The 55964-nt window shown below is 67.7% G+C and carries 52 protein-coding genes, 1 tRNA gene and 1 pseudogene (1 of these 54 running past the window's edge); 19 read left to right on the forward strand and 35 right to left on the reverse strand.

The window, feature by feature from the left end; genetic code table 11:
* Positions 1 to 152: 152 nt before the first annotated feature.
* From D0D37_RS05345 to D0D37_RS05375, 7 genes are all read right to left on the reverse strand, one after another.
* The gene (locus D0D37_RS05345) at positions 153 to 587 is read right to left on the reverse strand and encodes a heat shock protein transcriptional repressor HspR (protein ID WP_116199398.1); all 435 of its coding nucleotides are present in this window, start codon (positions 585 to 587) and stop codon (positions 153 to 155) included.
* A gap of 5 nt (positions 588 to 592) precedes the next feature.
* Entirely contained in the window at positions 593 to 1777 is a 1185-nt protein-coding gene (dnaJ, locus tag D0D37_RS05350) for a molecular chaperone DnaJ (RefSeq protein WP_116199399.1), read from the reverse strand.
* A 33-nt stretch (positions 1778 to 1810) separates the two neighbouring features.
* Entirely contained in the window at positions 1811 to 2518 is a 708-nt protein-coding gene (gene grpE, locus D0D37_RS05355) for a nucleotide exchange factor GrpE (protein ID WP_116199400.1), read from the reverse strand.
* Positions 2515 to 4380, reverse strand: a complete 1866-nt coding sequence (gene dnaK / locus D0D37_RS05360; RefSeq protein ID WP_116199401.1) for a molecular chaperone DnaK — start codon at positions 4378 to 4380, stop codon at positions 2515 to 2517. Before dnaK ends, grpE begins: the two co-directional genes overlap by 4 nt.
* 186 nt (positions 4381 to 4566) lie before the next feature.
* Complete coding sequence (locus D0D37_RS05365) at positions 4567 to 5973, reverse strand: alpha/beta hydrolase (RefSeq protein WP_116199402.1); 1407 nt, start codon at positions 5971 to 5973, stop codon at positions 4567 to 4569.
* Positions 5970 to 6188, reverse strand: a complete 219-nt coding sequence (locus tag D0D37_RS05370) for a hypothetical protein (protein ID WP_116199403.1) — start codon at positions 6186 to 6188, stop codon at positions 5970 to 5972. The genes D0D37_RS05365 and D0D37_RS05370 overlap by 4 nt, the downstream gene beginning before the upstream one ends.
* Positions 6189 to 6226: 38 nt before the next feature.
* On the reverse strand, positions 6227 to 7003 hold the full coding sequence (locus D0D37_RS05375; RefSeq protein WP_116199404.1) for a DUF4097 family beta strand repeat-containing protein: 777 nt from the start codon (positions 7001 to 7003) through the stop codon (positions 6227 to 6229).
* Between the two features lie 275 nt (positions 7004 to 7278).
* On the opposite strand from D0D37_RS05375, the gene D0D37_RS05380 reads away from it, so the two are divergent.
* A complete protein-coding gene (locus D0D37_RS05380; RefSeq protein ID WP_116199405.1) occupies positions 7279 to 7818 on the forward strand; it encodes a YbhB/YbcL family Raf kinase inhibitor-like protein in 540 nt (179 codons plus the stop codon).
* Between the two features lie 101 nt (positions 7819 to 7919).
* Here D0D37_RS05380 and D0D37_RS05385 read toward each other — a convergent pair whose 3' ends face one another.
* The 3 genes from D0D37_RS05385 to D0D37_RS05395 are packed head-to-tail and all read right to left on the reverse strand — an operon-like array spanning position 7920 to position 9287.
* Positions 7920 to 8360 carry a GNAT family N-acetyltransferase gene (locus D0D37_RS05385; RefSeq protein WP_116199406.1) on the reverse strand — a complete coding sequence of 147 codons (441 nt, stop codon included), beginning with the start codon at positions 8358 to 8360 and terminating at the stop codon, positions 7920 to 7922.
* A 43-nt stretch (positions 8361 to 8403) separates the two neighbouring features.
* The gene (locus D0D37_RS05390; protein ID WP_116199407.1) at positions 8404 to 8964 is read right to left on the reverse strand and encodes a TetR/AcrR family transcriptional regulator; all 561 of its coding nucleotides are present in this window, start codon (positions 8962 to 8964) and stop codon (positions 8404 to 8406) included.
* A complete protein-coding gene (locus tag D0D37_RS05395; protein ID WP_116199408.1) occupies positions 8961 to 9287 on the reverse strand; it encodes a DMT family transporter in 327 nt (108 codons plus the stop codon). The genes D0D37_RS05390 and D0D37_RS05395 overlap by 4 nt, the downstream gene beginning before the upstream one ends.
* A 169-nt stretch (positions 9288 to 9456) precedes the next feature.
* Here D0D37_RS05395 and D0D37_RS05400 point away from each other — a divergent pair, with 169 nt between their 5' ends.
* From D0D37_RS05400 to D0D37_RS05410, 3 genes are all read left to right on the forward strand, one after another.
* The gene (locus D0D37_RS05400) at positions 9457 to 11748 is read left to right on the forward strand and encodes a (Fe-S)-binding protein (protein ID WP_116199409.1); all 2292 of its coding nucleotides are present in this window, start codon (positions 9457 to 9459) and stop codon (positions 11746 to 11748) included.
* 131 nt (positions 11749 to 11879) lie between these two features.
* Positions 11880 to 12812, forward strand: a complete 933-nt coding sequence (locus D0D37_RS05405) for a hypothetical protein (protein ID WP_116199410.1) — start codon at positions 11880 to 11882, stop codon at positions 12810 to 12812.
* Positions 12813 to 12822: 10 nt separating this feature from the next.
* On the forward strand, positions 12823 to 13815 hold the full coding sequence (locus D0D37_RS05410; RefSeq protein WP_116199411.1) for a cation diffusion facilitator family transporter: 993 nt from the start codon (positions 12823 to 12825) through the stop codon (positions 13813 to 13815).
* Here D0D37_RS05410 and D0D37_RS05415 read toward each other — a convergent pair.
* From D0D37_RS05415 to D0D37_RS05430, 4 genes are all read right to left on the reverse strand, one after another.
* On the reverse strand, positions 13809 to 14498 hold the full coding sequence (locus D0D37_RS05415) for a CAP domain-containing protein (protein WP_425266900.1): 690 nt from the start codon (positions 14496 to 14498) through the stop codon (positions 13809 to 13811). The genes D0D37_RS05410 and D0D37_RS05415 overlap by 7 nt on opposite strands.
* Positions 14499 to 14595: 97 nt before the next feature.
* On the reverse strand, positions 14596 to 17187 hold the full coding sequence (gene rph / locus D0D37_RS05420) for a rifamycin-inactivating phosphotransferase (RefSeq protein ID WP_116199413.1): 2592 nt from the start codon (positions 17185 to 17187) through the stop codon (positions 14596 to 14598).
* Between the two features lie 206 nt (positions 17188 to 17393).
* A complete protein-coding gene (locus tag D0D37_RS05425; RefSeq protein WP_116199414.1) occupies positions 17394 to 21389 on the reverse strand; it encodes a DUF7507 domain-containing protein in 3996 nt (1331 codons plus the stop codon).
* 63 nt (positions 21390 to 21452) lie between these two features.
* Positions 21453 to 21923 (reverse strand): MarR family winged helix-turn-helix transcriptional regulator, encoded by a 471-nt coding sequence (locus D0D37_RS05430; protein WP_116199415.1) that lies wholly within the window; start codon positions 21921 to 21923, stop codon positions 21453 to 21455.
* A gap of 71 nt (positions 21924 to 21994) precedes the next feature.
* Here D0D37_RS05430 and D0D37_RS05435 point away from each other — a divergent pair, with 71 nt between their 5' ends.
* Positions 21995 to 23191, forward strand: a complete 1197-nt coding sequence (locus tag D0D37_RS05435) for an FAD-dependent oxidoreductase (RefSeq protein WP_116199416.1) — start codon at positions 21995 to 21997, stop codon at positions 23189 to 23191.
* Here the strand turns inward: D0D37_RS05435 and dcd are convergent.
* Together dcd and D0D37_RS05445 are read right to left on the reverse strand one after the other, a co-directional pair.
* Positions 23188 to 23769: a dCTP deaminase gene (gene dcd / locus D0D37_RS05440; RefSeq protein ID WP_116199417.1), complete on the reverse strand. Its 582-nt coding sequence runs from the start codon at positions 23767 to 23769 to the stop codon at positions 23188 to 23190. The genes D0D37_RS05435 and dcd overlap by 4 nt on opposite strands.
* Positions 23770 to 23778: 9 nt before the next feature.
* Entirely contained in the window at positions 23779 to 24951 is a 1173-nt protein-coding gene (locus D0D37_RS05445; RefSeq protein ID WP_244223394.1) for an oxygenase MpaB family protein, read from the reverse strand.
* A gap of 115 nt (positions 24952 to 25066) precedes the next feature.
* Here D0D37_RS05445 and D0D37_RS05450 point away from each other — a divergent pair.
* Positions 25067 to 25137, forward strand: a tRNA-Gly gene (locus tag D0D37_RS05450).
* Between the two features lie 293 nt (positions 25138 to 25430).
* Here the strand turns inward: D0D37_RS05450 and D0D37_RS05455 are convergent.
* From D0D37_RS05455 to D0D37_RS05465, 3 genes are all read right to left on the reverse strand, one after another.
* Positions 25431 to 26813 (reverse strand): amino acid permease, encoded by a 1383-nt coding sequence (locus D0D37_RS05455; RefSeq protein ID WP_116199418.1) that lies wholly within the window; start codon positions 26811 to 26813, stop codon positions 25431 to 25433.
* A 139-nt stretch (positions 26814 to 26952) separates the two neighbouring features.
* Complete coding sequence (locus D0D37_RS05460) at positions 26953 to 27603, reverse strand: hypothetical protein (protein ID WP_116199419.1); 651 nt, start codon at positions 27601 to 27603, stop codon at positions 26953 to 26955.
* 2 nt (positions 27604 to 27605) lie between these two features.
* Complete coding sequence (locus tag D0D37_RS05465; RefSeq protein WP_244223395.1) at positions 27606 to 28274, reverse strand: hypothetical protein; 669 nt, start codon at positions 28272 to 28274, stop codon at positions 27606 to 27608.
* A gap of 114 nt (positions 28275 to 28388) precedes the next feature.
* Here D0D37_RS05465 and D0D37_RS05470 point away from each other — a divergent pair, with 114 nt between their 5' ends.
* Both D0D37_RS05470 and D0D37_RS05475 read left to right on the forward strand, forming a co-directional pair.
* On the forward strand, positions 28389 to 28766 hold the full coding sequence (locus D0D37_RS05470; RefSeq protein WP_116199420.1) for a nitroreductase family deazaflavin-dependent oxidoreductase: 378 nt from the start codon (positions 28389 to 28391) through the stop codon (positions 28764 to 28766).
* 8 nt (positions 28767 to 28774) lie between these two features.
* Positions 28775 to 29305, forward strand: coding sequence for a GNAT family N-acetyltransferase (locus D0D37_RS05475; protein WP_116199421.1), 531 nt, complete (start codon positions 28775 to 28777; stop codon positions 29303 to 29305).
* 1 nt (position 29306) lies between these two features.
* Here the strand turns inward: D0D37_RS05475 and D0D37_RS05480 are convergent, their stop codons facing one another.
* The 4 genes from D0D37_RS05480 to mug form a co-directional block, all read right to left on the reverse strand.
* Positions 29307 to 29582, reverse strand: a complete 276-nt coding sequence (locus D0D37_RS05480) for a GlsB/YeaQ/YmgE family stress response membrane protein (protein WP_116199422.1) — start codon at positions 29580 to 29582, stop codon at positions 29307 to 29309.
* A gap of 159 nt (positions 29583 to 29741) precedes the next feature.
* Positions 29742 to 31586, reverse strand: coding sequence for an acyl-CoA dehydrogenase (locus D0D37_RS05485; RefSeq protein ID WP_116199423.1), 1845 nt, complete (start codon positions 31584 to 31586; stop codon positions 29742 to 29744).
* A gap of 157 nt (positions 31587 to 31743) precedes the next feature.
* Positions 31744 to 32532, reverse strand: coding sequence for a response regulator transcription factor (locus tag D0D37_RS05490; RefSeq protein WP_116199424.1), 789 nt, complete (start codon positions 32530 to 32532; stop codon positions 31744 to 31746).
* Between the two features lie 245 nt (positions 32533 to 32777).
* Positions 32778 to 33356: a G/U mismatch-specific DNA glycosylase gene (gene mug, locus D0D37_RS05495; protein WP_116199425.1), complete on the reverse strand. Its 579-nt coding sequence runs from the start codon at positions 33354 to 33356 to the stop codon at positions 32778 to 32780.
* A 161-nt stretch (positions 33357 to 33517) separates the two neighbouring features.
* Here mug and D0D37_RS05500 point away from each other — a divergent pair, with 161 nt between their 5' ends.
* Positions 33518 to 34024: a class I SAM-dependent methyltransferase gene (locus D0D37_RS05500; RefSeq protein ID WP_244223396.1), complete on the forward strand. Its 507-nt coding sequence runs from the start codon at positions 33518 to 33520 to the stop codon at positions 34022 to 34024.
* A 183-nt stretch (positions 34025 to 34207) separates the two neighbouring features.
* Here the strand turns inward: D0D37_RS05500 and D0D37_RS05505 are convergent, their stop codons facing one another.
* Complete coding sequence (locus tag D0D37_RS05505) at positions 34208 to 34849, reverse strand: VanZ family protein (RefSeq protein ID WP_116199426.1); 642 nt, start codon at positions 34847 to 34849, stop codon at positions 34208 to 34210.
* Between the two features lie 103 nt (positions 34850 to 34952).
* The gene (locus D0D37_RS48425; protein ID WP_279630257.1) at positions 34953 to 35078 is read right to left on the reverse strand and encodes a hypothetical protein; all 126 of its coding nucleotides are present in this window, start codon (positions 35076 to 35078) and stop codon (positions 34953 to 34955) included.
* A 169-nt stretch (positions 35079 to 35247) separates the two neighbouring features.
* Between D0D37_RS48425 and D0D37_RS05510 the strand changes: the two genes are divergently transcribed.
* On the forward strand, positions 35248 to 36936 hold the full coding sequence (locus D0D37_RS05510; protein ID WP_116199427.1) for a bifunctional metallophosphatase/5'-nucleotidase: 1689 nt from the start codon (positions 35248 to 35250) through the stop codon (positions 36934 to 36936).
* 106 nt (positions 36937 to 37042) lie between these two features.
* Positions 37043 to 37384 carry an MmcQ/YjbR family DNA-binding protein gene (locus D0D37_RS05515; RefSeq protein WP_116199428.1) on the forward strand — a complete coding sequence of 114 codons (342 nt, stop codon included), beginning with the start codon at positions 37043 to 37045 and terminating at the stop codon, positions 37382 to 37384.
* On the opposite strand, the gene D0D37_RS05520 is transcribed toward D0D37_RS05515, so the two are convergent.
* Genes D0D37_RS05520 through D0D37_RS05530 form a run of 3 tightly spaced genes read right to left on the reverse strand, consistent with a single transcriptional unit; the run spans position 37374 to position 41433 of the window.
* Entirely contained in the window at positions 37374 to 39212 is a 1839-nt protein-coding gene (locus tag D0D37_RS05520; protein WP_116199429.1) for a VanW family protein, read from the reverse strand. The two genes, D0D37_RS05515 and D0D37_RS05520, sit on opposite strands and share 11 nt — an antisense overlap.
* 24 nt (positions 39213 to 39236) lie before the next feature.
* Positions 39237 to 39569 (reverse strand): GroES family chaperonin, encoded by a 333-nt coding sequence (locus D0D37_RS05525; protein WP_116199430.1) that lies wholly within the window; start codon positions 39567 to 39569, stop codon positions 39237 to 39239.
* Between the two features lies 1 nt (position 39570).
* Positions 39571 to 41433, reverse strand: a complete 1863-nt coding sequence (locus D0D37_RS05530) for a thioredoxin-like domain-containing protein (RefSeq protein WP_116199431.1) — start codon at positions 41431 to 41433, stop codon at positions 39571 to 39573.
* A 136-nt stretch (positions 41434 to 41569) separates the two neighbouring features.
* On the opposite strand from D0D37_RS05530, the gene D0D37_RS05535 reads away from it, so the two are divergent.
* The gene (locus D0D37_RS05535) at positions 41570 to 42142 is read left to right on the forward strand and encodes a hypothetical protein (protein WP_116199432.1); all 573 of its coding nucleotides are present in this window, start codon (positions 41570 to 41572) and stop codon (positions 42140 to 42142) included.
* A 383-nt stretch (positions 42143 to 42525) separates the two neighbouring features.
* On the opposite strand, the gene D0D37_RS05540 is transcribed toward D0D37_RS05535, so the two are convergent.
* Positions 42526 to 44829: an oxidoreductase gene (locus tag D0D37_RS05540; protein ID WP_116199433.1), complete on the reverse strand. Its 2304-nt coding sequence runs from the start codon at positions 44827 to 44829 to the stop codon at positions 42526 to 42528.
* A 282-nt stretch (positions 44830 to 45111) separates the two neighbouring features.
* Here D0D37_RS05540 and D0D37_RS05545 point away from each other — a divergent pair, with 282 nt between their 5' ends.
* The 4 genes from D0D37_RS05545 to D0D37_RS05560 are packed head-to-tail and all read left to right on the forward strand — an operon-like array spanning position 45112 to position 48219.
* The gene (locus tag D0D37_RS05545; RefSeq protein ID WP_116199434.1) at positions 45112 to 45627 is read left to right on the forward strand and encodes a PE domain-containing protein; all 516 of its coding nucleotides are present in this window, start codon (positions 45112 to 45114) and stop codon (positions 45625 to 45627) included.
* Complete coding sequence (locus D0D37_RS05550; protein ID WP_116199435.1) at positions 45628 to 46233, forward strand: DUF3558 domain-containing protein; 606 nt, start codon at positions 45628 to 45630, stop codon at positions 46231 to 46233.
* A gap of 1 nt (position 46234) precedes the next feature.
* Positions 46235 to 47464 (forward strand): hypothetical protein, encoded by a 1230-nt coding sequence (locus D0D37_RS05555; protein WP_116199436.1) that lies wholly within the window; start codon positions 46235 to 46237, stop codon positions 47462 to 47464.
* Positions 47465 to 47478: 14 nt separating this feature from the next.
* Complete coding sequence (locus D0D37_RS05560) at positions 47479 to 48219, forward strand: ESX secretion-associated protein EspG (protein ID WP_116199437.1); 741 nt, start codon at positions 47479 to 47481, stop codon at positions 48217 to 48219.
* Positions 48220 to 48258: 39 nt separating this feature from the next.
* Here D0D37_RS05560 and D0D37_RS05565 read toward each other — a convergent pair whose 3' ends face one another.
* From D0D37_RS05565 to D0D37_RS05575, 3 genes are read right to left on the reverse strand one after another with little or no spacing between them, the layout of a single operon-like run.
* The gene (locus tag D0D37_RS05565; RefSeq protein WP_116199438.1) at positions 48259 to 49032 is read right to left on the reverse strand and encodes an amino acid ABC transporter ATP-binding protein; all 774 of its coding nucleotides are present in this window, start codon (positions 49030 to 49032) and stop codon (positions 48259 to 48261) included.
* The gene (locus tag D0D37_RS05570; RefSeq protein ID WP_116199439.1) at positions 49029 to 49973 is read right to left on the reverse strand and encodes an amino acid ABC transporter permease; all 945 of its coding nucleotides are present in this window, start codon (positions 49971 to 49973) and stop codon (positions 49029 to 49031) included. The genes D0D37_RS05565 and D0D37_RS05570 overlap by 4 nt, the downstream gene beginning before the upstream one ends.
* Before the next feature lie 23 nt (positions 49974 to 49996).
* On the reverse strand, positions 49997 to 50911 hold the full coding sequence (locus tag D0D37_RS05575; protein ID WP_116199440.1) for an ABC transporter substrate-binding protein: 915 nt from the start codon (positions 50909 to 50911) through the stop codon (positions 49997 to 49999).
* A 166-nt stretch (positions 50912 to 51077) separates the two neighbouring features.
* On the opposite strand from D0D37_RS05575, the pseudogene D0D37_RS05580 reads away from it, so the two are divergent.
* Together D0D37_RS05580 and D0D37_RS47780 are read left to right on the forward strand one after the other, a co-directional pair.
* Positions 51078 to 51437 (forward strand): annotated as a pseudogene (locus D0D37_RS05580) (circularly permuted type 2 ATP-grasp protein); the annotation flags it as partial.
* On the forward strand, positions 51436 to 51600 hold the full coding sequence (locus D0D37_RS47780) for a hypothetical protein (protein WP_244223402.1): 165 nt from the start codon (positions 51436 to 51438) through the stop codon (positions 51598 to 51600). The pseudogene D0D37_RS05580 and the gene D0D37_RS47780, both read left to right, overlap by 2 nt.
* 14 nt (positions 51601 to 51614) lie before the next feature.
* On the opposite strand, the gene D0D37_RS05590 is transcribed toward D0D37_RS47780, so the two are convergent.
* Both D0D37_RS05590 and D0D37_RS05595 read right to left on the reverse strand, forming a co-directional pair.
* Positions 51615 to 52595 carry a FecCD family ABC transporter permease gene (locus tag D0D37_RS05590; RefSeq protein ID WP_116199441.1) on the reverse strand — a complete coding sequence of 327 codons (981 nt, stop codon included), beginning with the start codon at positions 52593 to 52595 and terminating at the stop codon, positions 51615 to 51617.
* On the reverse strand, positions 52592 to 53608 hold the full coding sequence (locus D0D37_RS05595) for a FecCD family ABC transporter permease (protein ID WP_116199503.1): 1017 nt from the start codon (positions 53606 to 53608) through the stop codon (positions 52592 to 52594). The genes D0D37_RS05590 and D0D37_RS05595 overlap by 4 nt, the downstream gene beginning before the upstream one ends.
* A 62-nt stretch (positions 53609 to 53670) precedes the next feature.
* On the opposite strand from D0D37_RS05595, the gene D0D37_RS05600 reads away from it, so the two are divergent.
* Positions 53671 to 54684: an ABC transporter substrate-binding protein gene (locus tag D0D37_RS05600; protein ID WP_116199442.1), complete on the forward strand. Its 1014-nt coding sequence runs from the start codon at positions 53671 to 53673 to the stop codon at positions 54682 to 54684.
* Positions 54685 to 54739: 55 nt separating this feature from the next.
* On the opposite strand, the gene D0D37_RS05605 is transcribed toward D0D37_RS05600, so the two are convergent.
* Positions 54740 to 55964, reverse strand: the 3' portion of a protein-coding gene (locus D0D37_RS05605; RefSeq protein WP_116199443.1) for a M20/M25/M40 family metallo-hydrolase. Its footprint extends 197 nt past the window's final position; 1225 of the gene's 1422 nt are visible here — the last part of the coding sequence; the start codon falls outside the window, past its right edge; it ends in the stop codon at positions 54740 to 54742.

Genomic DNA, 55964 nt, shown 5'->3' on the forward strand with positions numbered 1-55964 from the left:
CCGCCGCCCGCGCGCAGTCCTCGCCGTGCGGAAGGCGCGCGGGCGGCGGGGGTCAGCCAGGGCAGCAAAAACCCCTCCGGCGGCGGCGGGAGGGGGGTGGGTCTTGTGAGTGGCGATCACGGTTAGAACCGTGATCGCCACTCACGACACGTTCAGCGGCGCTTGGGCTTCCACACCACCAGCGCGGTGTTCTGCTGCAACGGCACCAAATCCTTGCGATAAGAAGCGTGCACCGCCGCAGCGGCTCGTTCGGCAGCCACGTAGGCAGCGGCGAGTTCTTCGGTCAGCTCGTGGACCCGGGACTGCAGCGCGTCGACCTGGTTCTCCAGTTCGATGATGCGCTTGATCCCGGACAGGTTGACCCCGTCCTCCTGCGAGAGGCGCTGGACTTCGCGCAGCAGGGCGATGTCGCGCATCGAATAACGCCGCCCGCCGCCGGCGGTGCGGCCTGGCGAGACCAGGCCGTGCCGGTCGTAGGAGCGCAGCGTCTGCGCGTGCAGCCCGGAAAGCTGGGCCGCCACCGAAATCACGAATACCGGGGTGTCCTCGTCCGCGCCGTGCGGGAGTCCCGGATTGCCGCCGAACATCGACCTCACCTGCCTTCGAGCAACTCGGTGATCTCAGGGCGCGGGTCGTGGCCCTTCATCGCCTCGGCGTAGGTCTCGAGTGCCGACCGCGCCTTGTCGTCGAGTTTCGCCGGGACCGCCGCCTCCAGCGTGACCAGCAGGTCGCCTTGCGCGCCGTCCCGCTTCTGAATGCCCTTTCCGCGCACTCGCAACACTCGGCCGCTCGCGGTACCCGCGGGCACCTTCAGCGACACCTTGCCTTCGAGCGTCGGAACGGTGACGGTGGTGCCCAGCGCGAGTTCGGTGAAGTCCACCGGCACGGTGAGCGTGAGGTTGAGGTCCTTGCGCCCGAACAGCTTGTGCGGGGCCACGTGCACGCGCACGTACAGGTCGCCCGCCTGCGCGCCGCCGCGGCCGGGTTCGCCCTGGCCGGCCAGCCGGATCCGCTGGTCGTCCTTCACGCCCGGCGGGATGCGCACGGTGAGCGTGCGGGTGCGGGTGCTGATGCCCTCGCCGCCGCACTCCGGGCACGGGTCGTCGATGATCTTGCCCCGGCCGCGGCAGTCCTGGCACGGCTCGGAGAACGCGAACGCGCCCTGGCTCCGGCTGACCAGCCCGGATCCGCTGCAGGTCGGGCAGATCCGCGGCGCGGTGCCCGGCTTCGCGCCGTTGCCGCCGCAGGTGCTGCAAGTGGCCGGGCTCGACAGCCGCAACGGCAGCGTCGCGCCCTTGACCGACTCGAGGAAATCGATCCGCACGTCGGTCTCGACGTCCGCGCCGCGCTGCGGCCGGTTCGCCGTGGCACCAGCGGCACCGCCCCGGCCGCGGCCGAAAATGCCGCCCAGGATGTCGCCGAGTCCGCCGAAACCGCCCTGCTGACTCTGCGCGCCGGCCTGGTTGAACAGGTCGCTCATGTCGAACCCGCCGGCCCCGCCGCCGCCGGGGAAGCCGCCGAATCCGCCCGCGCCGCCGGAGCCGAAGAGCGTGCGCGCCTCGTCATACTCCTTGCGCTTGGCCGGATCGGACAGCACGCCGTACGCCTCGGACACGGCCTTGAACTTGTTCTCGGCCGCGGTGTTGCCCGCGTTGGCGTCCGGGTGGTTTTCCTTGGCCAGCTTGCGATAAGCCTTCTTGATCTCGTCCGCGGTCGCGTCGGAGGAGACACCCAGCTCTTTGTAGAAGTCCTTGCCGATCCACTCCCGAGCACTCATCGGGTGTCTCCTCCTTTCGCTGCAAACCGATTGTTACTGCTGGCCGGACTCATCGACCGAACCGTCGAGCGGCAGTTCGCCGCCGACCGGCGGATCGACCGGCTGCTGCGCCGGAGCCTCGCCCGGCTCGTGGTCGGTCACGCCGACCAGCGCCGCCCGCAGCACCCGCTCGCCGAAGCGGAACCCGCGGCGCATGACCAGGGTGACCGTCGGGCCCTTCACGTCCGGGGACGTGCTGTGCTGCACGGCCTCGTGGACGCTCGGGTCGAACTCCTCGCCCTCGGCGCCGAACGACTCCAGTCCGGCCCGCTGCAGGCTGCTGACCAACTTGTCGGCCATCGCCTTGAACGCTCCGGTGAGGTCGCCGTGCTGCTCCGCGCGCTGGAGGTCGTCCAGCAGCGGCAGCAGATCGCCGACCACGGACGCCTTCGCGCTTTGCGCGACGGCTTCGCGATCGCGGTCGACTCGCTTGCGGTAGTTCGCGTACTCCGCCTGCAAACGCTGCAGGTCGGCAGTGCGCTCGGACAGTTGCTTTTCGATGTCAGAGGCGGCCGGAACGGCTTCGTCCACGGAATCGCCCAGCGAGGGGCCCGCGTGCTGCACGGGCTCCTCACCGGCCGGAGTCTCCTCCGCGGCGGGCGGGCGGACCTCGCCGGTCTGCGGGTCCACCCGTCGCCGATCCCGCACGACTACCGGTTCCTCGGGGCCAGGACCCTCGGTCTCGGAGTGGCGGGGGGTCACTTCTTCTCGTCCTCTTCCACGATCTCGGCGTCGACCACGTCGTCCGCCTTCGACTTCGGCGCGTCGCCTGCCGCACCCGCGGCACCGGCCGCGCCCTCAGCGCCCGGGGCGCCTTCGGCGCCGGCGTTCGCGTACAGCGCGCTGCCCAGTTCCTGCGAAGCGGTGTTCAGCTTCTCGATGGACTCGCGGATCTTGGCCGAGTCGGTGCCCTTGAGCGCCTCGTTCGCCTCGTCGATCGCGGACTTCACCTTGCCCTTGAGGTCCTCGGGCAGCTTGTCCTCGTTGTCCTTGACGAACTTCTCGGTCTGGTAGACCAGCGTCTCGGCCTGGTTGCGGGTCTCGGCCTCGTCGCGGCGCTTCTTGTCCTCTTCGGCGTGCGCCTCGGCGTCCTTGACCATGCGCTCGATGTCGTCCTTCGGCAGCGCGGAGCCGCCGGTGATCGTCATCGACTGTTCCTTGTTCGTGCCGAGGTCCTTCGCGAGGACGTGCACGATGCCGTTGGCGTCGATGTCGAAGGTGACCTCGATCTGTGGCACGCCGCGCGGGGCGGGCGGAAGACCGGTCAGCTCGAACATGCCGAGCTTCTTGTTCGCCGCGGCGATCTCGCGCTCGCCCTGGAACACCTGGATCTGCACCGACGGCTGGTTGTCGTCGGCCGTCGAGAAGATCTCGGACCGCTTGGTCGGGATCGTGGTGTTGCGCTCGATCAGCTTGGTGAAGACGCCGCCCTTGGTCTCGATGCCCAGCGACAGCGGGGTCACGTCGAGCAGCAGGACGTCCTTGACCTCGCCCTTGAGCACGCCGGCCTGCAGCGCGGCGCCCACGGCGACGACCTCGTCCGGGTTCACGCCCTTGTTCGGCTCGCGGCCGCCGGTCAGCTCCTTGACCAGGTCGGACACCGCGGGCATCCGGGTGGAACCGCCGACGAGCACGACGTGGTCGATGTCTCCGACGGCGACACCGGCGTCCCGGATGACGTTGTTGAACGGCTTGCGGGTGCGCTCCAGCAGGTCCGAGGTGATCTTCTGGAACTCGGCGCGCGACAGCGTCTCGTCGAGGAACAGCGGGTTCTTGTCGCCGTCCACCGTGATGTAGGGCAGGTTGATGCTGGCGGAGTTGGAGCTGGACAGCTCGATCTTCGCCTTCTCGGCCGCCTCGCGGATGCGCTGCAGCGCCATCTTGTCCTTGGTCAGGTCAATGCCGTTGGCGGCCTTGAACTTGTCGACCAGCCAGGTGACGATGCGCTCGTCCCAGTCGTCGCCGCCGAGGTGGTTGTCACCGGAGGTGGCGCGCACCTCCACGACGCCCTCGCCGATCTCCAGCAGCGAGACGTCAAACGTGCCGCCGCCGAGGTCGAAGACCAGGATGGTCTGTTCCTTCTCGCCCTTGTCCAGGCCGTAGGCCAGCGCGGCCGCGGTCGGCTCGTTCACGATCCGGAGCACGTTCAGGCCGGCGATCTGGCCGGCCTCCTTGGTGGCCTGCCGCTGCGCGTCCTCGAAGTACGCCGGGACGGTGATCACCGCGTCGGTGATCTCCTCGCCCAGGTACGCCTCGGCGTCGCGCTTGAGCTTCATCAGCACGCGGGCGCTGATCTCCTGCGGCGTGTAGCCCTTGCCGTCGATCTCGGTCTTCCAGTCGGTGCCGATGTGCCGCTTCACGGACCGGATCGTGCGGTCGACGTTCGTGACGGCCTGGTTCTTCGCCGGCTGGCCCGTCAGCACTTCGCCGTTCTTGGCGAAGGCGACGATGGACGGGGTGGTACGGGAGCCTTCCGAGTTGGCGATGACCGTCGGCTCGCCGCCCTCAAGGACGGCGACGACCGAGTTGGTCGTGCCGAGGTCGATGCCGACCGCTCGCGCCATGGTGCTTCCTCTCGTGTTCTGTCCAGTACTGATGCTATGTTCGTGACCTGCGGTTTCGAGGCACTCTTGAGTACCTTCCTAGCAGGTTCTCCCGGTCTCGCGCTCGGCCTGGTCCGACAGACTTGAGCCGACTGCACTCAACCTTGATACCAGGATAACGGGCAACTGCCCTCGGTTGTTCCGGGTTCACCCGCAGAATTCGCCCCGCGGCGGTGTGACGCCACTCACCAGATACCTGGCCTCGGCGAGCTGCACGCACTTCGAGTTGAGCAGTCCGGTGTGGCCGTCGCCGAGGTAGGTGAGCAGCACCGATCGGTCGATGCTCGCGGCGAGCCCGTGGGCCCACGGCAACGGCGTCGCCGGGTCGTGCGCGCCGCCCACGACGAGGATCGGCGGGGCTCCGTGCACCGGATGCGGCTGCGGCGGGTTCAGCGCCGGAAGCGGCCATCCGGTGCAGCCCGCGGAGAGGTCCCAGTACTCGGTGTAGCGCCAGCTGTGCGGGGCGACCGCGCGGATCGTCCTGGCCGCCGCGCGCAGGTCCGCCGGGCCGGTGAACGGCGACGGGAGGTCCTGGCAGCCGATCGAGCGGTACGCGCCGTAGGTGTCGCTCGCGAACTGCGAACTCGTCGCGAGCGTGCTCGCGTCCGGGTCCGCCAGCGCACGGCTCAGGGTCGGCCATTCGGCCAGGAGATAGAGGTGGCCGTACGCGCCGGAGGCCAATTCCTCGCCGGTTGCCTTGCGGCCCAACGCTTTCGCGTACGCGCCATGGGTGACGAGGTCGTCGTAGCGGGCGAGCGCGTTCTTGCCGTGCAGCGCGCAGTCGGTCGAGCGGTCGCACCACGCGGCGAACCGCAGCAAGGCGTCCTCGGTCGCGGCGGCTTCCTCGATCATCGCCTGCCGCGTCGGACGGGCGTGGTCGACCGCGCCGTCGAGCACCATGGTGCGCACCCGGTCCGGATGCTTCGACGCGTACACCGCGCCCAGTTCGGTGCCGTACGAGACGCCGAGCCAGGAGATCTTCTGCTCGCCAAGCGCATTGCGGATCGCGTCGATGTCCTCGGCGGCGCTTTGCGTGTCGACGTGCCCGAGCATCGGGCCGGTCTTGGCGAGACAGTCTTCGCCCGCCGCGCGGTTGTGCGCGACGAAGGCGGCGTACTGCTGGTTCGTGGCCGGGAAGAGGCCGATCTTCGGGTCGTACAGTTTTGACTGGGCACAGCTGATCTTCGGATCGCTGAACCACACGCCGCGCGGGTCGAAGCCGATGATGTCGAAGCGGTCCCGCAACGGTTTCCGCGCCGAGCCGATGACTTTGGTGTCGAGTCCGCCGAAGCGCACGAAGCCGACTCCGGATCCGCCCGGCCCGCCCGGATTGACCAGCAGCGAACCGACCCGGTGCTTCGGGTCGGCGGCGGGCAGCCGGGTGAGCGGGAGGTGCGCGATGCCAGTCTCCGGATGGGCGCGGTCGATCGGCACCTCGATCTGGCTGCACTGCGCGGTCGGTTCCTGCTCGGTCCCGCACGGTGTCCAGGTCAACGCCGGAGTCGGTGCGCTGACCAGCGGAAGCATGGTCAGCACGGCTGCGGCCAGGTTCATGCCCGGCGCACCTGCGCAGCCCGGTCCTCGGCCACGGTGCGAAGCACGACCGCCTCCGCGTTCCGGACCACCCCCTGCTGCACCGGCACCTCCACCACCGCGACCGGCGTCGTGGCCTGCGGTTCAGGCGAGTGGCCGAGCGCCGCGGTGATCGCGAACGCCCCCACCGCGCCCGCCAGCACCGCGGCCAGCAGCCGCGTTTCGAGTTTGCGCATGATGTGTCTGTTCTCCCCTTCAGACGGCTCAGATCAGGTCAGACGGCCTTGACGGTGACGCTGCCGCTGTCCGTGTTCAGCTCGAGCGTCTTCGTGTCCGGGCCGGAATTCTGCTGGATGTCGATGCTGCGGTGACCGCTCTCGCTGTTGCCGGTGACCTGGTAGGACCCGCCCCGCGGCACGGTCAGCGCGATCCGGCCGGAGTCGGCCTGCGCCTTGACGGCGTTGGGCTGGGTGAGCGCGAGTTCGATCCGCCCGCTGCCCGCGGAAACGTCGACCGGCCCGCGCAGTCCGTCGCCCTCGATCCGGCCGGACTGGCTGTGCACCTGCACCTCGCCGACGTTGTGCAGTTCGGCCGCGCCGCTGTCCAGCTTGAGTTTGACCAGCCCGGGAACGTCCTGCATCTGCGCCCGCCCGGAATCGGCGGTGACGTCGACGCTGCCGACGCCCGCGAAGTCCAGCGTGCCGGAGTCGGAGGTGCCCGTGACCGGAATGCCCGCCGGGACGACCAGCTCCAGGTCGGCGGTGCAGTTGCGGCCGCAGTCGAGGATGACGAGCTGGTCGCCCTCGACGCGGTAAGCGTCGCCGGGCTGGCCGCTGAAGTGGTAGCGCAGGGTCTGGTGGACCCGGGCCGCGCCGGGCGCGGTGCGGATGCGCACGTCGCCGGAGCCGTTCTCCAGCTTCACCCCGCGGATCTCCTGCGTCAGCGTCGCGTCCCGCGAAACCGTGGACCCGACCCCCCACCCGCCGAATCCGATCGCCACCCCAACGCCGATCACCGCGATGCCGGCCAGTGCCAGAAGCGGGCGTGCCATGTCTGTTCCCCTCAGTACCACTCTCGGCTGTCTCGAGAGACGTTAGAAGGTGCGGACCCCCGGGGACATCCGGTAAACCCCCCGAAACATCCCTGAGGCGCCATGCGTGCCGTCAGGGCCGTGAGGGGAACCTTCAGGGACTCAGAGTCCCTGAAGGTTCCCCTCACGGACAGCAAACCCGCACCCTCGACCAGGGCAGGCACACCTGAGGCGGCGAGGGGAGGGCCAGGGTCCTAACCTGGCGGCCGGAGAGCCCCGTTGATCAGGAGGAACCCATGCCCCAGCCGCCCAATCCGTACGACTACCTGCCGTCGGTTCCCTCGTTCATCCTGCACAGCACGGACATCGCCAACGACGAAAGCCTGGCCCAGCCGCACCTGTCGGGCATCTTCGGCGCTGGTGGGGAGGACCGGTCGCCGCAGCTGTCGTGGGAAGGCTTCCCGGAAGGCACCCGCAGCTTCGCGGTGACGGTGTACGACCCGGACGCCCCGACTGCCAGCGGTTTCTGGCACTGGGCGGTGTTCAACATTCCGGCCTCGGTGACTTCGCTGCCAGCCGGCGCGGGGGACTCCGCGGGGTCGGGACTGCCCTCTTCGGCGGTCACGCTCAAGGGTGACGGCGGGGTTCGGCAGTACCTGGGGGCCGCGCCGCCTCCCGGACACGGGCCGCACCGGTACTTCTTCGTGGTGCACGCGCTGGACGTGGAGACGCTGGAGGTTCCGGAGGACGCTACGCCCGCGTTCCTGGGGTTCAACATGTTCGGACACACGTTGGGGCGGGCGATGTTGGTGCCGGTTTACGAGAACAAGGGCTGAGGGTTTGGCGGAGGCGCCGGGGGTCGCGGTTGCGGCGGGGTTCGCCTCCCGCAACCGCGCCTCGGACTTCGCACCCGTGCTCCTCACGGTCCACAATGGACCTACCGGAGAGACTCCCGGTTGACCCCCTCGCGTTCGAGGAACCGGCCCTTCGTGTGCTCCTCGAACCCGAACTGCCGGTACAACCCGTGCGCGTCCGCCGTGTGCAGCATCCACCTGAACTGCGCGCCCGGCCCGTGGTCGATCATCTCGCGTACGAGTTCCTTGCCCAGCCCGCTTCCGCGCGCGGACTCGACCACGAACACGTCGCCGAGATATGCCGAGGTCACGCCGTCGGAGAAGGCTCGCGCGAAGCCGACCTGCCGTCCGTCCGCGCGCGAGTAGGCCCCGACGACCCGCCACGATCCGGCGATCGCCGCTTCCACCTGTTCTCGCGTCCGCCATCGGCCCCAATAGGCCTCGGTGGAAAGGAATTCCCACAGCACGTCGAGGTCGAGCCGCTCCCGCCGGTCGTCGACCTCGTATTCACCCACGACCCTCATGCCCGGCAAGCTAGCCGACCGCGTCCCGGGAACTCCACCGAATTCAGGCGGGTTTGAGCAGGTAGTCCACCACCGGCCGAAGCTCCTCCGCGGACGGTGGCTCGTCGTCGATCAGCCCCTGGATCAGCAGCCCGTCGATACCCGCGAGGAACACCCGGAACGCGACCTCGTCGTCGTGCCGGACCATCGACGTCAGGACATCCAGCCAGCGTCGCGCGGCCGGGCGCAGCTCAGGTTTGCGTGCGGCCAGCAGGTACAGCTCGTACTCCGCCATCGTCCGACCACGGCGCGGCCCGAGCGCCTCCGCGAGCAGGCCAGCCACTTCCTCGGCACCACGGCTGCCACGGGAGCGGGCGCGGTCGATCATCCAGTACACCTCGGTCGCCATGTCGCGCGCGCACGAGATGAGCGTCGCCACGAGCAGGTCGTCCAGCGAGGAGAAGTGGTAGGTCGTGGACGTCGTCGGCACACCGGCTTCCAAGGCGACCGTGCGGTGCGTGACCCCGGCGACGCCGTCGCGTTCGATCACTCGCAGGGTCGCTTCGATGATCTCCGTCCGCCGCTTCTCGCCGCGGACCTTGCGGCCGTCGGTCTGGATTTTCACGACTGGCTCCCGACCTCGATGAGCACCACCCCGCCGATCACCAGGACCAGCCCAGAGATAATCGCCAGGTTGATCGGCTCCTTCAGGAACAGCACGCCGACCAACGCGACCAGCGCGACCCCGGCCGCGGCCCACACCGCGTAGACCACCCCGATCGGCAGCCCGAGCTTCAGCACCCGCGACAGCGCGAAGAACGCCAGCCCGTATCCGACGACCACGAAGATCGACGGCGTCAGCTTGGAAAAGCCCTCGGAGAGTTTGAGCGAAACCGTAGCGGTCACTTCTGCGGCGATGGCCAAAGCGAGGTACAAGTAAGCACCCATAGCAAAACAAGGTACCTGAACGATCGTCCCACTTGCTAGAGAGGCGTGCACCACATCGGTGGGACTTGGGACCGTCGGACCGGTTACCCATCAGTAAGAAGCGTTACCCTGCTCGGCACCGGCGCGCTCGCGCGGCGGCACCACCACACCGGACGAAAGGCACCCGACGATGGGCGCTGTACAGCTGACGCTCGGGGGGATCTCCGTCCTCCTGGGCATCATCGCCTGGGGAATGTTCATCGCGACCATTGCCCGCTTCGTGCGGGTGATCAAGCTCGGCCAGCCGGACGCGACGCGCAACGGCCCGTTCGTGGCGCGGATGATCACCCTGGTCAAGGAGTTCGCGGCGCACACCCGCATGGCGAAGTTCCGCCAGGTAGCCCCGTGGCACTGGCTGGTCATGTGGGGCTTCCTGATCGGGTCGCTCGCGCTGTTCGAGGCCTACGGCGAGGTGTTCGTCCCGACCTGGGGCTGGCCGATCCTCGAGGACTGGTCGCTGTGGAGCCTCCTGATGGAGCTGCTCGGCGTCGGCACGGTCGTCGGCGGCGTCGCGCTCGCGATCATCCGGCAGCTGAACCACCCGCGCCGGGCCGACCGGCTGTCGCGTTTCGCGGGCTCGAACTTCAAGTGGGCCTACTTCGTCGAGGCCGTGGTGATCGTCGAGGGCATCGGCATCATCGGCGTGCGCGCCGGCAAGGCCGCGATGCACGTCCACGAGACGCCGACCTGGGCCGCGTTCGTGTCGAACCCGCTCAGCGAGCTGCTGCCTTCGAGCGCGGCGCTGGTTTCGGTGTTCGCCTTCATCAAGCTGATGAGCGCTACGGTCTGGCTGATCGTCGTGGCCCGCACGATGACGATGGGCATCGCCTGGCACCGGTTCAGCGCGTTCTTCAACATCTACTTCAAGCGCGAGGCCGACGGCGGCGTCGCACTCGGCGCGGTCAAGCCGATGATGAGCAAGGGCAAGGTGCTCGACCTCGAAGAGGCCGATCCGGACGAGGACACCTTTGGCGTCGGCGCCATCGAGGACTTCAGCTGGAAGGGCTGGCTGGACTTCTCCACCTGCACCGAATGCGGCCGTTGCCAGTCGCAGTGCCCGGCGTGGAACACCGGCAAGCCGCTGTCGCCGAAGCTGCTCATCACGCAGCTTCGCGACCACGCCTACGCGAAGGCTCCGTACCTGCTCGCGGGCGGCAAGCGCGACATGGCAGGTGACGAGGTCGGCCTGTCCGGCGACAACATGTACGCGGGCATCGACGTCCTCGCGATCGCTGAGTCGCAGAAGGCGCTCGTCGGCGACGACGGCGGCGTCATCGACCCGGACGTCCTGTGGTCCTGCACCTCCTGTGGTGCGTGCGTCGAGCAGTGCCCGGTCGACATCGAGCACGTCGACCACATCGTCGACATGCGCCGCTACCAGGTGATGATCGAGTCGTCGTTCCCCACGGAGCTGAACGGCATGTTCAAGAACCTGGAGAACAAGGGCAACCCGTGGGGCCAGAACGCCAAGGACCGGCTGCAGTGGACGGAGGACCTCGACTTCGAGGTTCCGGTGTTCGACGGCGACCTGGGCGACGCGGAGTACCTGTTCTGGGTCGGCTGCGCCGGTGCGTTCGAGGACCGCGCGAAGAAGACCACCCGCGCCGTCGCCGAGTTGCTGCACATCGCGGGCGTCAAGTACACCGTGCTCGGCTCGGAGGAGTCCTGCACCGGTGACCCGGCTCGCCGCGCGGGCAACGAGTTCCTGTTCCAGATGCTCGCGCAGCAGAACGTCGAGGTGCTGAACTCGGTGTTCGAGGGCCGGGAACGCAAGGCGCGCAAGGTCGTCGTCACCTGTGCGCACTGCTTCAACACCCTCGCCAACGAGTACCCGGAGCTGGGCGGCCAGTTCGACGTCGTGCACCACACGCAGTTGCTGAACCGCCTGGTGCGGGAGAAGCACCTGACGCCGGTCGCGCCGGTCGCCGAGGACGTCACCTACCACGACCCCTGCTACCTGGGCCGGCACAACAAGGTCTACGACGCCCCGCGCGAGCTGGTCGGCGCGTCCGGCGCGAAGCTGCGCGAAATGCCGCGGCACGGCGACCGGTCGATGTGCTGCGGCGCGGGCGGCGCGCGGATGTGGATGGAAGAGAAGATCGGCAAGCGGATCAACGTCGACCGCGTGGACGAGGCGCTCGGCACCGCCCCGTCGAAGATCGCCACCGGCTGCCCGTTCTGCCGCGTGATGCTCACCGACGGCGTCACCTCGCGCCAGAGCGACGGGCTCGCGAGCGAGAAGGTCGAGGTCGTGGACGTGGCGCAGCTGCTGCTCACCTCGGTGAAGCGCAAGCCGGAACCGGCGCTGGTCGCCTCGGGCGCGCCGTCGCTCGACGAATCGGACGCGGAGCTGTCGGCCAAGCCGGACGTCCCGACCGACGAGAAGCCGACCGGAACGCCGTTGCCCGAGGGCGACGACTGAGGTTCTCTCGCTGACGACGGCCCCTGGTATCCGAGGATGCCAGGGGCCGTTCTGTCACCGGGACATTTGTCAGTGCCAGATCATGATGTTCGACCCGGGTCCGCAAACGCGCGCGCTGCGACTGTCCCGGCATGACCTTTCGAAAGACAGCGGTCGCCACCCTGGCCGGGCTTTCTCCGCTCTTCGCCGAGTTCCTGCTCGGCGACCAGTACTTGGCTGGCCCGCCGGAAGCCGGTCGGCAGCTGGCCATGTTCGCGATGTTCGTGACGCTGTACGACGCCGGAGCGGTGCTGATTCGCGAGGTCGCGCGGCGGATGAATCGCGGCTGGCCGACCATCCTCGCGCTGTCGGTCGCGTACGGCGTCGCAGAAGAAGGACTGCTGACCCAGACCCTCTTCAACCCGCACTATCTCGGCCTCGATCTGCTTAAGCCCGCATACATTCCATGGCTGGGCATCGGCGGACAGTGGACGGTGTATGTGGTGACGCTGCACGTCGTGTGGAGCATCGCGACGCCCATCGCGATCGCGGAAGCCTTCTTCGGCCGTACGCCATGGCTGCGTCGGCCTGGGCTCTGGGTGTGGGGCTGTGTCTTACTCGTCGGCTGTGCGGCAACGTTCTTCGTGAGTTACCAATTGGGGCATTTCCTCGCGGCTCCGGCACAGCTGATCGGCGTGTTCCTCGTGGCCGCCGGACTCGTGTTCGCCGCCCTGCGGTTGACGGCCACCCCGAAGCCGGTACGCGGCAACGGCTGGATCGGCTTCGCGGTCGGCTTGATCGCAAGCACTGTGTTCCAGCTCGTCATGAAGGCGAACCTGCCTCCGTGGCCGACTGTTGCCGTCATGCTGGCGTTGGAAGCGGCGGTGGTCGGGTACGCGATCCGCGTGCGTCCTCCAGCCATTTCGCTGGCCGCGGGCGCCACCGCGACGTACGGCTGGGTCGGACTATTGACCGCGGTGGACGCGGGCCTCGCCGCGACGGTCGAACAGTCGGTATTGGTCGCGGGCGCATTCGTGCTCGTCGTGGCCGCTTGCAGCAGGCGGCGTACCCCGCACTGCCGTTAGTCTTCCTGGAGTGAGCGACGAATCGGAAGGCGGCGGCGAAAGCACCCTCACCGTGGTACTGGCCGGCGGGGTGAACCTGGCGATCGCGGTGCTGAAGCTCGTCGCGGGCATCATCACCGGATCGGGCGCGATGCTGTCCGAGGCGGCGCATTCGGTCGCCGACACCATCACCGAGGTGCTGCTGCTCACCGCGCTCAAACGGTCGGAGCGGCCGGCGGATCGCCGCCATCCGTTCGGATACGGCAAGGAGCGGTACTTCTGGTCGCTGCTGGCCGCGGTGTCGATCTTCGCCTCCGGTGCGGTTTTCGCACTATACGAAGGATTTAGCACCGTTTTCGGGGAAGGCGCGGAGCAGACGAAACCGATCGTCGGCTACGTCGTGCTGGCGATCGCGTTCGCGCTCGAATCGGTGTCGTGGACGCAGGCGGTCCGTCAGGTTCGCCGCGACGCGAAGGCCGAGCAGCGGCCGTTCTTCGCCTACCTGCGGATGATCGACGACCCGGCTCCGAAGACGGTGCTCTTCGAGGATTCGGCGGCGCTGATCGGCTTGCTGCTCGCGTTCGCCGGGATCGGGCTGCACCAGCTGACCGGTTCGGACGTGTGGGACGGCATCGCGTCGATCCTCATCGGCTTGCTGCTGGCGTGCGTCGCATACCTGCTCGGCAGTACTAACCGGGGACTGCTGGTCGGCCGGCAGGCGGATCCGCGCCTGGTCCGCGGCATCCGGAACCACCTCGGTGCCGCACCGGAGATCGACGCGCTGGTGGATTTGCAGACCATGCTGATGGGCACCGACCACGTCCTGGTGTGCGCCCGCGTGGACTTCGACGACGCGCTCGGTGCCGCCGACTTGGAACACGCCTGCGTGCGACTGGCCGACGAACTGAGCGAGCGGTTCCCGGACGTCGCCGAAGTGTTCATCGAGCCGGTTCCGCGGACGGACGAGAAGCTGCGCGCGACGGTGCTGGCCCGGTACGGCCTTCCGCCGCGGCCGAGTCAGTAGCCGAAGTCCTGCGTCCAGTACCAGCCGTCCGTCGCGACGCCGACGCCGAGTTTCGTCAGCGAGCAGTTGAGGATGTTCTTGCGGTGCCCGCTGGAGTTCATCCACATCTGCATCACCTGGTCCGCGCTGGTCGCGCCCTTCGCGATGTTCTCCGCGCCCGGCTTGGAGTATCCCGCGGCGGTGATGCGGTCAGCGAAGCTGTCGCCTTCCGGGGTGTCGTGGGAAAAGTAGTCACGGCTGGACATGTCGTCACTGTGTCCCTGCGCCGCCTTGTCGAGATGCGATTCCTCGGTCACCGGGTCGCAACCCGCCTTGCCCCGCTCGTCGTTGACCAGCGCGAGGACCTGGCCCACCAGCGTCGTATCGCTGCGCGGCTTCGGCGACGGCTTCGCGCTGCTGCTCGTCGGAGTGTCCTCTTTGGACTCTTCGGTGGGCGGCGGGGGCGGCGCTGGCTTGGCTGACGTCGAGGGTGTCGTCGTAGTCGCGGGAGCGCTGGAACTCGGTGTCGCCGACGTGGAAGACGCCGGCGACACCGCGAAGGGCCGCAACGCACCCGCCGACAGCCCCTCGTTGCGCGTTTCCGGGACTGCGACGCTCAGTGTGCCGAGGTGCCCGGAGCGCAGCGCGAAGGTTCCGCCAGCTGCCCCAAGCCCCCCGAAGAGAACACTGAGAGTCACACTCACGACCCGGACGCGCACACTAATGGAGGACACAGCCGCGGAAACTATCACGAACTGATTACGATGGTTACCTCCAAATGGCGCAGCGGCCGGAGACCCACTACCCAGCGTCGAGAACCTCGATGTACCCGTCAGTGCCATTGACCCGGATCCGCTGCCCGTCCTTGAGCAGCCGCGTCGCGTTCTGCACCCCGACGACCGCGGGCAGGCCGTATTCCCGCGCGATCACCGCGCCGTGTGTCATCAGGCCGCCGACCTCGGTCACCAAACCGGTGATCGCGACGAACAGCGGTGACCAGCTCGGGTCCGTGTACGCCGTGACGAGGATGTCGCCCGGTTCGAGGTCGGCGTCAGCGAGATCCAGGATGACGCGGGCGCGTCCCTCGATGGTCCCGGCGGACACGGGCAGCCCGACCAGCGCGCCTTCGGGCAGGTCGTCGCGTCGGTAGCTTCCGGAGACCGCCTCGCCGTCCGACGTGAGCACGCGGGGCGGCGTCAGCGATTCGTAGTTCCGGAACGCTTCCTTGCGCTGCTGGATCAGCTCGCGGTCGACCTCGTTCGTCTTCACGACCTCCTGGAATTCCTGCAGCCGCAAGAAAAAGAGGTCCTCCGGCTCATCGAGCACCCCGGCCCGCACCAGCCGTTCCGCCTCGCCCAGCAAAGCTTGCTTGTACACGAAGTAGCGGCTGATCATGCCGTACTTCGGGTACTCGCGGTATCCGGTGAACGTCCGGACCCGCTCGATCATCCGCTCAGTTTCCTCGGCCTTCGCCTCGCCGTCCTCCAAGGCGCGCAAGCATTCCAGCACTTCTTGCGCCTTGTCCAACGCCTCCTGCCGCCCTTGCTCGAAGCGGCGCTGCCCGGCTCCCGGCTCGAAGTTTTTGATGTTAGACAACAACATCGGCACCAGCGCGACCGGCTGTTCGCTCCACCGCGGCCGGGTAATGTCGATCTCGCCGACGCAGCGCATGCCGTACCTGTCGAGGTACCCCTCAATGGCCGCGCGCGATTCCTCGCCGCCGGCCAGCTTGGGCAACTCGTCGAGGAAGCCGTTGTCCTCGACGTCCTGCAGGAAGGCGACCACCTCGGGATGCGTCCGGAGCACGTCGGCGACGTCGAGGAGGGCCAGGCCCATCTCCGCGGTGACGTTGTGCGGAACGGACTGGGTGAGCGTGTCCGCGACGTTCTTCTCGCCGAGCCAGTCCTCCAGGTGGCTATTCAGCCACCAGGACGCCTGCATCGCCGCGGTGAACACCTGGTGGCTGCGCGGATCGAAGAGGATCCGGCGCATTTCCTTGATGTCCTCGAAGAGGAAGTCGAGCAACTCGCTGCCGGACTTCGTCGCGATTTCGCGCTGCAGCGTGGCGATGGAGGCCTCGCTGTGCTGGATCAGTTCGGTGACGACGGCCGGATCGGTCTCGATGGTGGCCGGTGCGGCACCGGGGATCGGCTCGCCGGGGCCGTCGTCCTCGGTCAGCGGGAGGAAGCCGTCGCGGGAAAGGACGGTCTCCAGCGCGTCTCCCATCAACGGGTCGGATTTCCCCACCACCTCAAGGAAACTGGTGCGGCTCTTGGGCACGGACAGCAGCGCGGTGGCGTCCGCGAACAGCCGCCCGCCGGCCTCGGCCATCGGCCGCGGGGTCGTCAGCTGCCAGACCGACAGGCCGAGCGGCTTCATCGCGTCGGTCATCATCTGCTGGTGGCCGACGGAGAGGTAGACGTGGTTTCCCTTGTCGGCGGACTCCGGGATGGGGAACAGCGTCGTGATGGGGCGGCTCTGGACGATCTGGAACTCGTCGTCGGCGAGGCACCATTCGATGTCCTGCGGACGGCCGAAATGCGCCTCGATCGTGCGACCGAGTTCCACGAGGCGGAGAGCCTGCTCGTCGGTCAGCGCGGCTTGTTCCTGCTGGTCCGCGGCGATCAGTTGTTCTTCGGTGCCGCCGCCCTCGACGGCCAGGATGGCGCGCTGCTTGGCGGCGATCGCCTTGTCGATGATCGCGCCGTCGCGCACCTGGTAGCTGTCGGCGTTGACGAGGCCGGAAACCAGCGCCTCGCCCAGGCCGAAGCTGGCCTCCACGGTGGCGATCTTGCGGTTGGACGTCACCGGGTCGGCGGTGAAAAGCACCCCGGCCGCCTCCGGGAAGACCATCTGCTGCACGACCACGGCCATGTGGACTTGCCGGTGGTCAAAGCCGTTGCGCAGCCGGTAGGTCACCGCGCGTTCGGTGAACAGCGACGCCCAGCACCGGCTGACGTGCCGCAGGACCGCCTCCGCGCCGATGACGTTCAGGTAGGTGTCCTGCTGACCAGCGAAGGAAGCCCCCGGGAGGTCTTCCGCGGTCGCGCTGGACCGGACCGCGTAGGCGCGGCCTTCCACGAGCGCGCCGGTGATCTCCGCCGCCAGATCGTCCGGGATGACGATCGCTTCGAGCGCCTGCCGGACCTCCGCGCTGCCCTCGCTGATCGCGTCCCGGTCGTCCGCGTTCAGATTCGCCAACCGCTCCAGCGGCTTCGCCAGTTCCGGCGCGTTCTCCACGATCCGCTCGAACGCTTCCGTCGTCACGCAAAAGCCGGGCGGCACGCGGACCCCGTCGATCCGCGCGAGTTCGCCCAGATGCGCGCCCTTGCCTCCGACGATCGCGACCTGCTCCTGGTCGATCTCCTGGAGACCGAGCACGTAGCTGCCCATTCGTTCGTTTCCCCCGTCTGTGGTCGTTCTCGGCTTTCGTTCGCCAATGAGCGGCAGCCTGCCGGCCGGCACCGGTGTTTCCGCTGGTGCCGGCTTCGGCTGGAGATTGTGCGGCACCACCCGGGTCTTGCGGCAAGCCCCCCAGTGCGTTATAAGTTAAATACGGCAGGGAGATGAGTTCTCTTCTGCCTTTTCTTTTTCCCTCGTCACGGACTGACCTTCGTCGTCGTGGTGGCCTCCTTGGCGACCGGACGGCCGGTCTGGTCCGTTGCCGTCGCGGTGGTCGTCGTGGTCACGTCCGCGCGAGCCGAGAGCGTGCAGGCGCGGGTGACCTGCTCGCCAGGGCCCAGCTGGGTGACGGTGAACGAGCAGGCCGGGTCGGCGTCGCGAACGGTCACGTCGTGCAAGGGCGCGTCGCCGGTGTTGCGGAGGGTGCTCACGTACGTCACCGGGTCGCCCGGCCGGATCGGCTGCTGCAGGTAGTCGCGGCGCAGGTCCAGTGCCGGATGAATGACCGCGAAGTCCGCTTTCCCGGTCGCGGTGACCGGCGGGCCCCACGGTGCGGCCGCGGTCGCGGTTGCCGGGGCGGCGGTTGCCGGAGCCACGCACTGGTAGCGCTGGGTTCCGCCGACCGGCAACTCGGCGAAGGTGCGGCCGCAGGCGGGGTCAGTCGCCCGGACGTCGTGCAGCGGCTGGTCGCCGGTGTTGGTCAGCACGACCTCGAACGGCACCGAGTCGTCCGCTCGATACGCGCTGCTGGCGGCGTGCTTGGCGACGGTAAACGCGGGCTTCTTCACCTTGAACGACGCCTGGCCGGAGGCGCTCACTGTTCGCTGCGTCGGGTCGGTGCCGGTCACCTTCGCGGTGTTCGTGAACCCGGTCGCGCCCGCGGTGATCGTGCACTGGTACTCGATTTGGGCGTCCGGAGCCAGGCTCGGGATCTGGTGCGCACAAGCCGGGGTGCGATCATCCACAACGGACACCGCGGTCAGCGGGACGTCGCCGACGTTGCGGACCAGCAGCGAGAAGGTGACCTTGTCGCCCTGGCGCACCTCGTAGGGCTGGGCGTCCTTCATGATCGCGAGTTCCGGGTGGATTACGTCGATCTTCGCCGAGCCGGACGCGGTGACCGGGCGGTTCGTCGGGTCGGTTCCGGTCAGGGTCGCGAGGATGGTGAAGTCGTCCGGTTTGGCCTTCACCGTGCACTGGTAGCTCTGCGCGGCACCGGGTTCGAGGCGGTCGAACTTCGTCGGGCAGCCGGGATCGTTGCTGGTCACCGCGGTGAGCGGGACGTCGCCGGTGTTGGTGACGGCGACCGTCACGGTGAGGGCGTCGCCAGCCCGTGCGACGGTCGGGTTCGACGAGGTCATCACAGTGAGCGCGGGGTGGATGACGTCGATGTGCGCGTCGGCGGACGCGGTGAGCGGCGGGCCGACCGGCGGAGTGCCGGTCGCGTGCGCGGTGCTGACCGTGTCGTCGGCCGGGGCGGGGATGGTGCAGTCGTAGGTCTTGTTCGCCTTCGGCGCGAGGGTGTCGAGAGCCTTCGCGCACGGGCCTTGGTCGGTGACCTTGACGGCGGTCAGCGGGGCGTCGCCGGTATTGGTGACCGTGATGGTGAAGGTGACCGGATCGCCTGCGCGGAAGGGACCGCCGTGGACGGTCTTCGTCAGCGCCAAACCTGGGTGCACGACGGTGAACGCAGCGTCCGCCGTGGCGGTTACCGTGCCGCCGAGCGGGTCTGCGGCGGTCACCTTAGTGGTGTTCGAGTAGCCGTCCGGTCCGGCTTTGGCGGTGCAGGTGTAGTGCTGTTCTTCTCCTGCCGCCAGGGCGGGGAAGTCGCGGGCGCAGTCCGGCGTGTTTTGGTCCACAATGGACACCTTGGTCAGCGGGACGTCTCCGCTGTTGCGCACGGTGACGGTGAAGGTGACTTGGTCACCCTCGCGCACCTGCGTCGGCGCGACGGTCTGAGTGATCTGGACGGCAGGGTGGATGACGTCGACGTGCGCGCTCGCGTTTGCGTTGACCGGACGGCTGGACGGATCGGTGCCGGTGACGGTCGCGTCGCTGATGAGGTCGTCGGTTGTGGGATGAGTGCAGGTGTAGGTCTGTTTTGCCTGTGGGGCAAGGGTTCCCAGCCGCTTCGCACATTCTGGGACGGAGGCGTCGGCGACCTGGGTGTCGTGGAGTTCGGTGTCGCCAGCATTGGTCACGGTCAGAGCGAACGTCGCGGGCTCGCCTGGGTGCACGACGATCGGTGCCGCACTTTGCGCGAGCGTGATGAGCGGATGGATCACGTCGATTGCCGCTTCAGTCGCCGCTGTCACCGGTGCACCGACCGGCGGTTTCGCGGTGACCTGCAGTGCTTCGGTCACGTCGGCGCCCGGCGCGGTCGTGGCGCAGTCGAGCGTCCAGTTGGCTCCGGGGGCGAGTGTGTCGTGTTGCTGCGTACAGCCTTCGGCGCGGGCCATCGACGTGACGGCCAGTCCGGTGAGCGGCACGTCGCCGGTGTTCGCCACGATCACGTGCACTGCAACGGCGTCGTTCTCGCGGAACGGCCCGCCTTGGACTGTCGCGGTCATGGTCACCGCTGGGTGCTGAACGGTGAATGCCGCGCTCGCCTTCGCGGTTACTGGACGTCCGGTCGGGTCGGCACCGGTTACGGTCAGGTCGTTCGCGAAGCCCTGCGTTCCGGCGACCGTGGTGCAGGTGAAGGTCTGTTTACCTTGCGCAGCAATGGTTCCGATGGCCCGAGCGCATTCCGCGACACGGTCGTCTGCCACTGCGACGTCATGCAGCTCGGCGTCACCCGTGTTGCTTACCGTGACCGTGAACGTGACACGGTCCCCCTCGCGCACCTGCGAAGGCGCGGCGGCAGCGCTGGCTTCCAGCGCCGGGTGAACCACGTCGACCCGCGCCTCCGCGGTTGCGCGCTGTGTTGTTCCGAGCTGATCTTTGCCAGTCGCGACAACGGTATTGGTCACGTCGTCCGCCCGGGCTAACTGTTCGCACTTGTACGTCTCGACCGCGTTGGGGGCCAGGGTGCCGAATTCGCGGACACAACCGGGCACGCTGTCGTCAGCTACCGCGACGGCGTCGAGCGGCACGTCGCCAGGGTTGCGCACCGTGACCGTGAAGGCGACGCGGTCCCCTTCACGCACCTGCGCGGGGGAGGCCGCCGCGGTGACCGTCAGGGCCGGGTGGATCACTGTGACCGTCGCCGAGGACTTGGCCGTGACCGGTCGGCCGGTTCCGTCCGTACCCGTGGCGGTGATGCTGTTTGTCGTGGTCTGCGCGGGTTTCGCGGTGCAGGAGTAGGTCTGCTGAGTCCCAGGCGTGAGTACGCCGAAGGACCGCGAGCACGCCGGATTCGTGTCGTCAGTGACGTCGACCGGATTGAGGGGACTGTCGCCGGTATTGCGCACGGTGACATTCCAGGTGACCTGGTCCCCGCCGTGCACCACAGGCGGGACGGCCGCCTTCGAGACGGACAGTGCAGGCGTGATGAGGGGGACTTTCGCGTCCGCAGACGAGGTGACGACCTTGCCGAGCGGGTCGATCCCCTTCACGGTCGCGCTGGCTCCGTCCGGCAGCGGAACCGTCGCCGCGCAAGTGCCCACCACCGATTGCCCCGGCGCGAGAGACCCGACGGCGCGAGCGCACGAGGGGACCGCTGGGTCGCCGATGGTCACGTCACGCAGCGGAACGTCGCCGGTATTGATGGTCTTGAGCGTGAAGGTCGCCTGATCGCCAGCACGATAAGCCGGTTTGTCGACCTGCTGACTCAACGTCACGGCCGGACGGAGGACATCGACGTTGCTGCCCGCCGAAGCCGAGAACTGTTCCCCGCCGGAGCCAACGCCAGTCACCTTGACCGTCGAGACGAAGCCCTTTTCGGGCGCGGCGAACGTGCATTGATAGCGCGTGCTGGCCCCCGGAGCGAGGGTCCCGATCTTCTTGCCGCACTGCGGGTTCTGCTCGTCCACGGCGTCCACATCGGACACTGGGCCGGAAGCCGGGTTCGTCACGCTCACCGTGAACGTCACCTGGTCGCCAGCGTGTACCCGATGCGGTGCGGCGACCGCCGTGACCTGCAGATCCTGCGTCGGCCGGGCAGGTGCCGCCGTCGCGGCGTGCGCGGCCGGGGGCAGCAGGGTGGCCATCAGGCCAAGGACTAAGAGCAGACGTTTCCCGGCCGAAACCATGCGCGCAAGTTTTCCACCATCCGGTGACGCCGCGGCGATTCTTTACCCGGCAGTGGGATTACCTCACTCCGCTGAGCGATGAGTGAGACGCACGGTTGACTCGTGGGTGATAGCCGCTGCCTGTTCGAGGAAGCCGATCACCGTTTGGAGTTGCTCGTCGGAGTAGCCGGCCGCCATCGACTTCATCGCCGCGACCATGTGGTCCCACAGCGGCGCGATGCGCTCGACGTTCGCCGGGTCGACGCGGACGAGGACTTTCCGCCGGTCGTCCGGATGCGGCATCCGGTTGACGACGCCCTTGCGCTCGAGCCGGTCGACCAGCGCGGTGACGGACGCGGGCGCGAGCCCGGCGTACCCGGCCAGTTCCTTCGGCGTGAGCGGGCCGAGGCGGGCGAGGTATTCGGTGACCTTGCTTTCGACCGTCGAAAGCCCGTTCTGCTCGGCGAGCGCGGTGTGGAACATGACCGTCTCGGTCGACATCACCCGAGAACGATGCAGCAACTCAGCGACCAGATCCTCGCGCTCGCTTGACATGCCAGGGAGTCTAGCGGACTATTTAGTTCGATAGAACGAATTACTTTCTAAGATATTCGAGGGGACGAATCATGGCACGAGTTTTGATCGCGGGCGGGGGTATCGCGGGGGCGATCACCGCGATCGCGCTGCACGAGGTGGGCCACGAACCGGTGCTGTACGAGGCGTACGACCGAAGCTCGGAAGGGGTCGGCGCGTTCCTGACGCTCGCTGTGAACGGTATCGACGCGCTGACGCCGTTGGGCCTGAAACCGCTGGTCAAAGACCTGGGCTTCGACACGCCGCGGATGACGCTCAGGCTCGGCAACGGCCGTCGGCTCAGCGAGTTCCCGCTCGGCGGGCCGCTGCCGGACGGCACGGTGAGCCAGACCGTCTTGCGCTCCGACCTCTATGTGGCGCTGCGTGACGAGGCGGCCAGACGCGGCGTGCACACGGAGTTCGGCAAGCGCCTGACCGACGCCCAGCAGACGGCGGACGGCGTCACCGCGACCTTCGCCGACGGCACGAAAGCCCATGGTGACCTGCTGATCGGGGCGGACGGCCTCCGGTCGGCCGTCCGCGGAATCCTCGATCCCTCCGCGCCGTCGCCGCGGTATGTGCCGCTGCTCAACACCGGCGGCTTCGCGCGCGGCCTCGATCTCGACGACGAGCCGGGCGTCATGCACATGGTGTTCGGCCGCAAAGCATTCTTCGCGTACGTGCTCGCCCCGGACGGGGTGATCTGGTGGTTCGCGAACGTGCCGCACGCCAGCGAGCCGACGGAATCCGACCTCGCCGCGATGCGCGGTCCGGGCTGGCGGAAGCGGCTGCTCGACTTGGCCCGCCCCGACCGCACGCCGGCCACCGCGCTCATCGAGGCCAGCGAAAACATCTACGAACCGTGGGCGACGTACGACTTTCCGACGGTCCCAGTGTGGCACCGCGGCAGGATCGGCCTCATCGGCGACGCCGCGCACGCGACGTCACCCGCGGCCGGCCAGGGTGCGTCGATGGCGATCGAGGACGCGGTGACGCTCGCGAGGTGCCTGCGCGACGTGCCCGACCCGGCGGCCGCGTTGACGACCTTCGAGGCGTTGCGCCGGGAGCGGGTCGAAGCCGTTGTGGCGCAAGGAAAACGCAACGGCGACGCCAAAGCCCCCGGCCCGGTCGGCCGCGTGCTCCGCGACTTCTTCATCTCCCGCGCCGTGCGCAAACCGGCGACCGACGACCCGAACCGGTTCATGTGGGACTACCGGCTCGACTGGGAGGCCCCGGTGAAAGCGGCTTAGCGCCAGGTGTCGACGCGGTGGAAGTTCTTGTACGCCCGGCTCGGCGTCGGCCCGCGCTGCCCCTGGTAGCGGGAGCCGGCCTCGCTGGAGCCGTACGGGAATTCCGCCGAGCTGGACAGCCGGAAAATGCACAGCTGGCCGATTTTCATGCCTGGCCACAGCGTGATCGGCAGGTTCGCGACGTTCGACAGCTCGAGCGTGATGTGCCCGGAGAAGCCGGGGTCGATGAAGCCCGCGGTGGAGTGGGTGAGCAGCCCGAGGCGCCCGAGCGAGGACTTGCCCTCGAGCCGTCCGGCGAGGTCGTCGGCGAGGGAGACCTGCTCGAACGTGGACCCGAGCACGAACTCGCCGGGGTGCAGCACGAACGGCTCGTCGCCCTCTTTTTCGACCAGCGAGGTCAGCTCGTCCTGCTGCAGCTGCGGGTCGATGTGGGTGTACTTGCTGTTGTCGAAGACCCGGAAGTAACGGTCGAGCCGGACGTCGATGCTGGACGGCTGGACCATGTCAGGGTCGAAGGGGTCGATGCCGAGTCGGCCGGCGTCGAGCTCTTTGCGGAGGTCACGGTCACTGAGCAGCACGGATGCAGCCTATCGGGCGGGCAGGCGGTGCCGAGGCACCCCTCCGTTCAGCCGCTTGAGGTACCGCCGGCGCCCGAACGCACCGAGCGCCTCCTGCAGCGCAGTCGCCCCGGGGACGAGCTGCCGGACAGTCTCCGCCGCGTAATTCACCCCCGCGACGGCGAGCACCGCGGCCTGCGCGACCGGGTTGTCCGGCAGCCCGAGAAAGTCGGCGTTGTCGCGCCCGAGCACGAGCCGGCTGATCGCGGAATGCACGCCGACGTTCACCTGCGCGAGGACCTTCCCGGCCGCCCCGCGCCCCTCGCCGATCGCCGCGTGCGCATCGACGAGGGCGCGGGCGAGCCGCTTCGAGTCGTCGTCCGGAATGAACTCGGTGGCGGCGAGCATCCAGAGCAGCCGCCAAGCGTCGTCCTCGTCGGCGGGCAGCAGTTCGTCAGCGACGCCCATCAGCCAGCCGACATAACGCCAAAGATGCAGGATGTCGGCCTTCTCGCGGGCGGTGTAGCGGAGGCCGAGGAGTTGCGTGCCGAAGACGTAGACGAGCGAGAAGAGCAGGAGGGTGCCCGCGGTCTGGACCTGATTGACCGGACGATCCCACCGATCGTAATCCCAGTCAGGCCGGTTGTTCATCGCCCGACGGACGTGCGCGTGCACCAGCCGAATCCGGAGCGCTGCCTGGTAGCCCGTGCCATGTTTCTCGAGCGCCCCCGGGGTCGTGACGTCGATCCACCACGCCGCGGTCTCGACCAGCCGCCGCGGTGCCCGATGTTCGATTTCCCCGGTGCCGACCAGGGATTTCGTCGCGCGCGAGGCTAGGTAGCCGCCCATCAACGACATGTCACCGAGCGGGAAGAGCCCGAGCAGCCCCGCTCTGGTGATCGCCTTCGCGCCGCTGACGAGCCTTTGGTGATCAACCCAGTACGGGGTGGCTTCGACGTGGTCTATGAAGGTTGTGAGTTCCGATGGGACTTGTTCCCCGGCCAGCGCTTGGTCAACTCGGGTTTGATTGTGGGGTTCGCGGTGCAGCCACTCGACGACCGCGTCGGCCAGGGCGTCTTCCTGCTGCGCGAACGTCCGGAGCTTTTTGAGCTGGCCTTCGTCCGCAGTGGCACCTCTCGTTCGGGCTGCCAGCCGGAACCCGCCTTGGCGAAACATCTCCGGGGGCATCTCGGGGCCGTCCATCGCGCACCTCCGCACCGTGGGTCGACAACAAGTGTTGTCACTTCGCCGTGCGGGCGTCAAGGCATGCCCCCGCTGGACATGGGGGTGCTGAGGTTGTGTATGCTGGCCGAGTACTGCGGATGTAGTTCAATGGTAGAACATCAGCTTCCCAAGCTGAATACGCGGGTTCGATTCCCGTCATCCGCTCTCTTGGTTGTTTTTGCAGCTCATGAGGGCCACTTCCCGAAACGGGAGGCGGCCCTTGCGAGTTTCTTCTGGCCTTATTCGGCTGCACTGTTTCGAAGAAATCCATTATGGACATTCAGCGCAGCTGCGGCAGCGCACATCCCGCTGATTGAGCCAGCCCTTCTGGTAAGCCTCCGGATCCTCGACTGTCGCCAGTTGATCGACTGGTGTTTTGGGCTGCGATGCGCAAGCCTCGAGGCTCCACTTGGCAACGCATCCGGACGAGCGCTTCGATTCAGGCAGAGCGCTCCGGATTACCCGGCGTCAGTCATCGCGTCTTCCTGCAGAGCCGACGGCGTTGCCCTGCGGTGGAACCAAAACAACCCGCACAGCACCGCCAGCCAAACCACCCCGACGAGGAGCGCCAGGCGGGTGTCCTCGGCGAACGCCATCACCACGAAGATGAACACCATGAACACCATCGTCAAAACCTGACCCACCGGCCAGAACGGCACCGGGAACGCCAGATCCGCAGCAGGCGACCGGCGGCGGGCTCGGTAGTGCGTCAGCAGGATCATGAACCAAACCCACACAGTCGCGAACGTGCCCACCGACGCGATCAGCAGGAAAGCGCTGTCCGGCAACAGGTAGTTCAGAACCACAGCCAGGCTTAGGGCGGCAGCAACGACCAGAACGGTCATCCACGGGATGCCATTGCGCGTAACCCGAGCCATGACCGCGGGGGCTTGGCCTCGCTGGGCCAGGCCGTAGATCATTCGTCCGGCGCCGAAGATGTCGCTGTTGATGGCGGACAGCGCGGCCGTGACCACGACGATGTTCAGAACCGTTGCGGCGGAGTGCAATCCAAGGCCGGCGAAGATTTGGACGAAGGGGCTTCCGGAGGTGCTGATCGTGTTCCACGGGTTCAGCATCATGATGATCGCCAGGGTCGCCACGTAGAAAAGCAAGACCCGTACGGGAACGGTGTTGACGGCCTTTGGCATGGCGGTGCGCGGGTCTTCCGACTCGGCTGCGGTGAGGCCGAGAATCTCCGTGCCGCCGAAGGCGAACATCACCAAGGCGAACGAAGCGATGAAACCGCCGATGCCGTTGGGGAACCAGCCGCCGTGGGACCACAGGTTGGTGACGCTGCCGGAATTAGCACCGAAGCCGAAGATCAGGATTGCCGCGCCGCCAAGGATCATCGCGACGATGGCGACTACTTTGACCAGGGTGAACCAGAATTCCAGTTCACCGTAAACCCGTACGCTGACCAGGTTTGCGGCGGCGATCACCAGGATCGTCAGCACTACCCAGATCCACCGTGGCACGTCGGGGAACCAGAATCCCATATACACAGCCAAAGCTGTCACATCGGCGACGCAGACGATCACCATCTCGAACGCATAGGTCCAGCCGGTCAGGAAGCCTGCCAGCGGACCCAGGTGTTTCCGTGCGTATTCGCCGAACGAGCCGGGCGCGGGATCGTTGACGGCCATCTCGCCCAACGCCCTCAGGACGAAGAAAATCGCCGCTCCGCCAATGAGATACGCGAGCAGGACCGACGGCCCGGCCTTGGCGATCGTGTCCGAGGAGCCGTAGAACAATCCGGTGCCGATCGCCGAGCCCAAGGCGATGAACCGGATGTGCCTGCCGTTCAACCGGCGGCTCAAACCATCCCCGGACTTCGTCGTCATCGACGGAACCTCCCGAAATCGGCGGCCCGCGGCGCATCGGCGCGCGAGCGGGTCGGCACAGTAGAACTGATCCGGCCGGGGCCGCCCAACCAACGACGACGGGAAAGCGTCTGCGATTTCAGACGGTCCACAAAGGACGTCAGCCTTCCACCAATTCCCACGGCGCACCGGGTTCGGCGCGGTCGAACACCTGGCCCGGCGCGGCGAGCAAGGTCGACACGACGTCCGGGTACAGCTGCACGACGTGTTCCAGTTCCAGGCCTTCCACCTCGAAGTCTTCCGCCTCGGGAACCTCGAAGCCGACGAACAGCCACGTTCCGTCCTGCTCCCGGACGACCTGGCGGACCGCGCGCGCCGGAGCGGTGGCGGTCGTTCCGATTTCGGTCAAGCCGGTGCTCAGCTGGACTTCTTCCAGCGGCGAACCGGGATGCGTCCAGGCGGCGATCCGGGCGTCGCGGTGGGCCAGGTCCTCGTCGACGTCATCGGAATCCGACACCGAGCTGAGCAGCCAGGTGAGCCGCTCCGCGTCCCAGTCCGCGGCCATCCCCGCGGGCACGTCGGCCAGCGCGACCAGATGCGGCAGCAGGGCCACCGCCTCGCGCAGGACCATCGCGCCGAACAGCTGGCGGTTGACCTCCATGTCCTCTTCGAACTCGGCGCCGTCGCTGATGAACCAGTCCCCGTCGTCGTCGAGGACGACGAAGGCCAGTTTCTCCGGGTGCTCCACCAGCTCGTGCGCGATGATCACCGGGGATTCCGGGTCCTGTCGCAGCGGCCATTCCTCGGACATGTTCACTCCCCGTCGTCGATTACCTGCAACCACTCGGCATCCGGAGCCTCGCGGAAGAACACTTCGCCCGGCTCCGCGTCCAGCAGCTCGACCACCTCCGGATACAGCTGCGCCACGTGCCCGAGCTCCAGCGTGTCAACCTCGACCTCGGTCTGCTCGTCCGGGTCCGGCACCTCGAAGCCGACGAACATCCACCTGCCGTCGTCTTCCCGACTGACGTAACGCACGCTGCGCGCCGGAGCGTCCGCCGCGGTGCTGATCTCCATCAGCCCGAGGCTGAGGTTCGCCTCGTCCATCGGCGATCCGGGATGCGGCCAGTCGGCGACGCGGGCGGCCCGGCGCTCGGAAGCCTCTTCGTCATCGAGCGGATCGGTCGGCGAAAGCAGCTCCCAGGTCGCGGTTTCCGCGTCCCAGTTCGCGCCCATCCCGGCTGGCAGCCCCGCCAGCGCCGTCAACTGCGGCACCATCTCGACGGTGTCGTGCAGGCACACCGTGGCGTACAGCTCGTGGTTGCGTTCCGAGTCGCCGCCGAGCTTGGAGCCGTCGCTGACCAGCCAGTCGTCCTCTTCGTCCAGAAGCACGTATTCGAGCCGCTCTGGATGCTCGATCAAGCTCTGCGCGAAGATCACCGCTGAATGCGGATCCTGCCGCATGAGCCATTCCTCGGACATGCCCGCTCCCCACCTCGCGTCTGACTGCGGGCCCATCCCACCAGACCCGTCCGCTCAGGTGCACAGCGCGTCTCCGGCAGGAAATTCCACATCCGTTGGATTACGCTCGACGGCATGGTGCTGCCAGAACGTCTCGCCCGGTTCAACCGCGTGGTCACCAACCGGGTGACGAAACCCTTCGCCGACAAGCTGCCCGGATTCGGGGTGGTCGTGCACCGCGGACGGAAGTCCGGCCGCGAGTTCCGCACCCCGCTGAACATCTTCCGCACCGACGACGGATTCGTCGTCGCGCTCACCTACGGGCCGGACGCCGACTGGGTCCGCAACGTCCGCGCCGCGGGCGAGGCGGAGGTGCTCACACGCGGCCGTAAATACCGCGTGCGTGATCCGCAACTCGTGCATGATGAATCGCGCCTGCCGATGCCGCCCGGGGTGCGGCAGTTCCTTGGACTGGTCGGCGTCACGGATTTCCTTGTGCTTAAACGAGAATAAGGGGCCAGATGCTCACGGGGAAGCTAGTGCGGCTGCGGGCGATCGAGCCGTCGGACGCCGAATCGTTTTACCGGTGGATCCACGACCCGGAGGTGGGCCGGTACATGACCGGCGACCATCCGCGGTCGCTCGCGCAGTTGCGCAAGTGGGGCGACGAACGCCCGGTGAACAAGTACGAGAATGTCGCGCTCGGCATCGAATCCCTCGAAACGGGCAAGCTGATCGGTGCCGTCGACCTGCGGGACGCCCGCCCAGAGATCGGCCGCGCCGAGCTGGACATCTACATCGGCGAGACCGACCACTGGGACGGCGGATACGGCACCGAGGCGCTGAAACTCATGTGCCGCTACGGGTTCAACGTGATGCGGCTGCACCTGATCGCGCTCTGGGTGGTCGCCGAGAACGAGCGCGCGCGGCACGTCTACCGCAAGGTCGGGTTCGTGGAGGACGGCAGGCACCGCGAATGCCATCGCGGGCCCGACGGCCAGTACCACGACATGTACCTGATGAGCCTGCTCGAGCCGGAGCTGAACGACTGAGCTAGCCCCGGACCTTCCGCTTGCCGTACAGGCCGGCGGCGAGGCTTACGCCGATCGCGGCCAGCACGACCTGCGTGATGATCTCGAGCCAGTCGATGCCCTTGGTGTCGGCGTAGCCGAGCCCGCGGGCGATCGCGGTGCCGACGAACGCGGCGACGATGCCCACGATGATCGTCAGCCAGATCGGGATCGCTTGCTTTCCAGGTGCGACCAGCTTGCCGAGCAGGCCGAGGATCAGGCCGATCACGACCGCGCTGATGATGCCGGAAACCGCCATGGCGAAAACTCCTTCTGCGATAGGACCGGGCTCGGCCGGTATAGCCCGGAACCCGGGAGGCCAAACCCGGCTTACCGCCCGCATGGGGTCACCGCCACCGGAAGCACGAAAAATGCCCCGGTCCGGGTGCGGAGCGGGGCATTTTTCCAGCCAGTGCGATCAGAACGCGGCTTCGTCGATCTCCATGAGGGCGTTGTCCGCGGCCTCCACGATGGCGCGGCGCGAGGTCAGCTCCGGCAGCACGCTCTTCGCGAAGAACGACGCCACCGCCAGCTTGCCCTCGTAGAACGGCTTGTCCTTGGCCGACGCGCCGTTGTCGAGCTTGGCCAGCGCGACCTCGGCTCCCTGCAGCAGCTTCCAGCCGACCAGCAGGTCGCCGACCGACATCAGCAGCCGCACGGTGTGCTGGCCGACCTTGTTGATGTTCTGCGGGTCTTCCTGCGACGAGGTCAGGTAGCCGATCAGCGAGCCCAGCATGCCCTGGGTGTCCTCGAGCGCCTGCTTGAGCAGCGCACGCTCGTTCTTGAGCCGGCCGTTGCCCGCCTCCGACTCGATGAACTTGGTGATCTCGCCCGCCACGTACGCGAGCGCCTGGCCCTTGTCGCGGACGATCTTCCGGAAGAAGAAGTCCAGCGACTGGATGGCCGTGGTGCCCTCGTACAGCGAGTCGATCTTCGCGTCGCGGATATACTGCTCGATCGGGTAGTCCTGCAGGAAGCCGGAACCGCCGAGCGTCTGCAGCGACTGCACGAGCTGCTCGGTGGCGCGCTCGGAGCCGACGCCCTTGACGATCGGCAGCAGCAGGTCGTTGACGCTGTGCGCCAGCTTCAGGCCCGCTTCGTCGCCTTCGCCGGTCCACAGCTGGTCCTGGAACGAAGCGGTGTACAGGTAGATCGCGCGCAGGCCCTCGGCGTACGCCTTCTGCAGCATCAGCGAACGACGCACGTCGGGGTGGTGCGTGATCGTGACGCGCGGCGCGGCCTTGTTCAGCATGTTCGGCAGGTCAGCGCCCTGCACGCGCTCCTTGGCGTACTCCAGCGCGTTCAGGTAGCCCGTGGACAGCGTGGCGATCGCCTTGGTGCCGACCATCATCCGGGCGTACTCGATGACCTGGAACATCTGCGCGATGCCGTCGTGCACCTCGCCGAGCAGCCAGCCCTTGGCCGGGGTGCCGTGCTGGCCGAACGTCAGCTCGCACGTGGTGGACACCTTGATGCCCATCTTGTGCTCGATGTTGGTGACGTAGGCGCCGTTGCGCTCGCCCAGCTCGCCGGTCTTCGAGTCGAAGTGGAACTTCGGGACCAGGAACAGCGAGAGGCCCTTGGTGCCCGGCTTGGTCTCGATGCCGGGACCCTCGGGACGGGCCAGCACCAGGTGCATGATGTTCTCGACCATGTCGTTCTCGGCCGAGGTGATGAACCGCTTCACGCCGTCGATGTGCCAGGAGCCGTCCTCCTGCTTGACCGCCTTGGTGCGGCCCGCGCCCACGTCCGAACCGGCGTCCGGCTCGGTGAGCACCATGGTCGCTCCCCAGCCGCGGTCGATCATCAGCTGAGCCCAGTGCTTCTGCTCTTCGGTGCCGTTCTTGTCCACGATCATGGCGAAGTTCGGGCCCGCCAGGTACATGAACAGCGGGGCGTTCGCGCCGAGGATCAGCTCGGCCGCGGCCCACTGCACCGTCGGGGGGAGGCCGAAGCCGCCCAGGTCGTTGGTGAGACCGAGACGCCACCATTCGCCGTCCATGAGCGCCTTGTAGCTCTTCTTGAACGACTCGGGGATCGTCACGCTGAACGTCTTGGGGTCATACACCGGCGGGTTGCGGTCCGCGTCGGCGTAGGACTCGGCGAGCGGGCCGGTGGCGAGCTTGTTCAGCTCCGACAAGACGCCGCGGGCGGTCTCCTCGTCCGACTCGGCGAGCACGCCCTTGCCGAGCCGTTCCTGCACGCCGAGTACCTCGAAGAGGTTGAACTCCAGGTCTCGGACGTTGCTCTTGTAGTGGCCCATGTCGTCACTCCGTGTCGTGTTCGGCTTTCCGGCCGGGCACTGGCTCCCTTACTCGCCGGTAACATCAGGATATTACCTACCAGTAACCAGAGCAAGCGAATCCGCCCTTCCAGGGGCGGCAATTCGCTCGGAACAACGGATCGACCAGCGGCCGGCCTCACCGCGTGCTGCGCGCCACGGCCTGTTGCACCGCCGGGGGACCGGCGCTGTCGTCGAGCTGCGGGACCAGGATGCCGCTGCGGAACGCGATGGTCACCGCGTGTGTCCGGTCGCGCGCGGAGAGCTTGCGGAGAATGCTCTTCACGTGGGTCCGCACGGTTTCCACGGACAGGAAGAGCAGCTTCGCGATCCCGGAGTTCTCCAGCCCTTCGGCGACGAGCTGCAGGACCTGGTACTCGCGCCGGGAAAGCGGCATGGCGCCCTTGGGCTGCACGAGCTGACCGTCGACCGGAGCGGCTCTTGGCGACGGCTCGCGTTTGGGCCGTGCGGTGAGCGCGGACAGCGCCGGGTCGATGTAGCGCCGGTCGTGGTGCGCGCGCCGGACCGCCTCGGCGAGCCGCCGGGAATCGACCGCGCGCGGCACGATGGCGTGCGCGCCCGCGCCGATGGCCGCGGCGAGGTACTGCTGGGTGCGATTGGTGTCGCGCACGAGGGTGACCAGCACGAGTGCCGGGTCGCCCGCGTTAAGCAGCTTCGCGAGATGGCAGTTGGGGTCGAGCGCGGAGTCGAGGATCACGACGTCCGGGCGGACCTGCTCGCACAACTGCATCGCCGCGTGATGGCTCGCCGCCTGACCGGACCAGTGCAGGCCCAGCGTGCGGTGCACCATCGCCGCGATGCCCTCGCGGAAAATCGGGATGGGGTCGACGACCGCGACTCCCAGGCTTCGACCGCCGGCTGGCTGACCAGCCGACATGGGCGTTCGGTGGGGCTCGATGCCACGCATCTCGGGCCTCCGTCCTCGAGGTCGCTCCCGGTGACCGGCACGCCCCCTCGGCGTGCCCGCCGGTCCCCCCTGCCGGAACCGGCCGGGAACGACACCTTGTCCCTGGTTCGACTCCGCCGAGAGCAGCTTGTGACGCGGTTTCCCCCTCTTGGCCGTAACGGCCGGTCGCAGCAAACTCTCAGTAGAAAATCGGCCCTGGGGTGCGGGTGAACGGCGCAGCGAGGGTCCGCCCACCTGGGTTAGCTCTACTGAGGGTTTAACTGCTCGGGTGAATCTCCGATGACCGCCCGTGCCCGCAGCCGGCCGAACTCGCCAGCGAGGGTTTTCGGGGTCCAGTGCGCGTTCAAACCGCTTGGATTGGGCAGGAGCCAGACCTCCGTTGTCCCAATTGTCCGGTCCTGTGGCCCGACGGCGGCACGGCGATCGCCGAACGCGACGCGGTAGGCGGTGATTCCGACCACTGCCAGCCAGCGCGGACGGTACTTCTCGACCTTCTTGGTCAGGATCTCGCCGCCTTCGCGGAGTTCGTCGTCGGACAGCTCGTCGGCGCGGGCGGTGGTCCGGGCTACGACGTTGGTGATGCCCAGGCCCAGGTCGAGGAGCTGGTCTTGTTCGCTCGGGTCCAGCTGGCGCGGGGTGAACCCGCTGGCGTGGAGGGCGGGCCAGAAGCGGTTGCCGGGGCGGGCGAAGTGCAGGCCGAGCGCGCCGGAGTAGAGGCCGGGGTTGATGCCGCAGAACAGCACGTTCAGGTTGGGGGCCAGTACGTCCGGGATGGTGGCCCCGTGCGCGGCGGCTTGTTCGGCCTTGGTGGGTTTCGCGGGCATGGGTCCAGTTTCCGGCACGCTGGGAGGCATGAGCGTGACGCCCGACGGCTGCCCGGTCGACCTGTACCTGGAGCTGCCCGCCGCTGGCGAGCCGGAGGTGATTCACGGGGCCGATCCCGGCGGGCGCCGCGGTGCTCGAACTCGGCTGCGGGTCCGGGCGCGTGACGCATCCGCTGCTCGCGCTGGGACATCCGGTGGTGGCGGTCGATGAATCGGCGGAGATGCTCGCGCACGTCCGGGGCGCGGAGACCGTGTGCGCGCGGATCGACGAGCTGCGGCTGGACCGGCGGTTCCCGGTCGTCGTGCTGGGCAGCCAGTTGGTCAACGGGCCGGACCGGCAGTCGCTGCTGGCGGCGGCGCGGCGACACCTGGCTCCTGGCGGACAGCTGCTGGTCGAATGGCATCCGCCCGCCTGGTTCGACCAGGTCTCCGATGGTTCCGGCGGCCAGCTCGGCGACGTGCGCATCGCCCTTGAAGACGTTCGCCGCGACGGAGACCAGCTCTCCGCCACCGTTCGCTACTCCCTCGGCGACCGGACCTGGAAACAGCCCTTCACCTGCGAAAACTTCTCCCTCGAACCCGCGCTCGACCAGGCCGGGCTGAGGTTCGATCGCTGGGTTGCCGATGAGCGGGACTGGTTCTCCGCACGATCTCCCGACGCGGGGTAGCCAACGCGGCGCCCTGATCGGTAGCCTGTGTGATCTCTCGCACAACGGCGTCGATGAGGAGAGCACATGCAACTGTGGCTAGTGCTCGGCTTGGTAGCACTGATCATCGCCATAGCTTCGCTGATCGTGATCCTGGAAGACCGCCGCGCGGCACGCCAAGCCGCGATCGCGAGACGAGCCCGGTTAGCGCGTCTTGGCGAGGTCGATCCGCTCGCTCCGGGCAGGCTCCACGCGGAGGGTTGAAGAGATCGGACCGAGAGCGAGCAGCAGCGCTCCGGCCAGCCAGCCGAGCCCGGCCCCGAAGGTGTTGGTCATGAGGTCGTCGACGTCGAAGATCCGGTAGGCGAACGGCGCGGTCCCGAAGTTCGCGGTGAGCTGGGTGATCTCGACGGCCAGTGAGGCCGCGAAGCCGATCGCCACCGCGCCCACCAGGCCGCGGCGCCACAGCACCCGGGCGAAGAAACCGAGCGGTACGAACAAGAGCACGTTCATCGCGGCCTGCTGGAAGGTCTGCGTGGTGAACCAGTCCGCCGCCGAAAGGCCGTGTTTCACCAGCTCGGTGTGGATGTCCGCGATCCACTGGAACGGCTCCAGCTGCACGGTCTGCTCCAGCCGGCGGCTGTTCGGGCCGGGCAGCGGCAGGAAGACGACCGCCAGCGCCATGCACGCGTAGAACACGACCGCCGCCGTGGTCACCAGGCCGCGCAGCCGCAGGCGACCGTGGCGCGCGAACTGGAGTACGAGCTGCGGGATCAGGATCGTCGCCCATACGGCGAGGAACCCGATGAACCCGTACTGCAGGGCGGTGACCTGTGCGTTCGTCATACCGAGAACGGTATTGAGCTTGCGGGGCGGGCACTTCGGTCGAAGAGCCCGAGGCACTGGGCCGGGGATCGGCCAGATGGCCGAGTGCTCGCCGACCGATCGGTCAGCGCTCCCGCGAGGGCGGTTCGTCGTCTCGTTCCGCCCGCTCAGAGCGCCAGGCCGCGAAGACGGTGCCAGCGATCAGCAAGAGCACCACCGCGAGCGTGAGCACGACGAGCTTCAGTTCCATTTGTCCCCCTCGGCACCTAACGCGCAGATCGGTGCGGCGCGGCCGAACGTTACCGAAACTTTCACCCTCCACCGACCGTTCTGCCCTGTTCAGGACCGTCCGATTTGGGCAGACTGCTTCGCCGGGCGTCCGCATCAGGGGTCAAGCGGGCGCGAACACCGGAGGAAACATGAAGCTCTTCACCCGGCTCGCGGCCACCGCCGCGGCCGCACTGGCCGCCGTGGCCGTCACGAGCGCGCCCGCCGAGGCCGCACAGACCACCGATGTCCGGATCATCGCGCTCAACGACCTGCACGGGAACCTCGAGCCGCCGTCGGGGTCGAGCGGCCGGATCACGCTCCCGGACGGGTCCAAGGTGGACGCGGGCGGCGCGGCCTACCTCGCGACGCACGTGAAGCAGCTCGAGTCGCAGGTGCGCAACTCGATGGTGCTGTCCTCGGGCGACAACATCGGCGCGTCGCCGGTGATCTCGGCGCTGTTCCACGACGAACCGACCATGGACTTCCTCAACGAACTCGGCGTGAAGGCGTCCGTGGTGGGCAACCACGAGTTCGACGAGGGCTACCAGGAACTGCTGCGCATGCAGTTCGGCGGCTGCAACAAGACCGACGGCTGCCAGTTCCGCAAGAGCTACGACGGTGCGCGCTTCCCGCTGCTCGGGTCCAATGTGTACTTCGACAACGGACTGCCCGCGCTGCTGCCGTTCAGCATCCAGTACTCCGGCGGCGTCCCGGTCGGCATCATCGGCGCGACGCTCAAGGACCTCCCGTCGGTCGTGACGCCGGAAGCCATCAAGGGCCTCAAGTTCGGCGACGAGGTCGAGGCGATCAACCGCACGGCGAACATCCTCGACCGGCTCGGCGTCAAGGCCCAGGTCGTGCTGCTGCACCAGGGCGACGAGGCACTGCCCGGAGCCGGTCCGAACGACTGCAAGGTCCAGCCGAACGGCGACGCGGCGACCATCGCGAAGAACGTGACGCCGAAGGTCGACGCGATCTTCACCGCGCACAGCCACCAGCAGTACAACTGCGTGATCAACGACCCGGCGGGCCAGCCCCGGCCGGTGATCCAGGGCGCGTCGTTCGGACGGCTGCTGTCGGTCGTCGACCTGAAGATCGACCGCCGCACGCGCGACGTCGTCCGGTCGCAGACCAAGGCGCACAACGAGATCGTCACCCGCGACGTCACGCCGGACCCGGCCGTGACGAAGCTCGTCGACGAGGCCAGGACGAAGGCCGCGCCGATCGCGAACAAGCAGGTCGGCACCATCACCGCGGACCTGCCCGCAGCGGGCGGGCCGTCCGGCGAATCGCCGCTCGGCGACGTGATCGCCGACGCTCAGCTCGAAGGGACCAAGTCCAACAACGCGGTGATCGCGATGACGAACCCGGGCGGGATCCGCGCCGACCTGACGTACAAATCGTCCTCGGCCGGTGAAGGCGACGGCGTCGTCACCTACGGCGAGGCGTTCACCGTGCAGCCGTTCTCGAACATCATGCAGACGATCACGCTCACCGGCGCCAACCTGAAGAACGTGCTGGAACAGCAGTGGGGCCAGCCCGGCGGCACCAAGATCCTGCAGATCTCGAAGTCGCTGCACTACACGTACTCGGCGGCCGCCCCGGTCGGCTCGCGGGTCTCGAACATCACGGTCAACGGCACGGCGGTCGACCCGGCGGCCAAGTACCGGGTGTCGGTGAACAACTTCCTCGCTGCCGGCGGCGACGGGTTCGCCGAGTTCACCAAGGGCACCGACCTGGCAGGCGGGCCGGTGGACCTGGATGCGTTCATCGCCTACCTCGGCGCGCACCCGGGCATCGCTCCGCCGCCCGCGGACCGGATCACGGTGGCTCCGTAGGCAAGGTCCGTGAAGGACTCCTTGAGGGAATCAGATTCCCTCAAGGAGTCCTTCACGGCTTTTCGGCTCTCGTTTCTCCAAGACCGGGGTGAACCGGCGGGGGAGAATGGTCCGCATGACGATGACCTGGGACGACGTGACCGCGTGGGCGCGGGAGGAGCTGGCCGAGACCGAGGTGTCGACCTGGTACCGCACGCCCGCGTTGAAGGTGGCGGGCAAGGGTTACGCGCGGTTGCGTACCGAGGCCGAGGGCGGGCTGGTGCTGTTCGTCGGGCTCGACGAGAAGGCAGCGCTGCTCGCCTCAGACGATCCGGCCTTCTTCACCACGCCGCACTACGACGGCCACGGCTCGATCCTCGTACACCTCGACCGCGTCGATCCGCAGCAGCTGCGGGAACTGCTGACCGAGTCGTGGCGGTCGAAAGCCCCGGCGCGGCTCAGCAAATGACGATCGGCTGCGGGGAGTACGTCGTGCTGCGGCTTTCCTCGCGGACCTCACCGCCGCTGGCCAGGTCGTAGAACACGCGGGTGTCGCTGACGGTGAAGCCGGACGCGCCCGGAGAGGCGTGGCACTGGCCGTCCGGCCCTGGCCCGAGCTGGACCGTCGGCGGCACCTGGTTCGACGGCGCGCCGCTGCGGCCTTCGACGCGGAAGTGCTTGGTACCCCAGATCTTCACCGTCACGGAATCACCGCTGGCGCTCGCCTGGATCGCGAATCCGGTCGGATCGTTGTTGGCCAGCTTGAGGTCCACGGCGTTGCCGGAGCTGTCCACCGCCACCGCGTCGCGGCCCGCCGGGTAGCGGTTGATGAAGTGGTCGTGTGCGGCGTGGCCGCCGTCGCCGAGGCCGGCCAGGTAAGCCGCGTTGTACAAAGTGGACGAAAGCTGCGAGAGCCCGCCTCCGGACACTGCCGGGCCGGTGCCGTCCTCGTCGACCGGCGCGGACGCGTAACCGCCGCCGCGATAGTCGTTGAGGCTAAAGGATTCCCCTGGTTTCACCAGGACACCGTTGATGCGTCCGGCGAGCGTGGCGACGTTCGCCGCGGCCGGGCCGCTGAGCCCGCCGGTCGTGTACTCGCCGATGACCTCCTTGACGCCCAGCGCGTTCGCGCCGTCGGTGGTCAGCGTCGGGTGCTTCTGGTCGTAGGCGACCGGCAGGTCGCGGCCGGTCGGCTTGGCGAGCACCTCGGTGAGGGACTTGAAAGTGTTGGCCCAGTTGATCTTTCGCCCGTCCTCGGACGGCGTGACGGCCGGTGCGCCGGAGTCGAGGCTGATCTGCGCGTCCTTGCTGTTCGTCTCGGTGGACGCGAGGTCCGGCTGGACGGCCGCGCGCAGCTTCTCCTGATCGATCCGCAGTTCGAGACCGCCGCCGCCGTTCGGCTGGAACTGGAACGACGACGCGATCGCCGACGGCTGCAGCGTGCTGTCCTTGCCCTGTCCGTGCAGCACGACCGGCGAGGCGACCGCAGGCGCGACGACGGTGTCCAGCAGCCGGTGCACGTCGGCGGAAGTGGTTTTGGGCGGCGTCACGGCCATTTTCAGCGTGACCCCGCGCGGTGAAAGCCAGTCCGCCACCACGGTTTGCACCGCGGCCGGGACGTCGGTCAGCTCCTGGCCCTGCCGCGGCTCGACCGCATACGCGGTGACGCCGTCCGACTCCTTCGGCGTGAATCCGATGCTGCCCTCGACCAGCGGATGGTTGAGCTGTTTCCCGGCGAGCTGCTGCACCGCGTCAGTCACCTCGAGCTGATCGCTGCGCGTCACGACGCCCACCTCGCGGGTGGTGAAGAACGACAGCAGCCGGGTGAGCGGGCTCCACGGCTGGTGTCCGGCCTGGGCGAGCGTGCCGGGCCAGTCGAGGCCGAGCCCGGAATCCGCGGGAACGAGCGTGCCGGTGACGTCGCCGGCGTGGATCGCCACCGGACGGGTCAGCCGGGGCTGGAGTTCGCTGTGCAGCTTGGCTTCGGCCTCGGCGTAGGACAGGTCGCCGACGTCGATCCCGGCCACCTGCACGCCGCGCGGCACGTCGCCGGCGCTGGTCATCAGGTCGACCGTGTACAGCAGCACGAACAGTCCGAGCAGGCAGCCGACGATCATGAACGTGCGGCCGACGCGTTTGCGGAACCGGCGGAAGCGCGTGTTCGGCGGCGGGGGCGCGTCGGCCACCGCGAAGATCTCGGTGGCCAGGTCCGGTTCGCCGACCAGGGCGGGGTCGTTCAGCAGCTCGTCGCTCAGCAGGTCGTCGGCGAAAGCCGACGAACGGTCTTCTTCACGCAACGCCTGCCTCCCCTGGTACGGGAGCTACAGGTAGAGCCCCGTGCCGTGTTCGGTCCGCTCCGTGGCCACCGCGTGGATGTCGCGTTCGCGCATCACCAGGTGGCCTTCGCCCTGGATCTCGACCTCGAGCTGGTCTTCGGGATTGAAGAGCACCCGGTCGCCATGCTTGACGTTCCGCACGCTGTTGCCGACACCCAGTACATCACCCCACACCAGCCTGCGCGCGACTTGCGCGGTGGCGGGAATCACGATGCCGCCGCTGCTGCGACGCTCGCCTTCCTCCTGCGACAACCGCACGAGCACGCGGTCGTGCAGCATCTGGATCTCGAGCTTGGGCGTGTCCGGCACGCCAGCCATGCTACTGACCGGTTGCCGGAGCCTTGGGCTCGCCCGCCATCATCAGGCTCAGCCCCTTCCCTCCTCCGCTCTCGAAACGCACCGGGACGCCCCAGTCCTGCCGGGTGATCCGGCACGCCGGGTGCTCGCCGCCGTCATCGCAGCTCGCGGCCTGCGCCACTACCTGCAAGACACCTTCGGTCGCGCCTTCGGCGAACTTGATACGCCGCACGAGGTCAGTTCCGACCCCGGCTCCGTCGGCGAGCAGTTCCGGCGGCGACGCGGTGATCTCCAGCCGCGTCGAGGGCCCGTAGCGCTCGTCGAGCTTCTCGCCGGGCGGCGGGGTGAAGACAACGGAAAATTCGACTTCGCCGGGCGCGAGCACGGTCGGCGGACGCTGTACGGCCTGACGCTTGCCTGCGACGGCGGTCGCCTGGCCATTGCCCCCGAGCGGGGTAACCCGGTTGCCCGCCGATTCCACGACGTACAGCTCGCCGTCGTGGCGCACCAGGCCTTGGGGTTCGGCGAACCCAGTCGCAAGTGTCGTGACGTCGCGGGTGAACGGGTCGTAGCGGCGGATCGCGCCGTTGTAGGTGTCGGCGATCGCGACCCGGCCGTCGGACAGCACGGCGAGGCCGAGCGGATGCTGCAGCAGCGCCTGGTCGGACGGGCCGTCGGCGTGGCCGAAGGTGAACAGGTCCGTGCCGACCGCGGTGTGCACGGTGAACGACTCGTCCGCCGGTTCGATCCAGCGCAGGGCCGAGGTTTCCGCGTCGACGAACCAGAGTTTCTGCCCGTCCACGGCGAATCCGGACGGCTGGGCGAAGAACGCCTCGTGCACGTCGCCGTCGCGCAGGCCCTCGACGGTGGTGCCGGCGAACCGGCGGATGGTGCCCGAGGACGGGTCGAACACGCTCAGCGTGTGGTTTCCGGCCATCGCGACGACCACGCCGCCCGCGGGGGCCCACCACGCGACGTCCCACGGGCTGGTGAGGTCGGTGTCCAGCGCCTTGCCGGTGTCGGTGCCGTCGCGCCACTGTTTCCCGGTTCCGGCAACGGTTTTCACTTCGCCGGTGTTGAGGTCCAAGCCGCGCAGGCGATGCCCGGCGGTGTCGGCGACGATCGCGTGATACCCGGCGCGCTCGGCGACTTCGTTGGGCAGCAAGGCGATTCCGGACGGTTCGGCGAACTGGGCCAGGTCGAACGGCCCGTCCTGCGTTCCGCGAACCCCGCTGCCGAAGCGCCGGATGACGGTTTCGCCGTCGGAAGCGAACTCGACGATCGAGTGATGTCCGGTGTCCGCCACCAGAATCCGGCCACCCGCAGTGACGACCGCCTTACTGGGGAAACGCAGTTCGGTGCGCTGTTCCTCGACCGGCACGTACGGGCTGCCGCCGCGCCGGAGCGTGCCCTTGGCGTCATGCTTCGCGACGAGGTCGGCGATCACGCGGCGTAACGCCTCGCCGTGGCCCTCACCGGCCGCGACATGCACGACGTAACCCTCGGGGTCCACGACGACCAGCGTCGGCCAGGCCCGCACGGCGTACTGCGACCACAGCTCCATCTTCGGGTCGTTGACCACCGGATGGTGCACCTCGTACCGGCGCACCGCGGCCTCGATCGACGTGCGCTCGCCCTCGCGGCTGAACTTCGGCGAGTGCACCCCCACCGTGACCAGGACATCGGCGAATTCCTGTTCCAGCGGACGGAGTTCGTCGAGAACGTGCAGGCAGTTGACGCAGCCGCTGGTCCAGAAGTCCAGCAGCACCACGCGTCCGCGCAGTTGCGCCAGAGTGAGCCGGCGACCGCCGGTGTTGAGCCAGACGTCGCCGGTCAGCTCGGGCGCGCGTACGCGGGCTTGCCGGGCTTGCGGTGAGGAAGTCACGGGAGGAGTGAACTACATCCGGTCACGCGGTGTTCCGTCAACCACGGCCGGAGAGAAGAACCTCACCCCGGCGAGGGAGCCCATTCCGGCGAAAAAGGGCGCGCGGACGCGGCGGGGCGCTACGTACGCTTCGGGCATGGCACAAGTTCAGCCGGCCGAAGCCTTCACCGTGGAGGAGGCCCGCATCCTGCAGCAGAAACTCGGCGAGCCCTTGCGGCCTGGCCTCACCCCCGCCGAACTGAGCGACGTCGAGGACCAGTTCGGGTTCACGTTTTCCGACGACCACCGGATTTTCCTCACCGCCGGGGTCCCGGTCGGCGACCGCTGGCCGGATTGGCGCCACGGCGACCCGGACCAGCTGCGCAAACGCCTCGACTGGCCGGTCGACGGCGTCCTGTATGACGTGGAGAACAACGACCTGTGGCTTCCCGAATGGGGCACCCGGCCGCGGTCGATGTGCAACGCGCTCGCGGTCGCCCGGCGGCACCTGGCGACGGTGCCGCAGCTGGTGCCGGTGTGCGGGCACCGGTATCTGCCCGGGACGCCTGGGGAGTCCGGGTATCCGGTTTTGTCGGTGTATCAGACCGATGTGGTCTATTACGGCTGGGACCTGCGCAGTTACCTGCGGCACGAGTTCGGCGGGGAGCCGCTGGGGGAGGAACCGGCGGGCGTCCGGGTCGTGGAGTTCTGGTCGCGGTTCGTGGAATGAGCTGTGTCTTTGGCGCTGTGTTTGATGGCGCCGGCTTCGCCGTCGCGTGCGGGATCGCCTTTAAGTCGGCGGGTCGGGGAGCACCGCACCCGGCCCGGGGGGCCGTGCACGCTGCTCCCCGACCCGCCGACGCGATCCCGCCGTTCGGGTCAAGTCGGCGTCGGACCTGGTTTGACCCAAACCGGCCAAAGACCACCACCCAACCCGACCCGAACGCGGGATCGCGTCGGCGTCTGGCGGGAGCGACGTGCACGGCCCCCCGGGCCGGGTGCGTCGTTCCCGCCAGACGCCGACTTAAAGGCGATCCCGCCGCGACGGCGGAGCCGGCGCCAAAGACACAGCGATCCCGCACGCGACGGCGGAGCCGGCGCCAAAGACACAGATCAGGACTCCCGGCGCAGCATCCGGCTGACGCCCGCCGCGACTGTGGTCGCGAGGATCCAGCCGGACGCGGTGAACCCGGCTGCCACCCAGTTGTCCGCGCCGTGCATGTACCAGCGTGACTTGTTGCCGAAGTCGACGATCGGCACCAGCAGGTCGGCGGTGTAGATGACCGGATTCCACTGCAGCCCGGAGTCTTGCTGGTTGACGAGGCAACGCGGCCCGCTGGTCATGTAGCGGCCGGTGTGGTCGTTGACGCAGTCGTCCTTGCCGAGGCCGAACCAGAGGCTGCCCAGCACCAGCAGCGTGAGCAGCCAGCCGAGCGCACGTACCGGACGGAAGCCGTAGCCGACCATCGACCGCTGCAGCCAGCTCCACAGCCGGACGCCGGGACCGAAGAACTTGAAGCCCTTGGCGAGTGCTTCGTAGCGGAACTGCTGCTTTCGCAGCGCGACCGTCGAGGCGTGCTCTTCGTTTCCAGCTGCGCGCAGGGTCGCGGCTAGCTGGTCGTACGGTCCTGGGCGGTAGCCGCGCATTGCCTTGCGGAGCAGGTCGATCCGGTGGTCCAGCGCGTTGTCGTCGTCGAGCGCGATGCCGTGTTTCAGTGCGTCGTAACGGAAATCCTCGAGTTCGAGTCCGTCGGTGGCTTTCCAGATCTCCTCGTTGTCGGCCAGCGCACCGCAATGCGCCCGGCGCAGCCGCACCGACCCCGTCGGCGGCTCGGCGGGAGACAGCACGAACTCGTCCGCGGTGACGTCACTGGCGTCGAGCGCGATGTCATGCGGCGCAAGCGATCCCAGCTTCGCGCCGTTCATGTCGAGCCGCCTGGCGATCTGCGCCCCGTCGAGGTTCACGCCGCCCTCGGCCAGGAACGGCCGGTCCTTGTCCTCGGTCAGGACGACGTCGCGCCCGATCCGCGCGGTGCGGATGTCGACGGAGAAACTGCTCGATTTCCGTTGCCCTGGCTCGGTGAGCAACGTGCCGAACATGTTCACGCTGCCGCCGATTTCCGCTCCCTGCAGCCGCAGCGTGCCCTGCAGGGTGGCGTCCGTCAGCTGGAAATTCCCGGAGATCTTGGCTCTGCGCGCGGAAAATACGTCTCGTCCCGGGTGGAGGAACATCGAGTTCCAGGCAAGGAAGTTGCCACCGACCGTGACGTCCGCGAGCCGGAGCTGCCCGATCGGCACCCGGAGGTTGGTCGCCTCGATGTCGCCGCCGATCGTGGACCCGTCGAGGTGCAGGGCGCGGTCGTAATACGGGGTCGCCCGTCCGCGGACCATGGTGATTTCCGCGCCCGCGAGCCTTAACGACCCGCCGATGCGCGCGTTGACCATGCGCAGCGTCCCGAAGGCCCGGAGCCCGTCGGACAACTCGAGATTGCCGTCCACCTTCAGCCGATCCGCGATCAACGCCGGTCGCGGATCGAGGTACGGATCCCCGGATTTCCAAGCGTCCACGACGATCGGCCCACGCTGGTCGACTTGAAGGCGAGCCTCGCGCATGACGATGTCACTGTCCACAGTGGCGCTGGGGAGATAGAGGACTCCCTTGGCGGAGAACCGTTTCCGCTCACTGGCCGGTCCGTAGTTGTCGACCTCGCACAGCAGACTGCCGCCGATGTGCAACCCGTTGCCGTTGAACGCGAAGCCGTCCGGGTTGTCGAACGTAGCCCCGGAAAAGTTGACGTTACCGCCGGTGCGCATGCCCGGCAGTCGCACTTCGCCCTTAGCGACCATCCGATACGCCAGCAGGGCACCGGTAATCACCAGCCGGTCGCCCTGAATCGCCTTCCCGTGCGGATGGCTGATCGTGGTCCTGGTGAGCACGACCGACCCGTCGATCACCGCGTCGGTGAGGTTGACGGCGGCGTTGGGCATCCCGCGCTCGCGATCGTCCCCGCGCTGCACGGTCGTGGTCTCAAGCTCGAATTGATCCGGCGCGACCTCGACGACGCTGCGAATCAATCGCACGTCATTCCGGCTGCGCAAATTACGGGCGCGGAGACCGGGAAGCCAGCATTTCCGGAAAACGAGCCCGAGAAGGGTCGCCTCGCGAACGTCCGGCGGATGCTCGAACCGGCAGCGTTCGAATTGAAAGAGAAAATTGAGATCGGCGGCGCGCAGGTCGAGCGTGCCGGTGATGTAAGCGTCCTCGACCTGGACGATCGGCGCGTTCGTGGCCTGCCGTCTCCAGCGGAGGATGCCGCTGGTGCCAGGTTTCAGCAGGTCCGCGGCCTTCACCTCGTACCGCTTGTCGGGAACCCCGGCAAACGGATCAAGCGGCGGCAAGGTCGTATCGGTCGGCACGAGCCCCTTCTCCCCACGATCGTCGGCCTTCAGGGAATCGGATCAACGGCGGATGGGCAAGGGGCTGGGCGGAGTAGTGCTGCGTGACCCTTTGGTTTGGTCACCTTGCGCATGTGGATGACTACTTGATTGATCCACTCGGCTCCCCGGCTAGCGCCGGACGATCTTGCCCGAACGTCCCTCGTGGGCGGTTCGTGCCTGCTAAGGTCACTTTCCGGAGCTGATCAAGAACAGAGGGTAGGCCGCACCCAGGAAGCCGCGGCCCGTGCGGGGAGGCACGAGATGCCAGAAGGAACGAACAGCGGACTGCAGGGCGTCCAGAACCAGATCACCTCGACGGCCTCGACCGCGCCGCCGCCCGGATCCGGGTTGATCCCGGGGGCCAACGCGGCCGCGCCGCCTCCACCACCACCTCCACCGCCGAATTTCGGAGCCCTTGGGTCTGGTCAGGCGAAGGCGGACTTCGCGGCGGCCGCGTCCAACGGCGGCTGGGAATTCAACCCGGAGGCGATGGACAAGGTGATCCAGCAGCTCGAGGACAGCTTGGACAACGAGTACGCGAGGGCCCGGACCATCGCGGTCCAGTTCGCGCAGCTCGGCCAGCCGGGTTCGGACACCGTCACGACGGAATACTCGAAGGCAGCGGACCGCGCGACCACCGCGTACAACGAATTTCTCCGCGGAACGGTCGATTACCTGGATTCTTATGTCCAAACCCTGAAAGATATCCGAACCGCGTATGTGAAACAGGACCATGCCGCGATCGACGCGCTGCGCGGAACCCGAAAGGTCGACTGAATGCGAATTCGTAGCGTCTGCCAACTCGTACTCGCCGGCGCGGGTGCGCTGCTGCTGACGGCTTGCGGAGGAGGCTCGACCGGAGGGCAGCCGACATCAGCGCCGGCCAATTCGCAGCCGTCGGAAGCCATGCTCGCGCCGAAGGTCGCGGTGCCGTTGACCAACACCGCTCAGTACGAGGCCGATCCTTGCTCCGCACTCCCGACGTCCGAGGTGGAAAAGGCAGGTGGCAAGGTCAAAAGCAGCTCTGTCGCTCAATCGATCGTCGGCAAATCCTGTCAGTGGACGTTCGACGGGAGCGGCGGCAACGTCAGCGCTGGCTTCTTCTCGGGCAACAAGCGGGGCCTCAACAGCCTCTACTTGGAGAACCAAGCAGGCAGGCTGACCACTTTCAAGCCACACGCGCCGGTACTGGGTTATCCGTCGGTCGTCTACAGCAAAGGCGACGAGGGAACCGGATCGTGCGCGCTGGCGGTGGGGGTGCGCGACGACCTCACCTACACCGTCAACACCCAGCTGCGGTCGGGAAATCCCGCCGTCGCCGACCCCTGCGGGATGGCGGAGAAGCTGGCTGCCGCCGAGATCACTCGCCTGAAGGCAGGGTGACATGGCGATCACCGGTCATGACATCTACAACCAGATCCACAGCCCGGGCGACACGACCGGCCTGGACGCGATGGGCGGCGGGTGCGGCGACCTCAAATCCATCCACAACGAGGTAGCCACCAAGCTCACCGAAAGCCAGGCTGCGCTCAATTCGTTCTGGAAAGGGCAGGCCGCGGAAACCGGCAAGGCCGGGCTTGCCCCGCTGATCGCTACTTCCCACCTAGCCGCGGAAAAGATGGACTCGATGCAGAAGTCCATCGCGGAGCAGTCAGCAGCGTTCAACTATGTGAAGAACACTGTCGTTCCAGTCGCGGCTAGCAGGCCGGACGATCAGAAGCTCTCGGACTACGTTTCGCTCGGAGCGAGCGACGATGAAATCGCCGCCGCGGAGTTCGACGACAAGACCAAAAAGAATGTCGAGGCTTACAGCCAGTACCAACTGAGCACTGATCCTCGAACCCAGACCATGCCCATGGACTATCCGGCCGCGCACGACCCGGATGTGTCCTCGGGTGGCATCACCCCTGATCAGCCGGTGCCCGGTACCACCGGCGGACGGGTTGGCTCGGGTACTGGACACCACTCGTCCGGCGGCGGTTCCTCGCACAACTACGGCGGCGGGCCGTCGCATAACTACAGCAGTGGGCCCAGCACGTACTCCGCTCCTCCCGGGGCGGCTGGCATGCCGGTGCCTCCGCCACCCGGGCATGGTGGGCCGGTGGCTCCGCCCGTGTCGCCGCCGAATGACAGCACTCGGGCGGCTTGGGCTGATCCCACTCCGCCTTCGCCGCCGCAGACTTGGCAGCCTCCGTCCTCTCTGCCGGGCGGCGGGAACACCGGCAACGGCGGGATGAACGGTGCGTTCGGGCCGGTCGGCGGGCTCGGTGGTTTCGGGCCTACCAGCGGTGGTGTCGGCGGGTTCGGCCCGGGCGGGTCTGGTTCCGGGGGCGCAGGCAGCCCAGGTGGTGCCGGACCCCGGGGCGTCGGTGGTGGTACCGGTGCGGGGGCGCTCGGCGAGGGTGCGGCTCGGCCTGGCATGGGTGGCGGGGCTGGTGCGGCCGGAGCGAAGGGTCAGCCTGGAATGGGCGGCATGGGTGGCGGCGGCAAGGGCGGGAAAGGCCCCGAGGACGAGGAGCACCAGCGCAAGATCCTGCTGGCCGAAGAGGACCCGGATTCGATTTTCGGGGGTTATGACGGCAATCGGCCTACGCCGCCGGTTATTGGGGCTTAGGGGGAGGGAAATCGGTGCTGCGCAAGCCCGTTGAGCTGAGCCTCCAGACTTTCGAGGTACTGCTGGAGCGGCTGAATCTCGGCGACATCCACCCGACGCTGGTCCGCGGCGCGCTGTGGTACTCGCCGGACGAGCGGAGGCAGTTGGCTGCCGACACCGATCGCGAGTTGCACAATGTCGGTCTGATGCAGCGTGGTCGTCTCGATGACGAGTTCGTCGAGACAATGCATCTGCTGCAGCGGCCCGGTATCGAGTACTACTCGTGGGTCAAATCGGAGCGCGGCGAGCGGACCGTGCGCGCGGCGGCGAGCGGCCGGGACGCGGCGACTGTTGTTGCGGTGAACCAGAAGTTGTACCTCGCGCCGTGTTCGGCGGATACGTTGGTTCGGGAGTTCCTCGCGTTGTTGCCGGAGGCTCCTGCCGCTCGCGTGCTCTCGCTCAATTGTTCTGACGCGGACCTGGATTTTGTTAAGAGCGGGCAGAACACTGGGCGGACTAGTCCGAGTATTCGGGACGCCAAGCAGGTCCTGCAGTGGCTTGATAAGCCGCATACGTATTTCGGGCGGCTGTATGTCGCGGTCCGGGACAGTCGCGGGAAGCGGCGGCGCAACGAGAATCCGCCGGGGTGGGCGGACATGGAGGAAGGGCGGATCCTGTTCGGGGTGGACAAGTCCGGGTGGGTGAGTCTGGCTGGGGCTGGGCCGCAGGAGATGGCGAAGAAGTTGCAGCAGTTGGAGAATGAGCTGCGAAAGTGAAAAGGCCGCCCGGAGAATCTCCGGGCGGCCTCAAACAACTCAAGCGTTCGGGTTCAACACCCGGGCCAAGAACGCCTTGGTCCGTTCATGTTTCGGATCACCGATAACCTCGTCCGGAGCACCGGATTCCACCACCACGCCACCGTCCATGAAGAAGACCTTGTCGGCCACCTCGCGGGCGAACTGCATTTCGTGGGTTACCACGACCATTGTCATGCCGTCCTTGGCCAGTTGGCGCATGACGCCTAGGACGTCGCCCACCAACTCCGGGTCCAAAGCGGACGTCGGCTCGTCGAAGAGCATCAGCTTCGGTTGCATGGCCAGCGCTCGCGCGATGGCGACGCGCTGTTGCTGGCCACCGGAAAGCTGGCCGGGGTAGGCACCCGCCTTGTCGGCGAGGCCTACTCGGTCCAGCAGTTCCAGCGCGCGTTCCCGGACCTGCGACTTCGGCTCCCGGCGGACCTGAACCGGGGCCTCCATGACGTTTTCCAGCGCAGTCATGTGCGGGAACAGGTTGAACCGCTGGAACACCATGCCGATGTCCTTGCGCTGAGCCGCGATTTCCTTGTCTCGCAGCTCATGCAGCCTGCCGCCGCGTTCGCGGTAGCCGACCAGCACGCCGTCGACATACAGCCGGCCCGCGTCGATTTTCTCCAGGTGGTTGATGCAGCGCAGCAGAGTGGACTTGCCGGAACCGGACGGGCCGATCAGGCAGAGCACCTCTCGGTCGTGCACCTCCAGGTCGATGCCCTTCAGCACCTCCAGGGAGCCGAAGCTCTTGCACACCTTTTGCGCGGAAACAACGGGAGTCACCTCTGCGTACCTCCGCGACCGAAGCGGTAGCCCAGCATTCGCGCTCCCCACTTGTTCTTCTGCGCGGTCGCCCGCGAAGTGCCTCGGGCGAAATACCGCTCAATATAGAACTGCACGACCGTCAGCACCGACGTCATGAACAGATACCACGTCGCCGCGACGATCAGCAGCGGAACTGTCTTGTAGTTCTGCGAATAAATCGTCTGTGCCGACACGAACAGCTCGAAGTATCCGATCACGACCACCAGCGACGTGGTTTTCAACATCGAGATGGTCTCATTGCCGGTGGGCGGGATGATCACTCGCATCGCCTGCGGCAGGATGATCCGGCGCAAGGTCTTGCCCCGGCTCATGCCCAGCGCGGCCGACGCCTCCAGTTGCCCGCTGTCCACGGACTGGATGCCGCCGCGGACGATTTCCGCCATGTACGCCGCCTCGTTCAGGCCGAGGCCCAGCAACGAGGCGACGAACTGGTTGATCAGCGTGTTCGTGTCCCAGCTGATGAAGGTCGGCCCGAACGGAATGCCGATTCCGATCTTCGAATACGCCAGCGCCAGGAAGTTCCAGATCACCAGCTGAGTGATCAGCGGCGTGCCGCGGAACAGCCAGATGTACACCGACGCCGCGCCCGACATCAGCAGGTTCGGCGACAGCCGCATCACCGCGAGCAGCACGCCGCCGAAAATACCGATGATCATCGAGATCACCGTGAGCAGCAACGTGTTCCGCAGGCCGTTGAGAATCCGGTTGTCGAAGAGGTACTCGCCGACGACCGGCCACTGCAACGCGGAATTCGTGACCACGCTGCGGATCACGATGAACGCGACGAACACGATGATTACGCCGGCGATCCAGCGTCCGTAATGCCGGACCGGGACCGCCTTGATCGGGGTGGTGTCGACCTCCTGCCAGGATTCGGCGGGGCCAGGGGGAGTGGACACGAGTAACTAAGTCCTCAGTTTCGTCAGGAAGCGGACGGGTTGATCTCCGACTTGGTGATGGCACCAGAACCCGACAAGCCCCACTTGTCGAGGATCTTCTTGTAGATTCCGCTGTCGATGAGCTTCTGGACGGCGCCCTGCACCGCCTTGCCGAAGTCGCCGCTGCCCTTAGGCAGCACGATCCCGTACGGCGCGGTGTCGTACGGCGCGCCCGAGGATTCCAGCTGGCCGCCGGTCTGCTTCACCGCGTAGTCGATCACCGGCGAGTCGGCCAGTTCGGCCTGCACGCGCTTTGCGGTCAGCGCCAGGTTCACGTCGGTCTGCGCCTGGAACTGGGTGATGTTGATGGCCTGCTTGCCCGCCTTGGTGCACGCGGTGTTGCGCTTGCCGAGGTCGTCGACCTGCGTGGTGCCCTTCTGCACGGCCACGTTCTTGCCGCACAGGTCGTCCACCGACAGTTTGTCCGGGTTGCCCTTGAGCACCGCGAGCGAGGTGCCCGCGCTGTAGTACGAGATCATGTCGACGGTCTGCATCCGCTCGGCGTTGATCGTGAACGACGAGATGCCCATTTCGTACTTCTTCGCCGAAATACCGGGAATGATGCCGTCGAACGCCGAGTTCTGGAACTCCGTCTGCACGCCCAGCACCTGGCCGACCGCGGTGGCGATGTCGACGTCGAAGCCGGTTGCCTTGCCGTTGTCGACGAATTCGTTCGGCGGGTAGGTCTGGTCCTGCCCGATCACGATCTTGCCGTCCGCTTTGACGTCGGCGGGCACGAGCGCGGCCAGCGCCGCGTCCTTCTGCGCGGTCGGCGCACTCTCGGCGCCGCCGGGTGCCTGGCTGGCACCCGAATCGCCGCCGGAACCGTTGCCACCCGCGCCGCACGCCATCGTCATGCCGACGAGCGCGAAGGCTGGGAGAAGGGCGAGCGCCTTCATTTGTTGTCCTCGGGCCACTTCGTCACTCCTCGTAGTTCTCAAGGGCTGAGAGCTGGCATATTGCCACTCGGAAGCGGGTATGCACAGCACTGCTGCGTCACGGGGAAGTTTCGCACAAGACTTGCCGAAAGACGGGTGTCACGGCCGCCCGGCGCGGTAAGTCGGGATGTCCTCCATGAACAGCAACTCCGGTCCCCGGCTGCCTCCGGCCGGACGACGTGCGCGAACGGCGAAAGGCCGCCGCGCGGCCAGACCCGGCGCGCAGTTCGACGGATACCTCGCCCCGGAGCGGCCGCATGCTGGCGCGTACGACGAGATGTTCGCGCCCGACGGCACGGCCCGCGGCCCTCACCGGGCGCTGTACAGCTCGATCGCGGCCCTCGACGACAGCGATCTCACCAACCGCTCTCAGCCGCTCGACCTCGTGCCCCGCGTCATCCAGGCGACCGAATGGTCCCGCCTCGAACGCGGCGTGACACAGCGTGTCCGGGTGCTGGAGGGATTTCGCGCACGTCACGCTGGTGATGCAGCGGGCGATTGGCATTTCGGCGCGCTACTGCTCGGGGTACCTGCATACCAAGCCGGGGGCCAAGCTCGGCGAGAAGGTGGCGGGCGAAAGCCACGCCGGGGTCGGAGGGGGATCTTCACCGGAGTCAGTAAGTCCACTTTGGATGTTTCGGTGGAACTGACCAGAATCGCTTACTCACGCGGTCTGGCGGCGACGGGAAACCGCCAGCAGCCACAGCAGGTATCCGCCGCCCAGCGCGGCCGCGACCACGCCCACCGGCAGCAGTGAAGCGTCCAGAACCCGCTGGCCCACGAAGTCCGCCGCCAGCACCAGCACCGCGCCCATCGCCGCGGAGGCGACCAGGTTCGGCCCCGGGCGGCGGGTCAGGCGGCGAGCGAGTTGTGGTGCGGCAAGGGCGACGAACGGAATCGGCCCGGCCGCGGCGGTCGCGGAAGCAGCCAGCGCGACGGCCGCCAACAGCACCACCGCACGCACACGCGGCACCGCGACCCCGACCGCCACAGCCGCGTCATCGCCCATTTCCAGCATTCGCAACGCGGGCTGGTGCACGAAGATGAACGGTGAAAGCACCAAAACAGCCAGGCACAGCGGGATGAAGTAGTTCCAGTCGCGGCCCGCGAGGTCGCCGGTCAGCCAGCCGACGGCCTGTGCGGCGGCTTCGAGTTTCGCTTGCACCAGCAGATAACCGTTCACCCCGGCCAGCACGGCGCTCACCGCGATGCCCAGCAGCACCAGTCGTGAGCTGAGCAAACCGTGCGGGGCGCACAGCGCGGTGACCACTAACGCGGTGAGCAGGCCGCCGACGACCGCGCCGACCGACACCAGTCCGGGGCCCGCGCCGAACAGCAGGAGCATCATGATCCCGCCGGTCGCCGAGCCGGTGGTGAAGCCGATGATGTCCGGGCTGCCGAGCGGATTCCGAGTCACCGTCTGGAAAACCGAGCCCGCCAGCGCGAGCGCGATGCCGACGAAGATCGCCACCAACGCGCGCGGCAGGCGGCCGGTGACCACGAGGTACTGCGCCTTCGTGCCGGATCCGGCGAGCGTGCGCAGGACTTCCGCCGGCGTCATCTCGTAATCGCCGGTGCCCACGGCGAGCACCAGAAGCGCCGTCGCCACGAGGGTCAGCAATCCGACGACCACCCACGTTCTCATCGCCGCACCGCCTTCAGCCGCCGCGCCACGATCACGAAGGCGACGCCGCCGATCACGTCCGTCATCACGCCCACTTGGATTTCACCGTTACCGCCGAGCAACCGGCCGAGCACGTCGCAGCCGAGCAGCAGCACCGGCCCCAGCAGCGCGGACAGCGGCAGCACCCACCGCTCGTCCTGGCCGACCAGTGCGCGCACGACGTGCGGGATCATCAGCCCGACGAACGCGATGGGTCCACACGCGGCGGTCGCGGTCGCGGAGAGCAAGCCGACCGCGACCATGCCGACCGCGCGGGTCAGGGTCGGGTTCGCACCGAGACCGCGCGCGCTGTCGTCGCCGAGTGCGATCGCGTTGAGTGGCCGGGCGAGCACTCCCGCGATCACCAACGCGGCCAAGAAGAACGGCAGCAGTCCGGCGAGGCTGTCGAGGTTCCGGTTCACCAGCGAGCCGACGAGCCAGTACCGCATCTGGTCGAGGCTGTGCGTGTTGATCATCTGCATGCCCTGATTGATCCCGACGAACACGGCCTGCACCGCGACGCCCGCGAGCACCAGCCGCAGCGGGCTCACCGAGCCACCGATCACCGTGACCAGGACCGTTCCGGCCAGCGCACCGAAGAAGGCGAACCACACCAGTTGCTCCGGCGAAGAAACCGAGAACACCGCGCCGCCCAGGACAATCGCGACCGCCGCCCCGTGGTTGATGCCGAGCAGACCGGGGTCAGCCACTGGGTTGCGGGTGATCGCCTGCAATAGCGCGCCAGCCAATCCCAGCCCGACGCCGACCGCAAGGCCGAGCAGTGTCCGCGGAAGTCGATCGTCGCGGATCACGACGTCCTGGAAGGTGCCGCTGTAGGAGAACAACGCGTGCCAGACGCTGCCGAGCGGCAATCGGTTGGAGCCGAAGGCGATCGACAGCACCACCACCGCGGCGAGGGCGAGGAGCGCCGCGACCAGGACTGTCGCGCGGACGCCCCAGCGCCGGGATGTGACGCGCTCCCCAAGCAGGACCATGGCGTTCACCCTAAGGCAAGGCTAACCTCAGGCAGTACCTCACCCGATCCTCCGGAGTTCCGATGACCATCTCACCGGCGCGGCTGTCCCGCCGCGGCTTTCTCGCGGGCACCGCCGCCGCGGGCACCCTCGGCCTGCTGAGCGCCTGCGGGTACAAAGACGAGCAGCCGGCCGCAGGTGACGGCGCGAGCTGGTCCTTCACCGACGATCGCGGCCGCAAGCTCAGCGGCGAGCGTCCACAACGGATCGTCGCACAGGTGACCGCCGCGGCCGCGTTGTGGGACTTCGGCGTGAAATCGGTGGGCATCTTCGGCCCGTCGAAGCTCCCGGACGGCAAGACCGACCCGCAGGCGGGCGGCGTCGACCTGAAGTCGGTGACCTCGCTCGGCAACGTCTGGAACGAGTTCAACTTCGACAAGTTCGTCTCGCTGAACCCGCAGCTGCTGGTCAGCGTGATCTACCTGAAGCAGCAAATGTGGTACGTGCCGGACACGATGGCGGACAAGGTCGACAAGGCCGCGCCGAGTGTCGGCATTGGACTCCAGGACATCGCGATGCCGCAAGGGATCGCGAAGTTCGAGGCGCTGGCGAAGGCGCTCGGCGCGGACGTCGCGACGCCGGAGATCCGGCAGGCGAAGGAGAAGTACGAGGCCGCGGACGCCAAGCTCGCCGAGGCGGTCAAGAAAACGTCCGGGCTCAAGGTGCTGCTGCTGTCGGCGCAGAAGGACACGACGTACGTGGCCAACCCGGCGAAGTTCGCGACCTCGAAGCACTACCAGGAAAAGGGGATGCAGTTCGTCCTGCCGGAGAAGCCCGACGAAAGCCAGGGCGGCTATTACGAGCAGGTGAGTTGGGAGAACGTCGGCAAGTACTCCGCCGACGTGATCATGTACGACTCGCGCGGCGGATCGCTCTCGCTCGGGCCGGACGGGCTCGGCGGCGTCCCGACCTGGCAGCAGCTGCCCGCGGTGAAGGCGGGCAAGCTGATCCCGTGGAACAACGAGACGCCGTTCTCGTACCAGCGCTTCGCCCCGGAGCAGCTCCGCATCGCCGACGCGCTGGGCAAACTTGCGTGAGGCCTCGTGAGTGCCTATCCCGGTTAGAACCGGCATAGGCACTCACGAGGGGAGGTCAGCTGCGGGCGTGCGCGTCCAGCAGGTGCGCGACCGCTTCGGTGACCTGCTGGGCGTAGTCCAGGTTCAGCCACTCGTCGGGCACGTGGATGTTGGAATCCGCCCCGCACGCGCCGGTGACCAGGAACTGCGCCTCCGGGTACTTCTCGCCGAGCAGGCCCATGAACGGGATCGACCCGCCCATGCCCGCCGCGCGATGCGGACGGCCGAACACCTCGTCGTCGACCCGGCGCAGCGCGTCGGTCAGCCACGCGGCTTCCTCCGGCGCGTTCCAGCCGTTCTCCGCCTGCTGGTCCTCGGCGATGGTGACCTTCGCGCCGTACGGAACATCCGTGGTGAGCACCCGCTTGATCGCCGCCAGCGCGTCTTCCGCGACCGCGGTCGGCGGCAGGCGGAAGCTGAGCGTGAGCGTGGTGCTCTGCCGCAGTACGTTGCCAGCTTCGGCGGGCAGCGGAAGTCCTTCGCCGCCGATGATCGACAGCGTCGGTCGCCAGTAGTTGTTCAGCAGCAGCTCAAGCGCGTCCTCGGACACCGTCTTTCCGCCGCTCACCAACGGGAACGCGGTGCGCAGCGCTTCCGGGGCCACCTCCGCGACCGCCTCGATCTCGGCGCGACGGCTCGCCGGCACCTCGACGTTCAGCTCGGACAGCTTGATCTCGCCGGTTTCCGCGTTCTCGATCCGCTCCAGCAGCTGCCGCAGCACGCGGAACGAGCTGGCGACGACACCGCTGGCCAGGCCGGAGTGCTGTGCGGTGGCGAGCAGCTGGACGTTGACCGTCAGGTGCACCATCCCGCGCAGGCTGGTGGTGAGCCACAGCCGCTCGTAGTCCATGCCGCCCGCGTCGAGGCAGACGACGAGGCTGACTTCGCCGAGCCGGGCACTCAGGTGCTCCAGGTACGCGGGGAGATCGGGGCTGCCGGATTCCTCGCCGGTTTCCAGCAGCAGCGCGATTCGCGCGTGCTCGCCGCCGGCCGCGTGCACTGCTTCCACCGCGGCACTGGCCGCGTACCCGGAGTAGCCGTCGTCGACCGAACCGCGGCCGTACAGGCGACCATCGCGGATGACCGGCGTCCACGGGTCGAGGCCTTCGGACCAGCCGCCGACCGGGGGCTGCTTGTCGAGGTGGCCGTACATCAGGACGGTGCCCTTGTCTGTCGCGCCCGGGGTGGCCGGAACGTCGACGAACAGCAGCGGGGAGCGGCCTTCCAGCTCGACGACCTCG

The sequence above is a fragment of the Amycolatopsis circi genome, from assembly GCF_003385235.1.
Lineage (GTDB): Bacteria > Actinomycetota > Actinomycetes > Mycobacteriales > Pseudonocardiaceae > Amycolatopsis > Amycolatopsis circi.

Bases quoted from the DNA above. Each gene is read 5' to 3' on its own strand.
- D0D37_RS05395 (WP_116199408.1), bottom strand. From the start codon at position 9,287: ATGGGTGCTTACTTGTACCTCGCTTTGGCCATCGCCGCAGAAGTGACC.
- D0D37_RS05485 (WP_116199423.1), bottom strand. From the start codon at position 31,586: ATGGGCCACTACAAGAGCAACGTCCGAGACCTGGAGTTCAACCTCTTC.
- D0D37_RS05375 (WP_116199404.1), bottom strand. From the start codon at position 7,003: ATGGCACGCCCGCTTCTGGCACTGGCCGGCATCGCGGTGATCGGCGTT.
- D0D37_RS05345 (WP_116199398.1), bottom strand. From the start codon at position 587: ATGTTCGGCGGCAATCCGGGACTCCCGCACGGCGCGGACGAGGACACC.
- D0D37_RS48425 (WP_279630257.1), bottom strand. From the start codon at position 35,078: ATGGAACTGAAGCTCGTCGTGCTCACGCTCGCGGTGGTGCTCTTGCTG.
- D0D37_RS05515 (WP_116199428.1), top strand. From the start codon at position 37,043: ATGGTCCGCATGACGATGACCTGGGACGACGTGACCGCGTGGGCGCGG.
- dnaK (WP_116199401.1), bottom strand. From the start codon at position 4,380: ATGGCGCGAGCGGTCGGCATCGACCTCGGCACGACCAACTCGGTCGTC.
- D0D37_RS05590 (WP_116199441.1), bottom strand. From the start codon at position 52,595: ATGAGAACGTGGGTGGTCGTCGGATTGCTGACCCTCGTGGCGACGGCG.
- D0D37_RS05400 (WP_116199409.1), top strand. From the start codon at position 9,457: ATGGGCGCTGTACAGCTGACGCTCGGGGGGATCTCCGTCCTCCTGGGC.
- D0D37_RS05600 (WP_116199442.1), top strand. From the start codon at position 53,671: ATGACCATCTCACCGGCGCGGCTGTCCCGCCGCGGCTTTCTCGCGGGC.
- D0D37_RS47780 (WP_244223402.1), top strand. From the start codon at position 51,436: ATGCAGCGGGCGATTGGCATTTCGGCGCGCTACTGCTCGGGGTACCTG.
- D0D37_RS05545 (WP_116199434.1), top strand. From the start codon at position 45,112: ATGCCAGAAGGAACGAACAGCGGACTGCAGGGCGTCCAGAACCAGATC.
- D0D37_RS05365 (WP_116199402.1), bottom strand. From the start codon at position 5,973: ATGAACCTGGCCGCAGCCGTGCTGACCATGCTTCCGCTGGTCAGCGCA.
- D0D37_RS05460 (WP_116199419.1), bottom strand. From the start codon at position 27,603: ATGTCCGAGGAATGGCCGCTGCGACAGGACCCGGAATCCCCGGTGATC.
- D0D37_RS05550 (WP_116199435.1), top strand. From the start codon at position 45,628: ATGCGAATTCGTAGCGTCTGCCAACTCGTACTCGCCGGCGCGGGTGCG.
- D0D37_RS05480 (WP_116199422.1), bottom strand. From the start codon at position 29,582: ATGGCGGTTTCCGGCATCATCAGCGCGGTCGTGATCGGCCTGATCCTC.
- D0D37_RS05525 (WP_116199430.1), bottom strand. From the start codon at position 39,569: ATGGCTGGCGTGCCGGACACGCCCAAGCTCGAGATCCAGATGCTGCAC.
- D0D37_RS05380 (WP_116199405.1), top strand. From the start codon at position 7,279: ATGCCCCAGCCGCCCAATCCGTACGACTACCTGCCGTCGGTTCCCTCG.
- D0D37_RS05575 (WP_116199440.1), bottom strand. From the start codon at position 50,911: ATGAAGGCGCTCGCCCTTCTCCCAGCCTTCGCGCTCGTCGGCATGACG.
- D0D37_RS05465 (WP_244223395.1), bottom strand. From the start codon at position 28,274: ATGTCCGAGGAATGGCTCATGCGGCAGGATCCGCATTCAGCGGTGATC.
- D0D37_RS05470 (WP_116199420.1), top strand. From the start codon at position 28,389: ATGGTGCTGCCAGAACGTCTCGCCCGGTTCAACCGCGTGGTCACCAAC.
- mug (WP_116199425.1), bottom strand. From the start codon at position 33,356: ATGCCCGCGAAACCCACCAAGGCCGAACAAGCCGCCGCGCACGGGGCC.
- D0D37_RS05595 (WP_116199503.1), bottom strand. From the start codon at position 53,608: ATGGTCCTGCTTGGGGAGCGCGTCACATCCCGGCGCTGGGGCGTCCGC.
- D0D37_RS05435 (WP_116199416.1), top strand. From the start codon at position 21,995: ATGGCACGAGTTTTGATCGCGGGCGGGGGTATCGCGGGGGCGATCACC.
- D0D37_RS05505 (WP_116199426.1), bottom strand. From the start codon at position 34,849: ATGACGAACGCACAGGTCACCGCCCTGCAGTACGGGTTCATCGGGTTC.
- D0D37_RS05455 (WP_116199418.1), bottom strand. From the start codon at position 26,813: ATGACGACGAAGTCCGGGGATGGTTTGAGCCGCCGGTTGAACGGCAGG.
- D0D37_RS05475 (WP_116199421.1), top strand. From the start codon at position 28,775: ATGCTCACGGGGAAGCTAGTGCGGCTGCGGGCGATCGAGCCGTCGGAC.
- D0D37_RS05535 (WP_116199432.1), top strand. From the start codon at position 41,570: ATGGCACAAGTTCAGCCGGCCGAAGCCTTCACCGTGGAGGAGGCCCGC.
- D0D37_RS05555 (WP_116199436.1), top strand. From the start codon at position 46,235: ATGGCGATCACCGGTCATGACATCTACAACCAGATCCACAGCCCGGGC.
- D0D37_RS05405 (WP_116199410.1), top strand. From the start codon at position 11,880: ATGACCTTTCGAAAGACAGCGGTCGCCACCCTGGCCGGGCTTTCTCCG.
- D0D37_RS05445 (WP_244223394.1), bottom strand. From the start codon at position 24,951: ATGGACGGCCCCGAGATGCCCCCGGAGATGTTTCGCCAAGGCGGGTTC.
- rph (WP_116199413.1), bottom strand. From the start codon at position 17,187: ATGGGCAGCTACGTGCTCGGTCTCCAGGAGATCGACCAGGAGCAGGTC.
- D0D37_RS05490 (WP_116199424.1), bottom strand. From the start codon at position 32,532: ATGCGTGGCATCGAGCCCCACCGAACGCCCATGTCGGCTGGTCAGCCA.
- D0D37_RS05510 (WP_116199427.1), top strand. From the start codon at position 35,248: ATGAAGCTCTTCACCCGGCTCGCGGCCACCGCCGCGGCCGCACTGGCC.
- D0D37_RS05425 (WP_116199414.1), bottom strand. From the start codon at position 21,389: ATGGTTTCGGCCGGGAAACGTCTGCTCTTAGTCCTTGGCCTGATGGCC.
- D0D37_RS05385 (WP_116199406.1), bottom strand. From the start codon at position 8,360: ATGAGGGTCGTGGGTGAATACGAGGTCGACGACCGGCGGGAGCGGCTC.
- dnaJ (WP_116199399.1), bottom strand. From the start codon at position 1,777: ATGAGTGCTCGGGAGTGGATCGGCAAGGACTTCTACAAAGAGCTGGGT.
- D0D37_RS05430 (WP_116199415.1), bottom strand. From the start codon at position 21,923: ATGTCAAGCGAGCGCGAGGATCTGGTCGCTGAGTTGCTGCATCGTTCT.
- D0D37_RS05370 (WP_116199403.1), bottom strand. From the start codon at position 6,188: ATGCGCAAACTCGAAACGCGGCTGCTGGCCGCGGTGCTGGCGGGCGCG.